The organism is Streptomyces tibetensis (assembly GCF_040647715.1).
In the GTDB taxonomy this organism is placed as follows: Bacteria; Actinomycetota; Actinomycetes; order Streptomycetales; family Streptomycetaceae; genus Streptomyces; species Streptomyces tibetensis_A.
The window spans coordinates 323796-378740 of record NZ_JBEZCR010000007.1; the positions used below are offsets into that span (position 1 = coordinate 323796).

A 54945-nucleotide genomic window follows, 5' to 3' on the forward strand; every position below is an offset into this window, starting at 1 on the left:
CAACGCCGGCTTCTGGGAAGGCGTGGCCCGCCACGAGCTCCTCATCCAGCGCTGTACGGCCTGCGACACCCTGCGTTTCCCCTGGCTGCCCGGCTGCAACACGTGCGGCTCCCCGGAGTGGGACACCGTCGGGGCGAGCGGCGAGGGCACGGTCTACTCGTACGTCGTGATGCACCACCCGCCCTTCCCGGCCTTCGATCCCCCCTACGCGGTCGGCCTGATCGAGCTCGCCGAGGGCGTGCGGATCGTCAGCAACGTGGTCGGGGTGCCGTACGACGAGGTGCGGATCGGCATGCCGGTGCGGCTGGAGTTCCGGCGGTACGACGACGAGCTGGTGCTGCCCGTCTTCCAGGGGGTGACGTCGTGAAGGCCGGGGACCGGCTCCCACCGCTGGAGATCCCGATCACCCGCACCCTGATCGTCGCCGGGGCGATCGCCTCCCGCGACTACCAGGACGTGCACCACGACCCGGAGCTCGCCCGGCAGAAGGGCTCCCCCGACATCTTCATGAACATCCTGACGACCAACGGCCTGGTCGGCCGCTACGTCACGGACCACTTCGGCCCGCGTGCGCAGCTGCGCCGGGTCGCCATCCGGCTCGGCGCGCCCAACCGCCCCGGCGACACGATGGTGCTGACCGGCACGGTCGAGAAGGTCGACGACGACACCGCGACGGTCCGGATCACCGGCGCGAACGGCCTGGGCAACCACGTCACGGGCACGGTCACGGTGAGGGTCGCCGGATGAGCCCGCGCGGGCGGGACGGACTCGGCGGGTGCGCTGCCGTCGTCGGTGTGGGGGCCACGGAGTTCTCGAAGGACTCGGGCCGCAGCGAACTGCGCCTCGCCGTCGAGGCGGTGCGGGCGGCCCTCGCGGACGCCGGGCTGACTCCCGCCGACGTCGACGGGATGGTCACCTTCACCATGGACACCAGCCCCGAGATCACCGTCGCCCAGGCGACGGGCATCGGGGAGCTCTCCTTCTTCTCCCGGGTCCACTACGGCGGCGGCGCGGCCTGCGCCACCGTCCAGCAGGCCGCCCTGGCGATCGCCGCGGGCGTGGCCGACGTGGTCGTCTGCTACCGGGCGTTCAACGAGCGCTCGGGCCGCCGCTTCGGCTCCGGTGTGCGGCACCGGGAACCCTCGGCGGAGGGCGCGGCCCTCGGCTGGTCGCTGCCGTTCGGCCTGCTGACCCCGGCCTCGTGGGTGGCGATGGCGGCACGGCGCTACCTCCACACCTACGGGCTGACCCCGGAGGCCTTCGGGCACGTGGCGGTCGCCGGCCGGAAGTACGCGGCGACCAACCCGGCGGCCCACTTCCACGGCCGGCCCATCACCCTGGCCGACCACGCCGCCTCCCGCTGGATCGTCGAACCACTGCGGCTGCTGGACTGCTGCCAGGAGACGGACGGCGGGCAGGCCCTCGTCGTCACCTCCGCCGAACGCGCCCGCGACCTGCCCCACCCGCCCGCCGTGATCGCCGCGGCCGCCCAGGGCGCCGGACGCGCCCAGGAGCAGATGACCAGCTACTACCGCGACGACCTGACCGGCCTGCCCGAGGCGGCGGTCGTCGCCCGGCAGCTGTGGCGCACCTCGGGGCTCGCCCCGGCCGACATCGACGTCGGGATCCTCTACGACCACTTCACGCCGTTCGTGCTGACGCAGCTGGAGGAGTTCGGCTTCTGCGGCCCCGGCGAGGCGGCGGACTTCGTGGCCGAGGAGCGCCTGCCCCTCAACACGCACGGCGGGCAGCTCGGGGAGGCGTACCTGCACGGCATGAACGGCATCGCGGAGGCCGTCCGGCAGATCAGGGGCACCGCGGCGAACCCGGTCCCCGGAGCGGAGCGGGTCCTGGTGACGGCAGGGACGGGTGTGCCGACGTCGGGGCTCGTCCTGACCGCCGACCCCCAGGGGTGAACCCGCAGTACCCCGGGCCCTTCGCTCCACCTACAGGAGGTGCGTCGGGCCCTGCCCGTACAACCTGAGGGGGACCCCGCTTCGGGACCTGCGGCCGATCCGCTCACCGTGCCTCCGCTCATAGCGTTGAGCCATGACCACACTCGTCTGCACGAGCGCTTCGAAGGCGGCCGGACCAGCGGCGCAGACCCTTCCGTACCCGTCGTTCTCGTCGTACGTCAGGGCCCGCCAGCCGGTGCTCCTGCGTACCGCCCGCTCGCTCACCGGCAACCCGAGCGACGCGGAGGACCTGCTGCAGACCGCGCTCGCCAAGACGTACGTCGCCTGGGAGCGCATCGAGGACCACCGCGCCCTCGACGGCTATGTGCGCAGGGCGCTGCTGAACACCCGGACCTCACAGTGGCGCAAGCGCAAGGTCGACGAGTTCGCCTGCGACGAGCTGCCCGAGCCGGACCCGGTGGCCGGCCGTGACGACCCGGCCGAGCAGCAGGCGCTGCGCGACGCGATGTGGAGGGCGGTCATGCGGCTGCCCGACCGGCAGCGGGCGATGGTGGTCCTCAGGTATTACGAGGACCTCAGCGAGGTCCAGACGGCCGAAGTGCTCGGCGTCTCGGTGGGCACGGTGAAGTCGGCCGTCTCCCGGGCGATCGGCAAGCTCCGCGAGGACGCTGAGCTGGGGCTCGTCCGCCGGTGAGGCGCCGCGCCGACCGGCTGTGAGCTGTTCCTCCGGCACGGCGTGATGTGATCGATCGCCCGGTCCTAGTGACATACCGCGCGGTATGTGCGCAGAATCAGCGCAACCTTTACCACCGCGTAGGCAATGTCGCCCCGGGAGGACGCCGTGCTGAGCACCATGCAGGACGTACCGCTGCTGATCTCGAGGATCCTGACCCACGGGTCGACGATCCACGGGACATCACAGGTGACCACCTGGACCGGTGAGGACGAGCCGCACCGCCGCTCCTTCGCCGAGATCGGTGCCCGCGCGGCCCAGCTGGCCCACGCGCTGCGGGAGGACCTCGGCGTCACCGGCGACGAGCGTGTCGCGACCCTCGCCTGGAACAACGCGGAACATGTCGAGGCCTACTTCGCCATCCCGTCCATGGGCGCGGTCCTCCACACCCTGAACCTCCGCCTCCCGGCCGAGCAGCTGGCCTGGATCGTCCACCACGCCGCCGACCGCGTGATCATCGCCAACGGCTCCCTGCTCCCCCTGCTCGCCCCGCTGCTGCCGCACCTGAAGCCGGTCGAGCACGTGGTCGTCACCGGTCCCGGGGACCGCTCCCTCCTCGCCGACGCGAGCGTCGGTCACATCCACGTTCACGAGTACGAGGACCTGATCGCCGGCAAGCCCACCTCGTACGACTGGCCCGAGCTGGACGAACGCCAGGCCGCCGCCATGTGCTACACCTCCGGCACCACCGGCGACCCCAAGGGCGTGGTCTACAGCCACCGCTCCGTCTACCTGCACTCCATGCAGGTCAACATGGCCCAGTCGATGGGCCTGACGGACCAGGACACCTCGCTGGTCGTGGTCCCCCAGTTCCACGTGAACGCCTGGGGCCTGCCGCACGCCACGTTCATGACCGGCGTCAACATGCTGATGCCGGACCGCTTCCTCCAGCCGGCCCCCCTCGCCGCGATGATCGAGAGCGAGAAGCCCACGCACGCGGCCGCCGTGCCCACCATCTGGCAGGGCCTGCTCGCCGAGCTGACGGCGAACCCCCGTGACGTCTCCTCCCTCGGCCAGGTCACCATCGGCGGCTCGGCCTGTCCGCCCTCGCTCATGGAGGCCTTCGACAAGCTGGGCATGCGGGTCTGCCACGCCTGGGGCATGACGGAGACGTCCCCGCTCGGCACCATCGCCCGTCCGCCGGCCGGCGTGGTCGGCACGGAGGAGGAGTTCGCCTACCGCCTCACCCAGGGCCGCTTCGCGGCCGGTGTCGAGGCGCGTCTGTCCGGCCCGGGCGGCGAACGCCTCCCCTGGGACGGGGAGTCGGCCGGTGAGCTGGAGGTGCGCGGCCCCTGGATCGCGGGCGCCTACTACAACGGCCCCGAGGGCGAACCGCTGCGCCCCGCCGACAAGTTCAGTGAGGACGGCTGGCTCAAGACGGGCGACGTCGGGACCATCTCCCCCGACGGCTACCTCACGCTCACCGACCGGGCCAAGGACGTCATCAAGTCCGGCGGCGAGTGGATCTCGTCGGTGGAGCTGGAGAACGCGCTGATGTCCCACCCCGACGTCGCCGAGGCGGCCGTCGTCGCCGTGCCCGACGAGAAGTGGGGCGAGCGCCCCCTGGCCACGGTCGTCCTCAGGGAGGGCTCCACCGCCACCTTCGAGACCCTGCGCGCCTTCCTCGCCGACGAGGGCCACATCGCCAAGTGGCAGCTTCCGGAGCGCTGGACGGTCATCGAGGCGGTCCCGAAGACGAGCGTAGGAAAGTTCGACAAGAAGGTGCTCCGCAGGCAGTACGCGCAGGGGGAGCTGGACGTGACGTCCCTGGGCTGATCCGGCGAAGCCCGGCGGCGATCGGACGACTCACCTGCCTCGGCACGTCACGTCTGGTTGGATTGAGGCACCGGCCGCCGGGCCGGGGACGGGGGGCGGTCATGCAGGTGGGGGCGGCTCCTGCCGTGGTGACGGCGGCCGAAGGTGTGCTGTCCGAGTTCCAGCAGAACCTCGTCGTGGCCGTCGTGGGCGTGATCCTCGGCATCCTGGGGACCGTCGCCATCGAGCGCATGAAGCTCCGCCGCGAACCGACGAAGCGGCTCTCCTGGGACGCTGAGGTCCACCACGCCATGGTGTCCACGGACGACACGCTTCGGCGTCTGCTCCGGCTCAGCTACAACGACTACCCCATCGAGGGGCTGAGTTCGGTCGAGTTCCGGGTCGAGAACAGCGGCAACCGGGTCGTGAAGAACGAGCGCCTGCGCTTCTGCTTCCCGCGCGGCGCACAGGTCATCGAAGCGGTGCCGACCTCGCAGCCCGAGCGCGAGATGGGGGTGTCGAGGCGCCCGGACCTCGAGCAGGACGCGAGCGAGGCCGTTTTCGTCTTCGGCCACCTCGAGCGGGGCCGGTCGGTGACGCTGCGGCTCTCCGTCGCCGCTCGGGACATCACCGGCTGGAAGGTCGTGGATCACAACGAGGAGGGGGACGTCGAGGTCCATGAACGCACGGCCGCCCGCAGGAAGGAGGACCGGGAACACGTCCCCACCTTCTTCGCGCTGGCGTTCCTGACGTTCACCGTCCCGCCTCTGGCCGCCCTACTCGGCTATGTCGGGCAGCTGGCGGCCGTGGTGCTCGGCGTCGCCCTTCTGATCAGCGTCGCCCCGCACATCGCCCCCGTGGGCCGCACCCTGCGGGACTTCCTCACCAGGCCGGAGCCGCCCCAGGCCGGCATCCACATCGGGTCGGTCGACTCGTCCACGTTCGCGATCGGCGACCGCAGCTCGGCTTCCACCGAAGTGCCGCGCCACGTGCCTCCTCAGCCGTCTTGACGCCCGAATCGACCCGCCCGGCACACCCGGACCCGCCTGGCGTACCCGGACCCGCCCGGCACACCCGGAACCCGCCATACAGCCCGGCCATCACCGGCGCAGGGAGGTCAGCCCCCACCCCAGCACCAGCCACACGCCCGCGACGGCACACACCCCGCCCCACCCGAAGTGGCTGAACGCCACGCCCGCGAGGGCCGAAGCGGTCGCGCCGCCCGCGAAACCGGCGACCACATAGGCGGTGTTGGCCGTGGCGGGGGTGGCGGTCGCGGTCAGGGCGAGGGTCTGGTTGGCGACATGCGAGGCGACCAGTGCCGCGTGCACGGCGACCGCTGCGGCGAACAGCGCCCCCAGCACCTGCCCGCCCAGCCAGAACAGCGGCACGGACACGGCCGCCACCAGATACGCCGACCGCACGACCCGCGCCGCGCCGAACCGGTCCACGAGCCCGCCCGCCAGCGGCGCCACCGCGCTCGCGGTCAGGCCGAACAGCCCGAACAGCCCGGCGGTCGCGGCGGACAGCCCGTACGCCGGCCCGGTCAGCAACAGCGTCAACGAGGTCCACAGCGCGCTCCACGCACCGAACATCCCGGCCTGCCGCACACACGCCCGCCACAGCTCCGGCGAGCTCCGCAGCACCGACGGCAGTGCCACCAGCCCCGCGAACAGCGGACCCTCCCGGCGCCGCCGCGACGGCAGGGCCACCGCCGTCGCGAGCCCCAGGGCGAGGGTGAGCACGGCCGCACCGGCGAACACCCACCGCCAGCCGAAGGCCTGCCCGGCCAGCCCGCCCAGCACCCGGGCCCCGACGATGCCGACGAACAGGCCCGAGATGACCACCGCGACATGCAGGGCACGCCGCTCGGCGGGAGCCCGCTCGGCGACCAGCGGCACGAGCAGCTGGGGGATGACGGTGGCCGCCGAGGCGACGAACATCGCGACCGCGAGGGCTCCGGCGCCCGGAGCGGCCGCACTGGCTCCCAGCGCGAGCGCGGTGACGAGCGTGAGCCCGGCGACCATCCGGCGCCGGTTCGCACTGTCGCCGAGCGGGGCGAAGAACAGCAGGCCGACCGCGTAGCCGAGCTGGGCGACCGAGGCGATCCAGGCGATGGCCGAAGGCGCCGAGCCGAAGTCGCGGGCCATGAGCGGGAGCAGCGGCGCGGCGAGGTAGATGTTGGCGGCGGTGACCGCGCTGCACACGGCGAGCAGGGTGAGGAAGAGTCCGGGGGCGGGCTCACGGGTCCGCCGCACCGGGGTCGTGGTCCGGGCGGCGGTGGTGGTGGTCGCTGACGGCATGGGAGGGGACTCCTTGGAGTCGGCTCTAGCAACTAACTGGTTGGTTGGCTGGTGAGGGAACAGTCTGCGCCGCCCTGTCATTCCCTGTCAACCAAACAGTTGGTTACCCCGGCGCGCTACCCTCTCCCCCATGGCAGCAAGGGACCCCGAGGCCACCAAGGCCCGGATCTTCGAGGCGGCGGTCGCCGAGTTCGCCCGGCACGGCATCGCCGGCGCCCGCATCGACCGCATCGCCGCCGAGGCGAAGGCCAACAAACAGCTCATCTACGCCTACTTCGGCAACAAGGCGGAGCTGTTCGCGATCGTCCTCGAGAAGAAGATGCTCCACGTCGCCGAGGATGTCCCGGTCGACCCGGACGACATCGAGAGCTGGATCGACCGCGTCATGGACTACCACGCCGCCCACCCGGAGCTGCTGCGCCTGCTCTTCTGGGAGGGCCTGGAGTACGGCAGTGCCGAGCTGCCCCTCGAGTCCGCCCGCCAGGAGCACTACGCCCGCAAGGTCGCCGCCCTCCAGGACGCCCAGGACCGCGGTGTCGTCACCGAAGCCATCCCGGCGGGCGACCTGCTGTTCCTGCTGACCGCCCTGGCCAACTGGACCGCCGTCGTCCCGCAGATGCGGCGCATCCTGGTCGGCGAGGGCGAAACGGACCGGGACCGCCTGCGCGCGTCGGTGAAGGAGGCGGCGCGCCGGCTGACGGCACGCTAGGGCCGGTCGTTCGGACCGGATCGCAAGGTCGCAGGGAAGGAGCTGCCTGTCAGCCCCGCGTCTGCGGGGGCCCGCGGGGGCGGCAGGACCGGTCAGTTCGTGCCGATCCGGCTGAGCAGATCGACGATCCTGGACTGCACGTCGGAGCTGGTGGACCGCTCCGCGAGGAACAGCACCGTCTCCCCGGAGGCCAGCCGCGGCAGGTCGGCCTGGTCGACGGCGGCCGTGTAGACGACGAGCGGGGTGCGGTTGAGCTGCCCGTTCGCCCGCAGCCAGTCGACGATCCCGGCGAAGCCCTCCTGCCGCCGCTGCACCTGCAGCAGATCCATCACGACCAGGTTCGGCCGGAACTGCCCCGCCAGCGTCACGGCGTCCGCGTCGCTCGCGGCCCGCGCGACCTGCATCCCGCGCCGCTCCAGCGTCGCCGTCAGCGCCAGCGCGATCTCCGCGTGCTCCTCGATCAGCAGGACCCGCGGCGGGTGCTGCTCGGTGTCGCGCGGCGCCAGCGCCTTCAACAGCACGGCCGGGTCGGCGCCGTACGCCGCGTCCCGCGAGGCCTGCCCGAGCCCGGCCGTGACCAGCACGGGCACCTCGGCGGCCACGGCGGCCTGCCGCAGCGACTGCAGTGCCGTACGCGTGATCGGCCCGGTCAGCGGGTCGACGAACAGCGCGGCCGGGAACGCCGCGATCTGCGCGTCGACCTCCTCGCGCGAGTTCACGATCACCGGCCGGTAGCCGCGGTCGCTCAGCGCCTGCTGGGTGCTGACGTCCGGCGCGGGCCACACCAGCAGCCGCCGCGGGTTGTCCAGCGGCTCGGGCGGCAGCTCGTCGTCCATGGGCTGCGGCCGCGGTGGATCGGCCACCTCGACGGCCCCGCCGGGCCCGTCCAGCGGCTCGGGGCCCTCGGCGGCGTTCTCGTCCGGTGCCCCTATGGCGTACGACCGGCCGCCGCCCTCGGTCAGGTGCGCGAGGCGCGACTGACCGGCGAGGGACGGCTGTGCCGGGACGGGTGCGGTGGCCGGGGCCTGCGCGGCGACCGGCGGCGGCGTGTGTTCGGACCCCGGATGCGGTCGCGCGGCCTGCTCCGGACGGGGCCCTTGGCCCGCCGGACGCGGCTGCCCCTGCTCCGGGCGGGCCGCCTGGTCCGTACGCGCCGCCGGGTCGGGCGGCGTGCCGAGCTTGCGGCGCCGGCCCGATCCGCCCGGCTGGTGCGGGGGAGGAGTCGCGGACTGCAGCGCGGCGGACTGCGGGACGGATGCCGCCGACGGCTGCTGGACCTGCGCCGCCTGCCGGGTGAACGGCACACCCTGGCCGAGCGTCCGCACGCTGATCGCTCGTCCCTGCGTGGAGTTCGGATCGACGGGGGCCGCGGCCTCCGCGGGCAACGGCTGGGCCGCTCGCGGCACGCCCTGAGGCGGCAGCGGCGTGCCCGGCGCGGGGGTGTGCTGCTGCGCGGTCCGGGGCGGCGTGCCGTTCGCGGACACCGGGTGCGCCACCCCGGCCCCCGACGTGTCGTCGGCGGCGGGCCAGGGCTGAGCGGCCGGGGCGCCACCCTGCGGCGGGGTGCCGTGGGCGCCGGTGCCCGGTGCCGGGGCTCCCGGTACCGGGGCTCCCGGAACCGGAACCCCCTGGGCCGGAACCCCCTGAGGGGCAGACGCCTGAGCGGGCGTGCCCTGGGCCGGAGTCCCCTGCGGCGGAGATGCCTGAGCTGACGCGCCGTGGGCCGGAGTTCCCTGCGCCGGGGACGCCTGAGCGGGCGCGCCGTGCGGCGGGACGCCCTGGCCGGCGGCGGTCTCCGCGGGGAGCGGCCGGCCGGCGGCGGGCCGGCCCGGCACGGCGACACCCTGCTGCGGCAGGGGCTGGGCCGGGACGGAGGGCTGCAGGAGCTGCCCCGGCAGGGCCGCCTGCACACTCTGCCCGAGCCCACCCTGAGCGGGCACGGACACGCCCTGCGGCGGCACGGCGTGTGCCTGCGGATGAACGGCGTCACCCTGCGCAGGCACGACGTGTGCCTGCGGGTGTACGGCGTTGCCCTGCGCGGGAACAGGCACCTGCCCCTGAGCCGACACCTGCCCCTGGACCGGCACGCCCTGCGGCGGCACAGCCGTACCCGGCGCAACGGGGGCGGCGGCGCCGTCCTGCGCGGGCGCGCCCTGGCCGGACACGGCCTGGCCGAGCGGGATCTGGCCGGTGGCGTCCTGCTGCGCGGGAACACCCTGGGCGGCTCCGGCGGGCACGGGCCCGGCCGGCACCGAAGCGGCAGGCATGGAACCCGGAGGCACGGGCCCTGGCGCCGCGGGGCCCGCAGGCGCGGCACCCGCAGGACCCCTGGGCGCGGGAGCCGCCGGTGCGGGGCGTCCCCGTGCGGGACCCACCTGGTCGGCAGCGCCCGGCGCCGGTGCCCCGGCCTCCTCGGCCGGCTGCTGCGGTGCCGCGACGGCACGGCGCCGACGGCCGGTCGGCGCACTGGTCGGATGCGGCTGCGGCGGAGTGTGGTCGGCGGACTGGTCGTGCGGAACGGCATCGTGCCGCCCCTCGTCGGCCGACCCGTCACCGGCACCGGCCGCCCCGGGGCCCGCACCCGCCACAGCCTGCTGAGGCTGCCCCTGGACCGGCACCTGCCCCTGAACGGGCACCTGCCCCTGCACCGGCACCTGCACCTGCCCCTGGGCGGGTACGCCACCCGGCGCCACGTCCGGGGCGCCACCCGGTACCTCACCCGGCGTTCCGGCGAGGCCGCCGCCCGTGACCTGCTGCCCCTGGTCGGCCTGGGCCGGAGCATCCTGCTGGGCCGGGGGCGGAGTCTGATCGGACCCGGCCGGCGGCAGCGCGAACACCGGACGCGGCCCGGCCGCCTGCTGCGCGGCGGCCGCCCGCTCGTTGGCCGCGGCGAGCGCACGCCGTCGGCGCCCGGTCGGCTGCTGCCCCTCGCCCTGGTCCTGCTGGTCATGAGCCGCATCGGCGGAACCGGCGGCCTCCCCGCCGGACGACGGCGCGGGCAGGGCGGGCGGCAGCGCCGCCTGCTCACCGGGCTCCCGCCGGGCCCGTCGCCCGGACGGCGCGGGCACGCCCTGCGGCGGCACGGTTCCGCCCAGTCCCGTGTTCGAGGCGGCGGTCCCGGCCGCGTGCTCGGCGGCCGTCACCACGGCGCCCTCGGCGATGCCCTGGACAGCGCTGCCGACGCCCTCCACACCGGCTTCCTCGGCCGCGCGCCGCCGACGCCCGGTGCCGCCGGACGGGCCGCCCGCGGCGGCGTCCTCGCCGGACACCGCCGCCGGAAGAGCGGCCGGCTCCCCGGCGGCCCGCCGCCTGCGCCGCCCGGTGGGCACGGCCCCGTCGGCTCCGGGACCCCCGGTCCCCTCGACGCCGGCAGCACCGGCACCCTCGCTGTCGCCACCCGGAACGTCTCCGTCGAGGAAGGCATCGGTGGTGGAGCGCCGCCCCCGGCGCCGCCCCCCACCGGAGCTCTGCTCAGCGGCGTCGGCAGCGGCGTCCACGGCAGTGGCGTCGACGGCGGCGGGGTCGACGAGGGCGAGCGCGGCGGACTCGTCCACCGGCTGGGCGGCGACAGCTCCGGCCCCGCCCCCGATGGGCACCTCGAGGACGTACGCGCTCCCGCTCATCCCGGGCACGTCATGCGTCTGCAGCACACCGCCGTGGGCCCGGACGATCCCGCGCACGATGGGCTCGTGCACCGTGTCGCCACCGGCGTACGGCCCGCGCACCTCGATGCGTACGACCTCGCCGCGCTGCGCCGCCGCCACCACCACGGTGTTGTCCAGGTAACCGCCCGCCGACACGGGTGTGTTGCCGGTCGCGTCGACACCCGCCACGTCCGCGACGAGATGCGCGAGGGCGGTCGCGAGCAGCCGGGGGTCCACCTCGGCCTCGATGGGCGGCGCGTGCACGGCGAACTGCACCCGCCCGGGCCCGATGAGCTCGACGGCCCCGTCGACCCCGGCGGCGACGACGGCGTCCAGCATCACCTTCGTACGGGCGACGCTCTCGCTGCCCGCGTCGAGCCGCTGGTAGCCGAGGACGTTGTCGATCAGTGTCGTGATGCGCGCGTAGCCGGCCGACAGGTGGTGCAGCACCTGGTTGGCCTCGGGCCACAGCTGCCCGGCGTCGTCGGCGGCGAGCGCGGCCAGCTCGCGGCGCAGCTCCTCCAGGGGCCCGCGCAGCGACCGGCCGAGCAGGGTCAGCAACTGCTCGTGCCGGGCGGCGAGCGCCTCGAACCGGTCGTTCTCACGCTCCCCGAGGGCCGCGTAGCGGTCCTCGCCCGCGGCGAGTTCCTCGGCGTGGCGCTCGGTCAGCTCCTCCAGCTCCGTGACGTGCTGCTGGCGCAGCGCGGTGAGCTCGGAGGCGTGCTCCTCGGCGATCCGCTCCAGTTCCTCGGCGTGACGCTTCGCCGCCGCTTCCTTCTCCTCGACGACGGCGTCGTAGGGCCGCCGGTCGGTGAAGGTCATCACGGCGCCGACGAGCTGGTCGCCGTCGCGCACGGGCGCGGTCGTCAGGTCGACCGGCACCTTGCCGCCGTCCTTGGCGTACAGCACCTGCCCGCGCACCCGGTGCTTGCGCCCGGAGCGCAGGGTGTCGGCGAGCGGCGAGTCCTCGTAGGGGAAGGGCGAGCCGTCGGCGCGCGAGTGCAGCACGAGGTCGTGCAGTTCGCGGCCGCCGAGGTCGCTGGCCCGGAACCCCAGTATCTGGGCGGCGGCCGGGTTGACGAGGACGATCCGCCCGTCGGTGTCGGTGCCGACGACGCCTTCGGCCGCGGCCCGCAGGATCATCTCGGTCTGCCGCTGCGACCGGGCGAGCTCGGCCTCGGTGTCGACGGTCCCGGACAGGTCGCGTACGACGAGCATGAGCAGCTCGTCGCCGGTATAGCCGTAACCGTCGTAGGCCTGCTGCCCGTTCTCGAGATTCGCACTGGTGACCTCGACGGGGAACTCGGTCCCGTCGGTCCGGCGCGCGATCATCCGGGTCGGCTTGGTCCGGGCGTGCGGATCGAGGTGTTCCGGCCGGCGCATGGAGCCGGGGATGAGCTTGGAGTCGAACTGCGGCAGCAGATCGAGCAGCCCGCGCCCCACCAGGGCGGTGCCCGGGGTCTCGAAGGCCTCGAGGGCGATGGTGTTGGCGTTGACGACCGTGCCGTTGGCGTTGACCAGGACCAACGCGTCGGGGAGCGCGTCCAGTATGGCTGCGAGGCGAGCAGCGCCTCGGGATGGCCTGCTGCTCACGAGACGCTTCCTCCCTGTTACCGCACCTTGCCGACCGCTCGGGCCATCTTGCCAACCGTCCCGCAGCGTGTCACGCGAGGGAGTCTAAGGGTTGCGGTTGCGCTCGCGACGCCGGATGAGAGGGAGGTCGCACGAGGAAGTGACCCCGAACTGACGACCGAGTAACCGTCAAACGCCCGCCCTCCTGCGACGACGTCGCGGGACCTTCGCGGGACCTTTACGACGACGGCTTTTCTGTACCTTTTGGCCGGGCTGGCGGGATGGGGGCGGAGAGTGGCGCAAATGGGGTGCGCGGCGCGAGGCCCGACGCCGCCCGGCGGCCCACCCTCTCCAGTACCTGCCCGCCCCGACGGCGTGCCGCCCCGCCGCCCACACCAGCCACCGCGCACGGTCCGCCGCGCAGTGCCGTGTGCGGTGCGCACGGAGGGGGTGGACGAACGGAGGGGGTGGGTGAGCAGGGCGACGGGTGTACGGACGGGACGGGGCGGGGCGGGCGAGCGGACCGACGGGCGGACGGGTGACTCAGGCCCTGGCGCCCCGGTTGCCTCCCACGGCCGGCAGCAGTGGCACGAGCCGGTCCCACCGGGAGATCCGGCAGCCGTCGCGGCGGTCGTACGTGGCGTCGACGGGCCGCCCCGCCCAGGTGCCGGTGACGTGCGCGGTGGCAGGGCCGCCGTACTGCATGGTGCAGAAGCCGCCCTCCGACGGGGCCGCGAAGACGTCCCGCCCCCATCGCGTGTCCCGCTCCAGGGCGGCACAGGCGCCGCGCGGGTCGGGGTGGCTGCCGCCGGCGGGGTTGCAGTACAGCTCGAAGGTTCCGTCGGCCCCGCCGCCGGCGTTCCGCACGGTGACGGTGAGGTGATCCCGGTCCGGGCCGGCGCCGGGCCTGGTCGGGGACAGCAGGCCGGTCCCGTCGGCCTGGGCATACGCGACCGGGGGCGCCGCGGTCAGCGAGCCGGCGGCGGCGACGGAGGCGGCGGCGCCGACGAGGAGGCGCCGCAGGACGGGGCGGGCGGTGGCCCGGGGGGTGGCACGCAACATGCCCTGCCTAACGCGACGCGGCCCCGGATGTTGCGCGCGGACGCCCGGGCGGGGGCCCGTATGGGCCTGAGGCGGACGCCCGGGCGGGACCCGTATGGGCCTGACAAGGTCTTTGCCTCGTGCCCTTCCCGCCTAGTACCGTGGGGGTCGATTGGTGACAGCACGCTCGACTGTGTCATCATCGGCACGCACCGCTCGCGCTCGCGCGGGAGTGATGCTGGAGGCGTCGCCTAGTCCGGTCTATGGCGCCGCACTGCTAATGCGGTTTGGGTCTTAAAGCCCATCGAGGGTTCAAATCCCTCCGCCTCCGCACTCGATCACGAAGCCCCGGTCACTCGACCGGGGCTTCGCTGTCGTTGGCTTCGAAACTGCGGCCTGAAGTGCCGTTTCCGCAGCTCACAAGGGGTGCGGCTAACGGATTTCACATGGCGGCGGCAGTCATGTAATGTTCTTCCTGTCGCCGCGAGCGAGCCGGAAGGCCCGAGAGCGGCGAAAAAACAGAACAAGCACTCGTAGCTTAACGGATAGAGCATCTGACTACGGATCAGAAGGTTGCAGGTTCGAATCCTGCCGAGTGCACAGCAGATCAGAGGCCCTGTGGAGAGATCCACAGGGCCTCTGGTTTTTGTCTTGACGGCAGTGATTGACATCAACCGTGGCTCGCACGGTGAGGAGTGCCGAGGGGTTGCTGCCTTTTGTCCCATCCGCTGCCATCACCTCTCTCCTTCCCCTAGAACCCGATAAGCGCAGATCGTCATCCGGACCGCAGGACTTGTGGCGACGGCTGTGACGACGTGGCGGCTACGCCCAGGACGACGATGACGATCACGGCCACTCCGGGCCCGGCCGGGAGCCAGGTCGGGAAGAGCGTCGACAGCGCCGTGGAGTGGGCAAGGCAGACCGGACTGAGCGTCGAGCGGGGCCGTGCCGCCGACCCGAGGGCACGAGGGCTCACCGCAACCTCAGCAACGGCTCCTCGGCCGTCAACCAACTCAACGGCGAGCCCTGCCGGTTCGCATTACGATCATGTGGCCGCTGCTGAGCAGGACATCGCGAGGGGGACACGGTCGTGGGCAGAGCAGAGGGTCACGGAGGCGGCCGACGGGGCTGGGGTATGGCTGTCTCGGCTGTCGCCGTGGTGTTGCTTCCGCTGGTGGCGGGGTGCGGCGGAGGTCATGACGACTCCGGCCCCGGCGCCAAGGACACCAAGGCGACTGCCGGACAGCGGGGCGGGGGCAAAACCGCAGGCAAAGGGAGCGGGGCCTTCCCGGACAAAGGTGTCGTCATCACCGCCTTGTGTTCCGTGCCCGCGAGCAAGCCGGCCAGCGTGACGGTCATGGGCTGGAATCCGACCACGTGGGAACGGACCGTCTCGCGGACCTTCACCGTCCCGGCCGAGGCCGTGGTCGCGGAGGCCGACGGCGTCGCCTCCCCGCTCGTGGAACTGTGCGCTGACAACTTCCCCGGTGCCGGCACGTCCGAGGACGGGCCGCGCGCCGTCGCCGCCACCCGGCTGCGGCAACTCTTCGACGAGGACTTCTCCCGGATGGCCGTCGTCCTCATCGATCGAGAGACCGAGGCGACAGGGGTGGGCTACGTCGACACCAGCGGCAAGCTGACCAAGCTGTCCGCCGAACAGGGCGACGACTTCGGCGACACGCCTCGCGAGGAGAACGCCGTCTTCGCCCGGAACGGCAGTGCCGTCTGGTTCACCGAGACCGACTCCTCGGATCACGTGCGGATCGCCAGCCGTTCCGTCGCCGGGGATCACGCGGTGACCGAACAGGCGGGCGGTGACGGTGACTACATGGACGGGGCCGCCCTGGCGCTCGCGGGTGACCCGGTGCGCGGGCTCTTTGGCAAGGAAGTCCGGATCAGCCCCGACGGGCGCAGGGCGACGGCCTTCATCACCTGGCAGGGCTACAACGTGCTCGACGTGCCACAGCGCAGTGCGCTGCTCAAGGCCAAGGGTGTCGAGGCGACCGGCATTCCGGCCGGCGCCGACTGCTACCCCTACGGCTGGGTCGACGGCAGGACGGTGCTGTGCGGCTCCCGGCTCGGCGAGGCCAAGGACCCGAAGCGGAAGAACTCCTTCTGGACGCTGGACGCCTCTCGGCTCGACGGCACGGCGGATCTCCCGAAGGGTGCCTTGGGCGGCCCGATCATCCCTGCGACAGATCGGAGGAACACCGTGCGGGCCATCGCGCAGGACGGAAAGCAGATGATCTTCGCCTCGCTCCAGGGCACCCGGCTCGACTTCTTCGCCTCCGCCATCGCTCCCGGCGCCACCCCGAAGAAGATCACCGCAGCGGGCGCGGGCAGGGCGCTGGGCCTGGGGGACGTCCTGGAGTGGCGGTGAGGGCCGACGTTCATGACGTCCTCCGGTCACGTCGGTGGCGGGCCGCCTCGCGGAAGGGGACGCTTGAGTCAGGGGCGATGTGAGGGAGAGGTGCTCCATGGCTCAGACCAGCCCGGACCACAAGGCGCGTCAGTCGTTCCTCACCCGCCCCGGCGTCCGCCGCTTCCTGCCGTTCGTTCTGATCAGCGCGGTCGCGCTGATCTTCATCTTCGAGAACCGCTCGGACGTCGAGATCCGGCTGCTCGTGCCGATCGTGACCATGCCGCTGTGGGGAGCCCTCCTGATCGCGTGGGGGCTCGGCGTGCTCGCCTGCGTCTTCACCGTGCGCCGACGGTCCAGCCGGCACGCGCGGCAGCCCCGGTAGAGGTCGGCGCCCGCGGGACCCGACGTGTCCGGCCGGGGGCTTCGTTCAGTCCGGGCGGCAGTGTTCTTCCAGGTAGGTCGCCGCGAGTGTGCTCGCGCGGGTGAACCAGTCGTGCAGGACCGCGATCTCGTCCGGCGAGTACTCCGCGAAGAGGTGTGTGAGGCGGGCGTAGTACGGCTCATAGACCTCCCGGACCCGGGCGACCGCGTCAGGCTGGGCCGCGACGCGGATGCGGCGGCGGTCCGTGGGGTCGGGGCGGCGGGTGATGTAGCCGGCGCGCTCCAGACGGTTGAGGATGCCGGTGACCGCGCCGGTGGTGACATGGACGCGAGCCGCCAGGTCGCCTGCCGTGGGGAGGTTCTCGCCGGCCTCGATGACATAGGCGAAACAGGTGAGGTCGGTCACACTCAGGCCCACCTGTTGGGCGATCTCGTGCTGTCCGACCAGGTGAGTCGCGATGAGTTGGTCCATCGCCGACAGAGCCTGCTCCGGTGTCGCGGCCGGACGAGGCTTCGCGTGCATTCCCAGATCCCTTAGTTCGTGAGATGTTTGGGTCATAAAAGTCTTAGCAAGTGAGGGGTTCGGTGGGTCGGACCCTCGGTGCGAGGGAGTGACACGTGAGTGCACATCAGTATGACCACGGGCACACGGTCGCGGGATGGGTCGGATTCGCCATCGCCTCGGTCGGGGCCGGTGTGGCCGGGCTGGGGGTCTGCACCGTCTCCGGTGTGCTGATCGCCGGCGGACTGGCGATCGGGTTCGTGGCTCTGCTCGTCACCTGGGCCCTGCACCTCGCCGGGTGGGGGAAGGGGCCGGGCGTGCGCCCCCGGGCCGAGTGGGGCTGGCGCGTACGGGACTCGGCGGCGCCGGGCGGGCACGAGGAGTGCCTGGGGTGCCGGCTGGCCGGGCGCGGGCGGCGTGCGGTGGGTGCGGATGCGGTGCGGCCGGTCATGCCGGTGCAGCGCAGTGGTGAGCCGGAGACCGTCGCCGCGGTGGGGACCGACTCCGTGAGGTGAGGGCGGTCCTCATGGGGCGGTCCTCGTCGGGCGGTCCTCATCAGGCGGCTCACAGCGGTCGCCCCGATGTCAGTGGTGCCCCCTACTCTCGGCAGAGATGGCACAGGCATGGAAGTGCTCGGGGCTGCGGTGGTCGGCGGATGGCCCCGTGCTGGTGTGGGGCGGCGGGCAGCGCAGCGCGCTGACCTGGGGGAAACGCGTGGCCTTCGAGGTCGCGGAAGGGGGTGTGCGCAGCTGCGTGGGGGCTCGGGGGCATGCCTGCCCGCTGGGGGCGGCCGTGCCGGGTCGGAGTACGGGGGCGCGGTGCGAGGAGTGTGCGCGGCTGGACCGGGCGCACTCGGTGGCCGCGGACACCCTCGCCGACGATCCACGGCCGTACCGCGTGTACCTGGCGTGGTTCGGACCCGGCATGGTCAAGGTCGGGATCACGGCCCGGGAGCGGGGTAGCGCGCGGCTGCTCGAACAGGGAGCCGTCTGTTTCAGCTGGCTCGGCGTCGGTCCTCTCATGGCCGCCCGGCGTACGGAGGAGCTGCTCAGGGCGGCCCTGCGGGTGCCCGACCGGATTCCGTACGCCGAGAAGCGGGCCGTCCGGGCCGCGCTGCCGGAGGCCGCCGCCGACCGGGCCCGTGAGGTCGCCGAGCTGCATCAGCGGGCGGCCGCGCTCCCCGCGTGGCCGGAGTCGCTCGTACGGGAGCCGCTGCGGGTCGTCGACCACCTGGGGGTGTTCGGGCTCGCCGGGGTGCCCGTCGCCGTCGGGGACGTGCGCGAGCTCGTCGCCGGGGGCGCGGTCGGCGGGGAGCTGGTCGCGGCCGCCGGACCCGATCTGCATCTGGCCACCGGTGCCGGGGTCGTGGTGCTCGACACGCGGTTGATGACGGGGTGGGGGCTGGTGCCCGCGACGGGAAGTGAAGTGACCGTGCCGATCAGGCAGTTCAAGGAGGTCGCGGGCGTGCAGGACGGCTTGTTCTGAACCGGCCGGGCGCTGCGGGCGCCCACTGACCAGTCCGGCCTGTCCCGCACGGGCTGTGTCTCCTGGGCGGCTCCGGAGCAGTCCGGCCTGTCCTGCGCGGGCTGGGTCTCCCGGATTGCCCCTGACCAGCCCGGCCCGTTCTTCCTGGGCCGCCCTTCCCAGCCGTCCCCTGAGAAGCACCTGTGCGTTTCTCAGGGAAATCACAGGCTGGTGAAAGCGTGTTCTCAGAGGCCCTCGACATCGTGTTCACATGACCACGACCTCGCCCCAAGGGCGCACCGAACTGCTCAGGCCGGACGGGAGCCCCGTCCGCGTGCTCGTGGTGGACGACGAGCTGTCGATCACGGAGCTGCTGTCCATGGCCCTGCGCTACGAGGGGTGGCAGATCCGCAGTGCCGGTGACGGCACGGGTGCGATCCGGACCGCCCGTGACTTCCGGCCCGACGCCGTCGTCCTCGACATGATGCTGCCCGACATGGACGGGCTGGCCGTCCTCGGGCGGCTGCGGCGCGAACTGCCGGACGTGCCCGTGCTGTTCCTGACCGCCAAGGACGCCGTCGAGGACCGGATCGCCGGGCTGACGGCCGGCGGGGACGACTACGTCACCAAGCCGTTCAGCCTCGAGGAGGTCGTCGCGCGGCTGCGCGGGCTGATACGCCGCTCCGGTGCCGCCGACCGGCGCCCGGACTCCACGCTGGTCGTCGGCGCCCTCACCCTCGACGAGGACAGCCACGAGGTGACCCGGGCCGGGGACAACATCCATCTCACCGCCACCGAGTTCGAGCTGCTGCGGTTCCTGATGCGCAATCCGCGCCGGGTGCTCAGCAAGGCGCAGATCCTCGACCGCGTGTGGTCGTACGACTTCGGTGGCCAGGCCAACGTCGTCGAGCTGTACATCTCCTACCTGCGGCGGAAGATCGACGCCGGGCGCGAGCCGATGATCCACACGCGGCGCGGTGCCGGTTACCTGATCAAGCCCGCGGCGTCGTGAGCGGACGGCGGCGGCTGCGGAGCCAGGGGGAGGGACAGGGACGGCTACGTCGGCCGCGCACGTTGCGGACCCGACTCGTGGTCTCCGCCCTGGCGCTGATCGCCGTCGTGTGTGCCGTCATCGGGACGGTGACGACGATCGCGATGCACTCCCGCCTGTACGAGCAACTGGACAGCACGCTCAGCGGGGTGGTGGGTCGTGCCGCTGGCGCCGGCCCCGAGCTGCCCGACGGGACACAGCCCAGGCCCAAGCCGACGGGGCAGCCGGACAAGGGGGTACCCAAGGTCCCCGACCTCTCCGACTTCGTCACGCAGGGGCCGCAGCAGATGATCGGCACCATCGCCGCGAAGGTCCGGGGCGGCGCGATCACCGAGGGCATGGTCAGCAAGCCCACCAAGGACGACAACGACGTCACGCAGGCCGCACCGTACACGCTGAGCAAGACGCAGAGGGACGAGCTGAACGCCGTCGCCAAGGACGGCAAGGCGCACACGGTCACCCTCTCCGGGCTGGGCGAGTACCGCGCGGAATACCGCAAGGGGGCCAACGGCGCCTACTACGTCGCGCTGCCCACCACCGACGTCACCGACACCCTCAACACTCTCGTCCTGGTCGAGATCAGTGTCACCGCTGCCGGCCTCGTCGCCGCCGGCATCGCCGGTACGGTCATCGTCGGCGTGGCCACCCGCCCCCTCCGCCGGGTCGCCGCCACCGCCACCCGGGTCTCCGAACTTCCCCTGCACACCGGCGAGGTGAACCTCAGCGAGCGGGTGCCCGATTCCGAGACCGACCCGCACACCGAGGTCGGCCGGGTCGGTGCCGCGCTCAACCGGATGCTCGACCACGTCCACGGCGCCCTGCACGCACGGCAGCAGAGCGAGACGCGGGTCCGGCAGTTCGTCGCCGACGCCAGTCACGAGCTGCGCACCCCCCTCGCCTCCATCCGCGGCTACGCCGAACTGACCCGACGCGGGCGCGAGGACGTCGGGCCGGACACCCGGCACGCGCTCGGGCGGATCGAGTCCGAGGCCGGGCGCATGACGCTGCTCGTCGAGGATCTGCTGCTGCTCGCCCGGCTCGACGCGGGCCGGCCCCTGCAGTTCGAGCAGACCGACCTCGTCCCGCTCGTCGTGGACACCATCAGCGACGCCCGTGCCGCCGGCCAGGACCACACCTGGCGCCTCGACCTGCCCGACGAGCCCGCGCTCGTGTCGGCGGACGCGGCCCGGCTGCAACAGGTCCTCGTCAACCTGCTCGGCAACGCGCGCAGCCACACGCCACCCGGTACGACCGTCACCGCCCGCGTCCAGCGGCGCGGACCCTGGCTGTGCGTGGACGTCGAGGACGACGGGCAGGGCATCCCGGCCGAGTTGCTGCCGCACGTCTTCGAACGGTTCGCGCGCGGCGACTCCGCGCGCTCCCGCACCCACGGCTCGACCGGCCTGGGCCTGGCCATCGTGCAGGCCGTGGCGAGTGCGCACGGCGGTGCCGTGACCGTCGACAGCGTGCCCGGGCGGACCGTCTTCACGCTGCACCTGCCCGCGCTCCCGGCACAGGCACAGCCGGACATGAGCCGGCAACAGCACTCACAGGCACGCCACAGCGTCACCACATGGGCACAACAGGGCGCCTGACGAAAGTCGGTTCCATGCGAACCGACTCTTCTCCCGGCACCCTGCCGGCGCGGGAGCACCTCCCGGCCGCACCAGCCGGTACGCCTGTCCTGGACGTAGTGATCCCCGTCTACAACGAGGAGAAGGACCTCCAGCCGTGCGTCCGCAGACTGCACGAGCACCTCGACCGGACGTTCCCGTACGCGTTCCGCATCACGATCGCGGACAACGCTTCCACGGACACCACCCCGCAGGTGGCCGGACGGCTGGCGGCGGAGATCCCCGAGGTCACCACCTTCCGTCTGGAGCAGAAGGGGCGCGGCCGGGCCCTGCGGGCCGTCTGGTCGGCCTCCGACGCCCCGGTCCTCGCCTACATGGACGTGGACCTGTCCACCGACCTCAACGCCCTGCTCCCCCTGGTGGCGCCGCTGATCTCCGGCCACTCGGACCTCGCGATCGGCTCCCGGCTGGCCCGCAGTTCGCGGGTGGTGCGCGGCCCCAAGCGGGAGTTCATCAGCCGGGCCTACAACCTCATCCTGCGCGGCTCGCTCCAGGCACGGTTCTCGGACGCCCAGTGCGGCTTCAAGGCGATCCGCCGGGACGTGGCACAGGTGCTGCTGCCGCTCGTCGAGGACACCGGCTGGTTCTTCGACACCGAGATGCTGGTGCTCGCCGAGCGGGCGGGGCTCAGGATCCACGAGGTGCCGGTCGACTGGGTCGACGACCCCGACTCGACCGTGCACATCGTCCGGACCGCGACCGACGACCTCAAGGGCGTGTGGCGGGTCGGCAGGGCCCTGGCCACCGGCTCGCTGCCGCTGGACCGGATCGCCCGGCCGTTCGGCGACGACCCGCGCGACCGCGACCTCGAGGACGTGCCCAAGGGGCTCGCCCGCCAGCTGGTCGGATTCTGCGTGGTCGGCGGCCTGTCCACCCTCTTCTACCTGCTGCTGTACAGCGGCTTCCGGGCCGTCACCGGCTCCCAGATCGCCAACGCCCTCGCCCTGCTGGTCTCGGCGGTCGCCAACACCGCGGCCAACCGGCGGCTCACCTTCGGGGTGCGCGGGCGCGGCGGGGCCGTACGGCACCAGGCGCAGGGCCTGGTCGTCTTCGGGATCGGACTCGCCCTGACCAGTGGCTCGCTCGCGGCGCTGAACGCGGCGACCTCCGAGCCCGCGCACTCCACCGAACTGGCCGTTCTCATCGCGGCCAACCTCGCGGCGACCGTGCTGCGCTTCCTGCTCTTCCGGGCGTGGGTGTTCCCCGACCGGCGCGAGGACGACCCGAGGTCCGTCGCCTCGTACGGCACCGGTCCCGGGTTCGCCGACGACACCCGCGCCACCGTGCGGGCCACCACCCCGTTCCGCGCCGGTGACGCCGCGGACTCCTGGCGGGACACCACCGTGCAGTTGCTGCCGGTGCGCCCGCACGACACCGACGCGAGGGACTTGCGATGACCGTCCACTTCGACCAGCAGATCACCGGCGCGGGCACGGGTCCCGACACCCGGGCCGGGGCACCCGCGCCGCATACCGGTGCCCCGGCCCGGCCCCTCCCGCAACGGTTGTGGCGCGGCCGCCCCGAGGACCCCCGCTGGGCCCGTCCGGCCTTCCTCGCCCTGCTGCTGGCGACGGCCGTGCTCTACCTGTACGACCTGAGCGCCTCCGGCTACGCCAACTCCTTCTACTCCGCGGCCGTGCAGGCAGGCAGCCAGTCCTGGAAGGCGTTCTTCTTCGGCTCGCTCGACGCGGCGAACGCCATCACCGTCGACAAGCCCCCGGCCGCCCTGTGGCCCATGGCCCTGTCCGTGCGGCTCTTCGGGCTCAGCTCCTGGGCGATCCTCGCACCGGAAGTCCTCATGGGCGTCGGCACGGTGGCCGTCGTGTACGCGGCCGTGCGCCGCCGGTTCGGCCCCGCGGCCGGTCTGATCGCGGGTGGCGTGCTCGCGCTCACCCCCGTCGCGGCGCTGATGTTCCGCTTCAACAACCCCGACGCGATGCTGGCGCTGCTGATGGCGGCGGCCTGCTACCTCGTGATCCGCGCCCTGGAGGACGGCCGCACCAAGTGGCTGCTGTGGGCCGGTGCCGCGGTCGGCTTCGCCTTCCTCGCCAAGACGCTCCAGGCCTTCCTGATCCTGCCGCCGCTCGCCCTCGTGTACGGCGTCTGCGCACCCGTGACGGTGAAGAAGCGGATCGGGCAGCTCGCCGCGGCCCTGGCCGCGATCGTCGTCTCGGGTGGCTGGTGGGTCGCGATCGTCGAGCTGTGGCCGGCGTCCTCCCGCCCGTACATCGGCGGTTCGCAGAACAACAGCTTCCTTGAACTGACCTTCGGCTACAACGGCCTGGGCCGCCTCAACGGCGACGAGACCGGCAGTGTCGGAGGCGGCGGTGGCGGCGGGAACGCCGGCGGCAACTGGGGCGAGACCGGCTGGGACCGGCTGTTCAGCTCCTCCATCGGCGGCCAGATCTCCTGGCTGATCCCGGCCGCGCTGATCCTGCTCGTGGCGGGGCTGGTGGCCACCCGCAAGGCGAAGCGCACGTCGGTGACCCGCGGTTCGTTCCTCGTCTGGGGCGGCGCGCTGCTCACCACCATGCTGGTCTTCAGCTACATGCAGGGCATCTTCCACGAGTACTACACGGTGGCCCTCGCCCCTTACATCGCCCCCCTGGTCGGGATGGGCGCGGCGCTGCTCTGGGAGAAGCGCGACAGGGCGTGGGCCTCGCTGGCCCTGGCCGCCGCGACGACGGCGACCGCGGCCTGGGGGTACGTCCTGCTCAACCGCTCCTCCGACTACCTGCCCTGGCTCAAGTGGCTCGTCCTGGTCGGCGGCCTGACGGCGGCCCTCGGCCTGATCTTCGCGGGTCGGCTCGGGCGCCGACTCGCCCTGGGGGCAGCTGGGCTGGGCCTCGTCGCCGCGCTGGCCGGTCCGGCGGCGTACACCCTCACCACCGTGAACCAGGGGCACACCGGCTCGATCGTCACGGCGGGTCCGGCGGTCGCGGGCGGCCGCGGCGGCCCGGGCGGTGGCGGCGGTCAGGGCGGTGGCTTCCCCGGTGGCGGCGGCTTCCCGGGTGGAGCCCGGAATCAGCAGGGCCAGAACCAGCAGAACGGCAACGGCAACACTCAGGGGCAGCAGGGCAACGGCTTCCCCGGCGGCGGGTTCCCGGGCGGCGGCCAGGGCGGGCAGAGCCAGCAGGGCCAGAACCGGCAGAACGGCGACGGCGGCCGCATGGGCGGAGGTGGCATCGGCGGTCTGCTCAACGGCGCCGGCGTCAGCTCCGAGGCCAAGAAGCTGCTGGAGACCGACGCCGACCGGTACACCTGGGCCGCGGCGGCCATCGGTGCCCAGAACGCGGCGAGTTACCAGCTCGCCACCGGCGACCCGGTGATGGCCGTCGGCGGCTTCAACGGCACCGACCCGTCCCCGACCCTGGCCCAGTTCAAGCAGTACGTGGCGGACGGAAAGATCCACTACTTCATCGCCTCGGGCGGCATGGGCGGCGGCCCGGGCGGCAGCGGCGAGGGCACGTCCTCCCAGATCACCACCTGGGTCGAGGCCAACTTCAAGAAGGTCACCGTCGGTTCGAGCACCTTCTACGACCTCACCCAGAAGGCGAGCGGCTGACACGTCCCCGACGGGATCGGAGGGCGGTGGCCGAAAGCCACCGCCCTTCGCCGTCTCCGCCGAAACTCCGTTGTACGCCGTATAGGGACTGTTCTACGGTGTACAGCATGACGACGTCCCCCCAGGAAAAGGCCCCTTCGATCCCCACGCACGGCGGCCACCCCCAGCGCTGGCTGATCCTCGGTGTCATCTGCCTCGCGCAGCTCACCGTGCTGCTCGACAACACGATCCTCAACGTGGCCATCCCCTCGCTCACCCGCGAGATGGACGCCTCGACCGCCGACGTCCAGTGGATGATGAACGCCTACTCCCTGGTGCAGTCCGGCCTGCTCCTCACCGCCGGCAACTCCGCCGACCGCTACGGCCGCAAGCTGATGCTGATGTCGGGCCTCGCGATCTTCGGCGTGGGGTCGCTGGCGGCGGGGCTGTCCCAGAGCCCCGCCCAGTTGATCGCGGCCCGTGCCGGCATGGGCGTCGGCGGCGCGCTGCTGATGACCACGACCCTCGCGGTCGTCGTGCAGATCTTCGACGACCAGGAGCGCGTGAAGGCCATCGCGCTGTGGTCGACGGTCAGTTCGCTCGGCTTCGCGGCCGGGCCGCTGATCGGCGGTGTGATGCTGAACCACTTCTGGTGGGGCGCGATCTTCCTCATCAACATCCCGATCGCGGTGCTGGGCCTGGTCGCGGTCGCCGCGCTGGTGCCGGAGTCGAAGCACAAGGCCGGTGACCGGCCCGACCTGCTCGGCGCGGTGCTGTCGACGATCGGCATGACGGCCGTGGTGTACGCGATCATCACCGGGCCCGAGCACGGCTGGACCTCCGCGCAGGTGCTGGTCTCGGCGCTGGTCGGCCTGGCCGTGCTCGGCCTGTTCGTGCTGTGGGAGCTGCGGACCGAGCACCCGATGCTCGACATGCACTTCTTCCGCAACCAGAAGTTCGTCGGCGCGGTCGCGGGCGCGATCCTCGTGGCGTTCGGCATGACGGGATCGCTGTTCCTGCTCACGCAGCACCTGCAGTTCGTCCTCGGGTACGAGCCGCTGGACGCCGGGCTGCGGACGGCGCCGCTGGCGCTGACGGTCGTCGCGCTCAACTTCACGGGGGTCGGGGCGAAGCTGGTGCTGAAGGCCGGCACGCCGGTGGCCATCGCGCTCGGCATGACCCTGGTGTCCGCGGGGCTGGCGGCGATCGCCCTGCTCGGTGGGCACGGGTACGGCGGAATGCTGCTCGGCCTGGTCCTGATGGGCGCGGGTGTGGCGCTGTCCATGCCGGCCATGGCCAACGCGATCATGGGCGCGATTCCGCCGGAGAAGGCGGGGGTTGGAGCGGGGATCAACGGAACACTCGCCGAGTTCGGCAACGGGCTGGGTGTCGCGGTGCTCGGTGCGGTGCTCAACTCGCGGTTCGCGTCGCTGGTCGCCGTCTCGGCGGCGTCGTTGCCGGCGGCGTTGGCTTCCGCCGACTCGGCCGAGGAGAAGGCGCGTATCTCCGACGCGTTCGCCTCCGGACTGGAGACCAGCCAGCTGGTCGGGGCAGTCGCTGTGCTGGCAGGCGGGTTGGTCGCGGCGGCGTTGCTTCGGCGGGCCGAGCGGGCAGAGTCCGCCTAGGAGCTCGGGGCCCGTGGTTGTCGTGCGGGTGCGGGTCCGCTGTGGACGTTCGCGCAGTTCCCCGCGCCCCTGAAGCGGCGCGTCTAGCATGAGCGGCGTTGAAAGATCGAGGAAGGTGCGCCATGGCGAAGTCGGCCGAGAAGGCTGCCCGGTCCAGCGTCTGGCTGGAGGGCAAGGCGCACCGGCGGCGCGGTGGCGGGCAGCCCTCGGGGCTGGACCGGGGGCGCATCGTCGACGTCACCGTCCGGTTGCTGGACGCCGAGGGACTGGCCAAGTTCTCCATGCGGCGCCTCGCCGGCGAGCTGAGCGTCACCGCGATGTCCGTCTACTGGTACGTCGACACCAAGGACGACCTGCTCGAACTCGCCCTCGACCAGGTCATGGGCGAGATGCGGCTGCCCGATCCGGACGCCGGTGAGGACTGGCGCGACCAGGTGCGGGCGCTCGCCCGGGAGTACCGGACGCTGCTGGTGCGGCACCCGTGGGTGTCCGCTCTGGTCGGGGTCTTCCTCAACATCGGCCCGCACAACCTGGCGTTCTCCCGGGTCGTCCAGCAAGTCGTACGCAGGACCGGGCTGCCCGCGAAGCGCCTGACGAGCACGATCTCGGCCGTCTTCCAGTTCGTCTACGGCTACGGCACCCTGGAGGGCCATCTCGCTTCCAGGGCCGCGGCCGGCGGTGTGAGCGTGGACGAGTACTTCCAGCAGGCCCTGAGCGCGGTGACCGCCGCCCCGCAGGCCGCCGACGTCCTGCGGGAGTCCCGGGAGATCATGGCGGCGCGCGGCGGTGACACGGTCGCCGAGATGCTGGAGCGGGACTTCGAGTTCGCGCTGGAGCTGCTGATCGCGGGCATCGAGGCGATGGTCGCCCGGGAGAGCGGCACTCCCGGGGACTAGTCCCCTTCCACCAGTCGCGCAGGGAACCCGCCGGTCGCCACCGGGCCCCACCGCTCCGGGGTGATCCGGATGATCGACTTGCCCTGCTTGACCATGGCCGCGCGGTACTCGTCCCAGTCGGGGTGCTCACCGGCGATGTTCCGGTAGTACTCCACGAGCGGTTCGACGGAGTCGGGGGAGTCGACGACCTCGGCCGTGCCGTCGATCTGGACCCAGGGGCCGTCCCAGTCGTTGCTGAGCACGAGCAGGCTCACGCGGGGGTCCCGCTTGGCGTTGCGGGTCTTGGCGCGCTCCGGGTAGGTGGAGACCACGATCCGGCCGGAGTCGTCGACGCCGCAGGTCAACGGGGAGCCCTGAGGGCTGCCGTCGGCCCGCCGGGTCAGCAGGATCGCGTGGTGCCGGGGGCGTACGAAGTCGAGCAGCTCGTCCAGGGACACGCGGGTGTTCGTCGCGATGTTCGGTGCCATGTGCGGCAGCCTACGACGCCAGCGCCTCGGCGAGGTTGTCGTACACGGGCACGTCCCGGCGCATGCCGGTCAACTCCAGGACCCGGCTCGTGATCCCCTCGGGCCGGGCCACCAGACGCACGGCGGCCCCGGGGCGCAGCCCTTGCCGCACGTCGTTGATGAGGCGGATGCCCTGGGAGTCCATGAAGGAGGTCGTGGTCAGGTCGAGGACGAGGACTTCCAGCCGGTCGCCACGGGCCCGGGCCGCGGACAGGACGAGCGGCAGCAGCTCCGACGCGTTACAGAAGTCGATCTCGGCGGGCATGGCGAGGTGGACGCGGCAGGGGAGGTCGCGCGGTTCTGTGGGATTCGTGAAGGGGGTCACGGCTCACCTGGCAGACGTTCGTCCGGATTCCGGTAAGGCCGCTTCCTGACCCGGAGGCCATTCCACCATGCGGGGGGCGGGTGGTGGAAGCTCGCGGGGGCGCCGTCGGCCGGGCGTCACCCGGAGGCAACCGAGCAGTTAGAGTGCTGTCCGTCCTGTGCTCGCAGTCGGGAATGTGCTGCGGAGCTCTCCTGCGCACGGCCATGGTCGTGCATGCCGAAGAGGTTCGTGGTGGCTGCGTCCGAGTTTCCTGATTTGCCCCGTTTTCCGGCCGGCGTCGAGCTGGCCGAGGCTCTCACGGTGGCTTCTCAGCAACTGCACGAGACCCTCACACCCCACAGCACACTGCGCACGGCCGTCCGGCTGGCCGTGCACCTCATGCCGGGCGCCGAGCACGCGGGCATCTCCGTCATCGAGCGCGGCAACAAGCTCCGCACGCTGGCCTGGACCGACGAGGTCGTGCGCTCCGCCGAGGCCCGGCACACCGGCGGTGAACAGCACGGGCTGTGGGACCAGTTGTGGAACAACCCGACCGCACGGATAACGGACAGCGAGGCCGACGACGGCTGGGACGTGCTGGCGGCCCTGGGACTGCGCTCGGCGCTGTCGCTGCGGCTGCGCGCCGACCGCCGCCGACTGACCGTGCTCACGGCCTACGCGCGCAAACCGGGCGTCTTCGACGAGGAGGCCACGCGCGTCGGCCGGCTGTTCAGCGCGCACGTCAGCATCGCCCTGGACTCCGCCACCGTGCGCGAGCAGCTCACCGAGGCCATGCACACCCGCGACCTGATCGGCCAGGCCACCGGCATCCTCATGGAACGCCAGGGCATCGACGCGGCCGCGGCCTTCGAGAGCCTGGTGCGGGCCTCCCAGCGGGAGAACGTGAAACTGCGCGACCTCGCCCGCCGGATCGTGGGCGGCAACACCCCCTGACGTGACGTGGATTACGTCAGGGGCGTGTTCGGGTGAGGACGGGATACCCGTACGGCCATGAGCTCCGAGACGTCCGACACGCTGGACCAGGCGATGGTGCGCAGCAGCGGGCTCGACACCCTGCTGCGCGATCTGACCGACCGCGCGGTGCAGGACGTGCCCGGCGCCGACGCGTGCAGCATCACCGTGCGCCGCGCCGGCCGGCTGCTCACCCTCGCCGGCAGTGACGGCATGCCGAGCGGCCTGGACCTGCGCCAGTACGAGAACGGTTCGGGGCCCTGCGTCGACGCGGCCGAGACCGGCGAGGAGCAGTACGCGCCGGATCTCGCCGAGGAGTCCCGCTGGCCCGCGTACACGGAGTACGCGTTGTCCGAGGGCGTGCGCTGTGTGCTGGCGGTGCCGGTCGTCGTCGAGAGCGAGAAGGGCGCCGCGCTCAACTTCTACGGAGTGCGGGCCGGGGCCCTGGACCCGGGCCGGGACGCGGCCCGTGCCTTCGCGACCCGGGCCGCGGACGCCATCGACGTGGCGCTGCGCATCGAGCGCCGGCAGCAGTCGGCGGCCGACGTGCGCACCGCGCTGCTCTCCCGCAGCGTCATCGACCAGGCGATCGGCATCCTGATGGCCCGGGAGCGCGTGGACGCGCGGAGCGCGCTGGAACGGCTGCGCCGGGCCTCGCAGGACCGGAACGTCAAACTCCGTGACCTGTGCGGCCAGTTGGTGGCGCGGGTGTCCACCCCGGACTCACGCCGCCGGAAGTGACTCGCCCTGCACGGCCTGGATGTTGAGCTCCACCTTCAGCGTCGTGCCGATGGCGGCGATGCCGGCCTGCAGGACCTGGTTGTAGTTCATCGCGAAGTCCTCGCGGTGCAGTTCGGTCGTCGCGCGGAACGCCGCGCGGGTACCGCCCCACGGGTCCGGGCCCGTGCCGAGGTAGGCCAGATCGAGATCCACGGGCCGCACGACACCGTGCATGCCCAGTTCCCCATGCACGGTCCATCGGTCGGACCCGCTCGCCGTCAGCCCCGTCGACCGGAAGGTGATCTCGGGGAAGCGCTCGACGTCCAGGAAGTCCGGCGACTTCAGGTGCCCGTCGCGCATGCCGTTGCCGGTGTCGATCGACGCGGCCCGGATCACCGCCTCCACCCGCGACTTGGTGACGTCGTCCGGGGCGATCTCGATCGCGCCGGAGAACTCGGTGAACCGGCCGTGCACGCTGGAGATGCCCAGATGCTGGGCCACGGCGGCCACACTGGAGTGCACCGGGTCGACGGTCCACGGCCCGGGCGGCGGCAGCTCGGTGCCGCCCTGCCGGGCCAGCGTCACCGTCCCGACCTCGGCCCGCCCGCTCGCCGTGACGATCACGCTGGAGGCCGCGGGCGCGTATCCCACAGCCGTGACGATGACGGTGTAAGCCCCCGCCTCCATCGGCGTCGTGTCCCGCACGGCGCCCTCCGCGTCGGCCTCGGCCCGCAGCACCTGCGCGCCGGTCATGTCCGCCACCGTGACGACCGCGTGCGACACGGCCCATCCATCGCGGGTACGGATCCTCGCGGTCAGTCCCATCTCACCCAACTCCTTGGAAACAGACCGGCCCGCGACAGGGGGCGCACCTCCGCTCAGAGCGCGCCCCACTGCCACGGGCCGGGGTCGGACTACTCGCCGGGGTGGGCGAGTTCGATGTCGTGGCCGTCGGTGCCGGCGCCCGCGACCGTCAGGGCGGTGGCCACCGGCGGGTAGCCCGTGGCGATGACGGTGTACTCGCCGCCGTCCAGGTCGGTGAAGGCGTACGCCCCGTCCGTGCCGGTCGTGGCCGAGCCGACGACGTTGCCCGCCTGGTCCACCAGCGTCACCCGGGCGTCGGCCAGCGGGCCGTGCGGGGCGCGGACGACACCCTGGACGCGGGCGCCCGAGTCCAGGTCGATCTCGACCCGGGTGACCCCGGTGCCGCCCACCTCGACGGGCAGGGCACGCGGCCGGTACCCGGCGGCGTTCACCGCGACGGTCACCGCCCCCGGCACCAGCTCGGCGAAGGAGAACTCGCCCTGCTCACCCGTGGTCCCGTTGGCCAGCAGGTCCCCGCGCACATCGGTCACGATGACCATGGCGTCCTTGACCGGCTGCCCGCTCTCGGCGGCCCGCACCAGACCGGTGAGCCCGCTGGTGCCGCTGAGCAGGATGTCGTAGGCGACCGGCTCGCCGTTCACGACGACCGTGGAGGCCTGCGGCTGGAAGCCGTCGGCGGAGGCGATCAGGACGTACGAGCCGGCGCCCGGGGCGTCCACGGCGTACGAGCCGTCGGCCTGCGCCACGGACCGGCCCAACTGGCGCCCGGCCAGCGAGATCAGGGTGACGGCGGCCTGCGGCACGGGGGCGGACTCGTTGCCGCGCACGAAACCACGCACCGGAACACCACCGGAGGTCGCCTCCGGACGCTCCGCCGTGGCGACGGCGGCGAGCCGCTGGGTGCCTTCGGGCCCGGTGCCGTCGGCGGCGTCGGTCTCGGCCACGGCCCAGCTCGGCGCGGTCTTCTCCGCGGCGGGGGTCTCGACCGCGACCGCCTCGGCGGGAGCCACGGCAGGCGTCTCGGACTCGGCGGCCTGCGCCAGCCCACCCTTCGTCTTCAACGGGACCTCCTTGATGAACAGCGACACCAGCAGCGCGAGCAGCGCCAGCGGGGCCGAGTAGAGGAAGACGTCCGCGACACCGTGGCCGTAGGCGCTCTCCACGATGGTGCGGATCGGCGCGGGCATGGCGTCGAGGTCGGGGATGCCGCCCCCGCCCGTACCGGCGTGACCGAGGGCCGCGCCCTTGGCGCCGAGGTCGGCGAGGCCGTCCTTCACATAGTCGGTGATCTTGTTGCCCAGGACCGCGCCCAGCGCCGAGACGCCGACGGCACCGCCCAGGGACCGGAAGAAGGTCACCGTGGAGCTGGCGGCGCCCAGGTCGCTCGGCTCCACCTGGTTCTGCGTGCAGAGCACCAGGTTCTGCATCATCATGCCGATGCCGAGGCCCATCAGCGCCATGAAGATCGCTATGTGCCAGTACTCGGTGTCGTACCGGATCGTGCCCAGCAGACCGAGGCCGGCCGTCACCAGCACGCCGCCGCCGAGCAGCCATCCCTTCCAGCGCCCGGTCCGGGTGATGATCTGGCCGGAGACGGTGGAGGAGACGAAGAGACCCGCGATCATCGGGATCGTCATGACACCGGACATCGTCGGCGACTTGTCCCGCGCCAGCTGGAAGTACTGGCTGAAGAAGACGGTGCCGGAGAACATCGCGACGCCGACGAACAGGGAGGCCAGGGAGGCCAGCGTGATGGTGCGGTTGCGGAACAGCCGCAGCGGGATGATCGGCTCGCTGGCCTTGGCCTCGACGAGGACGAACAGCGCCAGCAGCACCACGGAACCGCCGACCATCGCGTACGTCTGCCAGGAGAGCCAGTCGTACTTGTCGCCGGCGAAGGTCACCCAGATCAGCAGCAGGCAGACGGCCGCGGTGATGAAGAAGGCGCCGGCCCAGTCGACCTTGACCTTCCGCTTCACGACGGGCAGGTGCAGGGTCTTCTGCAGCACGATCAGGGCGATCACCGCGAAGGGCACGCCGACGTAGAAGCACCAGCGCCAGCCGAGCCAGTCGGTGTCGGTGATGACGCCGCCGACCAGCGGGCCGCCGACCATGGCGGTGGCGAAGGTGGCGCCGAGGTAGCCGTTGTAACGGCCGCGCTCACGGGGCGAGATCATCGCCGCCATGATGATCTGGGCCAGCGCGGACAGACCGCCCATGCCGATGCCCTGGACCGCGCGGAAGGTGATGAGCATGCCCGGGTTCTGGGACATGCCCGCCGCCGCCGAACCCAGGACGAAGACGACCAGCGCGAACTGGATCAGCAGCTTCTTGGAGAACAGGTCGGCGAGCTTGCCCCACAGCGGGGTGGAGGCCGTCATCGTCAGCAGGGACGCGGTCACGACCCAGGTGTAGGCGCTCTGGCCGCCGCCGAGGTCGCCGATGATGCGGGGCAGGGCGTTGGAGACGATCGTCGACGACAGGATCGCGACGAACATGCCGAGCAGAAGGCCGGTGAGGGCCTCCATGATCTGCCGGTGCGTCATGGGAGCGCCGTCGCCGTGGGAGCCGTGGGAGCCTCCCCCGTGCTTGGCATGAGCCCGCACACCGGCTGGTGTGGTCGTTGCCATGGGCTTCCTTTTCTTACGTGCTTGCGGGTGTACGGGTGGTCTGGTCGAGAGCGGGTGGTGCGGCCCGGGGCCCGGAACGGCAGTCGAAGCTCTCCCTCAGCCGCGCCATGAGGTCCGTGAGCTGGCCGACCTCCTCGTCGGTCCAGTCGCTCAGCCGCTCGGCGAGGACCTCGGTGGTCCGCCGGGACAGCTCGTCGAGCTGTGTGAGGCCCGCGGGTGTGAGGCGCAGGATGCGTGAGCGTTTGTCCGCCGGGTCGGGGGAGCGTTCGATCCAGCCGCGGGCCACGACGTGTGCGACGTGGCGGCTGGTGACCGACATGTCCACCGCGAGCAGCTCGGCGAGCTTGCTCATGCGCATGTCGCCGTGGCGGCCCAGCAGGGTCAGTACGGCCGCCGACCCGCCGGGGCACTCGGCGGGCATGATCCGCCCGAGCTCCCGCTTCACGGCGCCGAAGGCGCTGAACTGGCGGACCAGCTCCTCGTACTGCGCCTTTTCGGCCATGACACCTCCCGCTTTCGTTGCTTGGGGCAACCATAGAAGCTGTTGGTTGCTGCAGGCAAATAAAAGAGGTCGGTGCGGCATAAAAACTTGGCAAAGGCAAGTATTGCGGCAGTAAACGTGCTGGTGACGAGCCCGGCGGTAGGGCCCACTCGGCCCCAAACGGAAGCCCTACCCCCACTTGGGGAGCCCCGCCGTTTTCGCTAGGGTCTCGGGCCATGGCTAACAACCAGGCCCCGCAGGGCAATCACGACCCCGCCGGCAGCACCCAGATGTTCCGCGCGTTCGTCGACGAGGCCCCGCAGGGCCGTCAGACGGCGGCCCCCACCAGCAGCGGCCCGCGCATCGGCCTCATCCTCGGCGTGGTAGTCGCCGTAGCGGTCATCGCAGCGGTGGCTTGGCTGGCGCTGGCGTAAGGCGTCTGCGGGGCGAGCCACAAGGTTCCCGCAGCCGCCGGACGACGCAAGGGGACGTGTCGGGGGGTGTCCGCCCGCAGCGGTTGGCGCGTCAACGGACAGTCAGTCGGTGTGGCAAGTCGATCGCGCCGTTCCGAGGACGGACACCCCCCGGCGCGGCCCCGACCCACCACCCGGTGGAAGGCGCAGGCGGACGGCGCGGTCACGAACGACCGCGCCTCAGCCCTCCTCGGTCGATGCCCCTCGGTCAGGACTCGCTCAGTCCGAGATCAGGCCTTCCCGGAGCTGCGCCAGCGTCCGGGTCAGCAGTCGGGAGACGTGCATCTGCGAGATGCCGACCTCCTCACCGATCTGCGACTGCGTCATGTTCGCGAAGAACCGCAGCATGATGATCCGCCGCTCACGAGGCGGCAGCTTCGCCAGCAGCGGCTTCAGCGACTCCCGGTACTCCACACCTTCCAGCGCGGTGTCCTCGTACCCCAGCCGGTCCGCCAGCGACCCCTCGCCGCCGTCGTCCTCCGGCGCCGGCGAGTCCAGCGAGGACGCGGTGTACGCGTTCCCCACCGCCAGCCCGTCGACGACGTCCTCCTCGGACACCCCGAGCACAGCGGCCAGTTCGGTCACCGTCGGCGACCGGTCCAGCTTCTGCGAGAGCTCGTCGCTGGCCTTGGTCAGGGCGAGCCGCAGCTCCTGCAGCCGCCGCGGCACCCGCACCGACCACGACGTGTCCCGGAAGAACCGCTTGATCTCCCCGACCACCGTCGGCATCGCGAACGTCGGGAACTCCACGCCCCGTTCGCAGTCGAACCGGTCGATCGCCTTGATCAGCCCGATCGTGCCGACCTGGACGATGTCCTCCATCGGCTCGTTCCGGGACCGGAACCGCGCGGCGGCGTACCGCACGAGCGGGAGGTTGAGCTCGATGAGCGTGTCACGGACGTACGCACGCTCGGGGCTGTCCTCGTCGAGCGCGGCCAGCCGCAGGAACAGGGAGCGGGACAGGGTGCGGGTGTCGATGGCGCCCGCAGCCGGAAGGACCGGAACGGGCTCGGCCGGGAGGGCCGGTACGTCATCGATGGAGCCGAGTGAGTCGAGAGCATGGGGAGCTGTCTCGCTCTCCGCGAGCGTGAGCACCTTCGAGCTGCCCTGTTCTGCGGACATGCCACCCCCTTTGGGTCGCGGGACGGTCGCGGCGAACGCCCCCGCTTGAGGAACGCAGCCTTCACCTGAATACCGGAGCCGAAGCTCCGGCAAACGCGCTTCCCGCAGAATGTCACATGTCGGCAACACGCTGTAGTGACATGTCGACATCTGAGACGCGAATACGCCCTGCAAACAACGGGTCTGACGCCCTTTCGGCTTTCAACTGTCGGCAACCGCCCTGATGAGCGATTCCCTCCCCGCGGTGACCTCTCGCTAACGTTTGCGGTTACGCGTCGATACGGTTCGCAGACCGCAATCGTTGAAAGCTACGCGCGAGTAGCCGCGACACGTGCATCTGTGAGACACCGAGCTCCGCGGAGATCTGAGACTGCGTGAGATTGCTGTAGTACCGCAGCAGCAGGATCCGCTGCTCCCGCTCCGGCAGCTGGACGAGCAGGTGCCGGACGAGGTCCCGGTGCTCCACGCCGTCCAGGGCGGGATCCTCGTAGCCGAGGCGGTCCAGCAGCCCCGGCAGCCCGTCGCCCTCCTGGGCGGCCTCCAGGGACGTCGCGTGGTACGACCTTCCGGCCTCGATGCAGGACAGCACCTCGTCCTCGGTGATGCGCAGCCGCTCGGCGATCTCCGCGGTCGTCGGGGTGCGTCCGAAGGAGGTCGTGAGGTCCTCCGTCGCGCTGTTGACCTGCACCCACAGCTCGTGCAGCCGGCGCGGCACGTGCACGGTGCGGACGTTGTCGCGGAAGTACCGCTTGATCTCGCCCACGACGGTCGGCATCGCGAACGTCGGGAACTGCACGCCCCGGTCCGGGTCGAAGCGGTCGATGGCGTTGATGAGCCCGATCGTGCCGACCTGGACGACGTCCTCCATCGGCTCGTTGCGGGAGCGGAACCGGGCGGCCGCGTAGCGCACGAGCGGGAGGTTGGCCTCGATGAGCGCCCCGCGTACGCGGTCGTGCTCCGGGGTGCCCGGCTGGAGCTCCTTGAGCTGCGCGAAGAGGACCTGGGTGAGGGCCCGGGTGTCGGCGCCACGGCTACTGCGCTGCGGTGCGGCCGGAGCGCCTTCCGGTGATGCCGCCTGAGGGGGTGCTCCCTGAGGTGGTGCGCTCTGAGGGCCCGGGGCTTGCTGGGACGAGGGTGGCGCCTGCGGGGGCGAGGGTGGTGCTGGAGAGGACGAGGGTGGCGCCTGAGGGGACGGTGCCTGAGGTGCGGTACTGGCCAGCACGGTCAACTCCACCTCGTCATCGTCGACTCATCCGTCAACTCTTCCATCAAAAGCGGTCATAGCATCACAAGACATGCACTCTGTGTGCAAGCACCCCAAAACTACGTGTTGAGGAATGAAAGCCGCACGAATCGCGAATCGTCACCCGACGACAAAGCCCCCTGTCGAGACGACAGGGGGCGGAAGCGACCGGTCTCGGAGCCGGTCTCAGAACTCGTAGTCCGCGATCACCCACGTGGCGAACTCCCGCCACAGCGCGACCCCGGCCTGGTGGTCCGGGTGCTCCACGTACCGCCGCAGCGCGTCCGCGTCGTCGCAGGCCGAGTTGATGGCGAAGTCGTAGGCGATGGGACGGTCGCTGACGTTCCAGCCGAGCTCCCAGAAGCGGAGCTCCGGGATCTTGTCGCCGAGTGCGCGGAAGGCCTCGACGCCCTTCACGACCCGGGGGTCGTCCCGCTCGACGCCCTCGTTGAGCTTGAAGAGCACCAGGTGGCGGATCATCACTTTCCTCCGTTGGCGACCCATGTGGCGAAGTCGCCGAGGGCCTGAGCGGCGTCCGATATGCCCTGGAACCCTATAAGGACGTACTCGGACGCCTTCTTCGGGTCCGTGACGATCACGTACATCACGAAGACCACGACGACGTAGACGGCGATCTTCTTCGCGTTCACCGCCACCGCGGCCTCCCCTGTCACTGGTGTCCCATGCAGCGCACATGATCGCACGAAGGGCCGATCACCCGAAGGGGCAGATCGCACCGAGAGCGCACGAAGGGCCCCGTCTGACGACGGGGCCCTTCACAAGCGGTAGCGGAGGGATTTGAACCCTCGGTGACTTGCGCCACACTCGCTTTCGAGGCGAGCTCCTTCGGCCGCTCGGACACGCTACCGAGGGAGACCTTACAGCAAGGTGCCGCGTGCTTTGAAATCGGTATTCAGCGACCGCGGAAGAACTCGGTGAGCACCCCGGCGCATTCCTCGGCGAGCACGCCCTCGATCACCTCGGGCCGGTGGTTGAGCCGCCGGTCCCGGACGAGGTCCCAGAGTGATCCGGCCGCGCCGGCCTTCTCGTCGCGGGCACCGTAGACGAGCCGGTCGACGCGGGACTGCTGGATCGCGCCCGCGCACATCGTGCAGGGCTCCAGCGTCACCACGAGGGTGCAGCCGGTCAGCCGCCAGGCGCCGAGGGCGGCCGCCGCCCGCCGCAGGGCGAGCAGCTCCGCGTGGGCCGTGGGGTCGCCGCCGGCCTCGCGTTCGTTGTGCCCGGTCGCGAGCACGGTCGTGCCGTCCGGGGCCAGGACGACGGCGCCGACGGGGACGTCCCCGCCCTGGACGGCCTCGGCGGCCTCGTCCAGGGCGCGGCGCATCGCCGGCCGCCACGGGTCCCGGACCGGATCCGGCACTCCCGCGCTGCCACGACCGGTCAGCGGACGGTCTCCAGGGTCTCCGAGGCGCCCAGGGACTCGGCGATCTCGGTGACGGCGTCCGTCGACATCAGCCGCAGGTCCGTCTCGCTCACGCCGAGGTCGTCGAGGATCAGCGCGTCGCCGACCGGTCCGTGCGGCACGGACTCGGCGGCGCCGACGGCCCCGGAGCCGCCCTCGGCGTCCTCGGCATCCACGTCGTCACCGTCGGACTCGCCGTCCTCGGTGCCGTCGAGATCGAGGGCGTCGAGATCGTCCCCGTCGTCCGGATCCCGGCCGAGCAGCTCGTCGGTCAGCAGGATCTCGCCGTAGCTGCTGCGGGCAGCGGCGGCGGCGTCGGAGACGTAGATGCGAGGGTCCTCCTCGCCGTCCACGCGGACGACGCCGAACCAGGCGTCCTCCTGCTCGATGAGCACGAGCACCGTGTCCTCGTCGGGGGAGGCTTCACGGGCCAGGTCGGCGAGATCCGACAGGGTTTCCACATCGTCGAGCTCTGTGTCGCTCGCTTCCCACCCGTCTTCGGTGCGCGCGAGCAGTGCGGCGAAGTACACCGTGACTCTCCCACTGGTCATAGGCGTGCCGGTTGGGGGTCCCCCCGGCGGAGGTTACGGGCGGGGAGTGCTCGTCCGAGCCCCACCCACTCGAAATCGTGGCAGAAACAAGGCGTTCAGGGGACGTCTTCGGCTCCCTGTGTCCGGCAGTTCTGCTCGCACGCCCGTTGCCGCCACCTGCGGATCGTACGCGGCTTTGCCCCGCTCCACGCACGGTCACCCGCGACAATCTCCGCGCGGTTCGTGATCTTTGCCGGGGGTTTCCTCACCCGTTTCCTACCAGCGGAACGTGCGCATGCGCATGGCGTGGCGCAGCCGGGCCGTCTTGGCGCGGCGCGGCTGGACGCGGTCGCGCAGCGCCCGGGCCTCGGCCAGATCGCGCAGGAACCGGGCACGACGCCGGCGCCGGTCGGCGTCGGACTCGTCGGTCCCGTCCGTCCGGTCGGGCGTCGGGCCCGTCCCCGGCCACATGCGCGGCAGCGGATCGTCTCGGAATTTCCGGTCCGGCATCAGGTTCACCACCCCTAGTCCGTCCCTTCCGCCTTCCCCCGGACGGGCGGTTTGACGCCGGTGACCGGGTGACGGCCGGACGACGGGCTTGCCGTGCGGGCCGGGGCACCCCGCCCGGTTAATGTTGTGGACATGCGTCTCCACGTCGTCGACCACCCTCTGGTCGCCCACAAGCTCACCACGCTGCGCGACCAGCGCACCGACTCCGCGACCTTCCGCCGTCTCGCCGACGAGCTGGTCACCCTGCTCGCCTACGAGGCCACGCGCGACGTGCGCACCGAACAGGTCGACATCCAGACGCCGGTCGCGCGGACCACGGGCGTCAAGCTGTCGCACCCGCGGCCGCTGGTGGTGCCGATCCTGCGGGCCGGGCTCGGCATGCTGGACGGCATGGTCCGGCTGCTGCCGACCGCCGAGGTGGGTTTCCTCGGCATGATCCGCAACGAGGAGACGCTGGAGGCCTCCACGTACGCGACGCGGATGCCCGAGGACCTGTCGGGGCGTCAGGTCTACGTGCTCGACCCGATGCTCGCCACCGGCGGCACGCTGGTCGCGGCGATCCGCGAGCTGATCCGGCGTGGCGCGGACGACGTGACCGCCGTGGTGCTGCTGGCCGCGCCGGAGGGCGTCGAGATCATGGAGCGCGAGCTGGCGGGCACGCCGGTGACGGTGGTGACCGCCTCGGTCGACGAGCGGCTGAACGAGCACGGCTACATCGTGCCGGGCCTCGGCGACGCGGGGGACCGGATGTACGGGGCGGCCGAGTAGGTCCGCCGAGCCGGACCCGGGTGGTTCAGCAGCCCTTCTTCGATGTCGGCGCCGGCTCGGGCGTGGCCAGCTTGGTCAGCGCCCGGTTGGCGTCCGGCTTTTTCGCCAGCTCCTTGAAGCCGTCCCCGATGACGAGGTCGACGGCAGCGCCCTTGCGGGCCGCCTCGGTACGCCGTTCGGCGCCCGGGAGCTGGGTGCCGAGCACGGGCAGCGCGGTGTCGAGCGCGGCGGCGGGGCCGAGCAGCAGGCCGGTGCCCTTGACCTTCTTGTCGTACTGCTGGGGCGCGTTGCCCACGTCGCCGATCTTGAAGCCGCGCTTCTGGAGCTCGTCGGCGGTCTTCTTCGCCAGGCCGCCGCGGGTGGTGGCGTTGAGCACGTTGACGGTGATCGTGCGCGGCTCGGGCAGGGCCTTGGCGCGGGGCGAGGGGCTCGCCTTGGTCTTGATGCCGCAGTCCGTCCCGTCGCCGGCCGCCGAAGCCTTTCTGCCGCCGCCGGTGAAGACGTCGATGAGCTGCAGCGTGCCCCACCCGCCCACGCCGAGGACGACGACGGACGCGACGGTCAGGACGACGAGCCTGCCGCGCCGCCGGGGCCGACGCATCTTGGGGTACTTGTTGCCCGTGATGCGGTACTTGCCGCCCATGCCGGGGGGAGTCAGCATGCTCATGAGCGCAGCGTAGTGCGCCCGGGCGACGATGCCTACTAGATGATCATTCGACGTCGCCCAGTGGAACCCGAAAGGGCCAACCCGCGACCGACGGAGATCAGTCGAGCTCGAGCACGCGCGCGTGCAGCACCTGGCGCTGCTGGAGCGCGGCGCGCACCGCGCGGTGCAGTCCGTCCTCCAGGTACAGGTCGCCCTGCCACTTCACGACGTGCGCGAAGAGGTCGCCGTAGAACGTCGAGTCCTCGGCGAGCAGCGTTTCCAGATCGAGCTGACCCTTGGTCGTCACGAGCTGATCGAGGCGGACCGGGCGCGGCGCGACGTCCGCCCACTGCCGGGTGCTTTCCCGGCCGTGGTCGGGGTACGGCCGGCCGTTTCCGATGCGCTTGAAGATCACACGGAAAGCCTACCGGTCAAGACCTTCCGGGCGCAGCCATGGCGCCGAGGTGCGACGCTGAAAAAAACCCCACAAGGCGGTACGAACCGGGAACAGGGGCGTGAATATGCCGGACCGCGAGACCATGCCGTCGGCCGCCGCCCCCGAGGTGTCCGCCCGTGCCGCCGCCCTCCCCCAGGACGCCCTGCGGATCGCCTCCGGCTACGCCTTCTCCGGCCCGGCCCTGCATCTGGGGGCCCTGCTGTGGGACGGGCAGTGCCTGCCGGATGCGCAGGTCCGGGTGCCGCTGGCGATGCTCAACCGCCACGGGCTGGTCGCCGGCGCGACCGGCACCGGCAAGACCAAGACGCTCCAGCTGATCGCCGAGCAGCTGTCCGCCCAGGGCGTGCCGGTCTTCCTGGCCGACATCAAGGGCGACCTCTCCGGGATCGCCGCGCCCGGCCGCCCGGACGCCCGGGTCGAGGGCCGGGCGGCGGATGTCCACCAGAGCTGGACGGCGACCGGCTTCCCGGCCGAGTACTACGCCCTCGGCGGCATCGGACGCGGCGTCCCGGTCCGGGCCACGGTCACGGGCTTCGGGCCGGTGCTGCTGGCCAAGGTGCTGCGGCTGAACCGGACCCAGGAGCAGTCGCTCGCGCTGATCTTCCACTACGCCGACAGCAAGGGCCTGGAGCTGATCGACCTGAAGGACCTCCGGGCGGTCGTGACGTTCCTGACCTCGGACGAGGGCCGCCCGGAGCTGAGGACGATCGGGGGTCTGTCGGCGGCCACGGCCGGAGTGATCCTGCGGTCCCTCACCGCCTTCGAGGCGCAGGGCGCGTCCGGCTTCTTCGGGGAGCCGGAGTTCGACACGGGCGAGTTGCTGCGGACGGGTGAGGACGGGCGCGGCGTCGTGTCCGTCCTGGAGCTGAGCGCCGTACAGGACCGGCCTCAGCTGTTCTCGACGTTCCTGATGTGGCTGCTCGCCGATCTCTTCCACGATCTGCCGGAGCTCGGCGACGTCGACAAGCCGCGGCTGGTGTTCTTCCTCGACGAGGCGCACCTGCTCTTCGACGACGCCTCCGAGGCGTTCCTGGAGTCCATCACGCAGACCGTGCGCCTGATTCGCTCGAAAGGGGTCGGGGTCTTCTTCGTGACGCAGTCCCCGAAGGACGTACCGGCCGAGGTCCTCGCCCAGCTCGGCAACCGTGTCCAGCACGCGCTGCGGGCTTTCACCCCCGACGACCAGAAGGCCCTGAGCGCCACGGTGCGGACCTTCCCGAAGTCGCCCTACGACCTCGAGGAGGTGCTGACGAACCTGGGGACGGGGGAGGCGGTGCTGACGGTGCTGAGCGAGAAGGGCGCCCCGACCCCCGTCGCCGCGACCCGGCTCAGGGCACCCGAGTCCCTGATGGGGCCGCTCGGGCAGGAGGCTCTGGAGCGGGCCGTCGCGGACTCGCCGCTGTACGAGCGGTACGCGCAGGCCGTCGACCGGGAGTCGGCGTACGAGCGACTGGAGCGCGGCCGGGGTGCGAAGGGGCCCGACGAGATGCGGGGCGCGGCTTCCCGGAGACCCCGGGAAGAGGAACGGCCGTCCGCTGTGGAGCAGGTGGTGGGGAGCGGGGTGTTCGAGTCCCTGGCCCGGTCGGTCGGGACGCAGATCGGGCGGGAGATCACGAGGTCACTGTTCGGCACGGCCCGGCGCAAGGGGCGACGGAGGCGTTAGGCCGGCGGGGTTCTTCGGGGTGGGTGGTGAAGGCGTGGGACCGGCGGGGTTCTTCGGGATGGTGGAGGTGTTCGTCGGCGGGACTCTTCGGGGTGGCGGAGGTGTTCGTCGGCGGAGTTCCTCGGGGTGGTGCGGGTGTTCGGCCGTGGGCTTCCCCGGGACGGCGGAGGCGTGGTTCGCCTCCGCCGGGTGGTGGTCAGCCTCGGTCTTCTCTTCTTCCCTTCGGGGGCTGCGGCGGCTTCCGCGTGTCCGGCTGGGGGTGGGGCTTGGGGGTGCTGCGGGCGGCCTCCGCGCGCAGGAGGGCGCGCAGCACCGCGTAGGGGTCTTGGAGCATGGCTGGTTCCTCGTCGTTCCTCGTCGTTCTTCCTGGTTCCGTGCGGGACGGACGGGCCTGGGCCTGGCCGGTCCTGTCAGCAGCGCAGGACCTCGGAACGCAAGGGGCGAGCATCGTGCGGCGGGCTCGTCGGCAGGGGCACGGACCGCCGGGCGGCGTGCGCGGGTACGGGGGACGGCGGCGGGGCCGGAGCCGGCGGGGCGGCGACGCGGTGGACGCCCCGGGCCGGTGGGCGCAGGACCGTGTCGAGGAGATCGCACTCGACGGTGGTGTTCTCCCCGGAGACGGGGGCCGTCCATCCCGGGTGGGCCTCGGCGTGGGCGCCCGGCACGAGGAGGGCGAGCAGCAGAACGAGCACCCGCAGCCAGGCGTGCCGGCGCGGGCCGCGGGAGACCGGCTGCGGTGCGGGGGTCACGGGAGGTCATTCCCCGCTGCGGCCACGCCGTCCATCCCGCCCACGGCGAGATCCGCTCGCTCGGCCCACGCGGGGGAGCCGCTCGGTGGCTCGGTCATGGTCCATGCTGCGAACGGGCCGCAAGCGGCCGCCACCCGGAACGGCCATGCGGCTGACGTGCTCGCCGCCGGCTGTCGTCGGGGCGGGGCAGGTGGCTGACGTGTCTCCTGGCCGGCGCCCGGGGTGGACCGACCGGGTGTGTCTCTGGGCTCACGGGCCCAGGCTCACCGGGCCAGTGCCTACTTGCCGGAGGCCTTCGCCGCCTTTGCCGCTGCCTTCATCTCCTGCTTGTGTGCTCGTACCTTGACCAGCGACTCGGGGCCCGTGATGTCGGCGACCGAGCGGAAGGAGTCCGGCTCGCCGTAGGAGCCCGCCGCCTCGCGCCAGCCCGTGGGGCGCACCCCGAGCTGCTTGCCCAGCAGGGCGAGGAAGATCTGGGCCTTCTGCTTGCCGAAACCGGGCAGTTCGGCGAGGCGCTTCAGCAGCTCCTTGCCGGTGCCGACGTCCTTCCAGACGGCCTCGGCGTCACCGTCGTAGTGCTCGACGAGGTACTGGCACAGCTGCTGGATCCGCTTGGCCATGGAGCCCGGGTAGCGGTGTACCGCCGGCTTCTCGGAGAGCAGCGCGGCGAAGGCCTCCGGCTCGTGCGCGGCGATCTCGTGCGCGTCCAGGTCGTCCGTGCCGAGCCGCCGGGCGATCGTCGCCGGGCCCTTGAACGCCCACTCCATGGGGACCTGCTGGTCCAGCAGCATGCCGACCAGCGCGGCGAGCGGACTGCGGCCGAGCAGCGCGTCGGCCTCGGGATCCTGGGCGAGGTGAAGGGTGACGTCCATGCCCCGATCATCCCCCGGGCCGGGCCGGCCCGCTGCTCAGGTGGCTCGCCGGTCGCCCGGTGCGTGGACCCGCTGCTCAGCTCGCCCGCCAGTAGCCCAGCGCGTGCACCCGCTGCTTGGGCAGCCCCAGTTCCTTGCGGACGTACGCCGCGAGGGTCCGGGTCGTCGCCGTGTCGCAGGCGATCCAGACGTAGGGGTCGGCCGTGTCCTGGAGCAGGCCGGGCAGGTCCGCCTTCACCCGCTCGACCAGGTGGGCGCCGGAGTCGCGGCGGGGCACCTTCCGGAGCTCGTGCCGGTCCGGGTCGGTGCGGAACGGAAGGGCGTCGTCGTCGCCGCCCTCGAACCAGACGGTGGCCGGAGCGGAACCCAGGGCGCCGAGGAGGGAGTTGATGGCCGGCAGCGAGGCCGGGTCGCCGACGGCGAAGACGTGCGAGGGCGCGGGGCTCGGGTTCTCGAACCCGGTGCCCTGGACGGTCGCCTCGATGGTGTCGCCCGGTTTCGCCGCCCTGGCCCAGTCGCTCGCGCACCCCTCGTGCAGGGCGAACTCCAGGCCGAAGGTGCCGGCCTCGGCGTCCGGGTCGACCAGGGTGTAGGCCCGCTGGTGCGGCTTGCCGGCGTTGTCGAACCACAGCCGTACCCACATCGTGGGGTGCACTCCGGTCGCGGCCAGCAGACCGCCGTCGGTGAAGCGCAGCCGCCGGTAGTCCCCGGTGACGTCCTCGACGTCCGTCACCGTGAACTCGAAGTCCTTGGCGCGCAGCAGTCTGAGGACCGCGCCCTCCCAACCCCGCCCCTGCCCCATCGCGTTCCAGCCCCTCGCGTACGATTCCGGCCACAGCTTTGACTTAGGCAAGGCTAACCTAAAGGGGAGTGGGGGTACAGCGTGGCCACCGAGATCTACCGTGACGCCTGGGGCATTCCGCACCTGCGTGCGGGCAGCGCGGTCGAACTCGCCCATGCGCAGGGCCTCGTCACCGCCCGCGACCGGGCCTGGCAGCTGGAGGTCGAGCGCCACCGGGCGCAGGGCACCTCGGCGTCCTTCCTCGGCGAGGACGCCCTGGCCTGGGACCGGTTCGCGAGACGGGCCCGGCTCGACGACACCGCGAGACGCTGCTTCGCGGACCTGGAGAGACGGGACCCCGGGACGGCGCGGTGGGTCCGGGCGTACGTCGACGGGGTCAACGAGGGACTGGCGGGCGCCACCGCCCCCGAGTTCGCCCGCACCGGCCTCACCCCCGGCCGCTGGGAGCCCTGGACGCCCCTCGGTGTCTGGCTCGCCGTCCACATCCTCTTCGCCGGGTTCCCGGCCAAGCTCTGGCGCGAGCAGGTCGCCACCCACCTGGACGCGGACGCCGTCGGTCTCTTCGCCACCGACGGTCCCGGCACCTCCGGCAGCAACGGCTGGCTGGTCGGCGGCGAGCGGACGGTCACCGGGCAGGCCCTCATCGCAGGGGACCCCCACCGCTGGATCGAGGACCCGGGCGTCTACCAGCAGATCCACCTGTCCTGCCCGGAGTTCGACGTCGTGGGACTGGCCGTCCCCGGGGTTCCCGGCATCGCGCACTTCGCGCACACCGGCACGGTCGCCTGGGCCATCACCAACGCCATGGCCGACTACCAGGACCTCTACCGGGAGCGGCTGCGGCGCACCGGCGCCGGGGTGGAGGCCCTCGGCCCGGACGGGGTCTGGCGGCGGGCGGCCCGGCACACCGAGACGGTCGAGGTGGCGGGCTCGGAGCCGGTCGAGGTCGAGGTGATCGAGACCGACCGGGGCCCGGTGATCATCGGCGGCCCCGAGGGCCTTGAGGGCGACCCCCTCGCCCCGCCCACGGCGATCAGCCTGCGCTACCCGCCCCGCGTCACCGGCGACCTCGGCTTCAGCTCGCTGCTGCCGCTGCTGCGCTCCCGCCGGGTCGCCGACGTGGACCGGGCCCTCGACCGCTGGGCCGAGCCGGTCAACGTCGTCCAGGCGGCCGACACCGAGGGCGGTGTCCTGCACCGCGTGGCCGGGCGGGTGCCGGTGCGCTCCGGGGCCAACTCCCTGCGGATCGTGCCCGCGTGGGAGCCCGGCCACGAGTGGCGGGGCTGGCACGTGTCACCGCGCGCCGGTCTCACCGACGGCGTCGCCGTCATGGCCAACCAGCGCGGGCCGGCCGAACCCCTCGGGGTCGAGTTCGCCCCGCCGCACCGCGCCGACCGTATCGCCGCGCTGCTCGCGGAGAAGGAGCACTGGTCCGCCGCCGACCTGCCCGCCCTCCACACCGACACCCACCTGGCCTCCGCCACCCCCCTCCTGGACCGCCTCGCCGCTCTCGCCGCCCTCACCCCCGGGGCCGCCGCACTCCGGGACCGCCTCCTGGCCTGGGACCGCCGCATGGACGCCGGCAGCGCCGACGCGGCCCTCTACGCGGCCGTGCGCGGAGCGGTCGTACGGCGGCTCGCGGCGCACCCGGCGTTCGCCGCGCTCACCACGCCCCCGGCGTACCCGGCGGTGTTCCAGCCCTGGCTCGCCCTCCTGCCCAGGGTCGGCTTCGCGCTCGAGCACCTGCTGCGGGCCGAGGACCTGTACGGAATCGACCGCCCGGCGGCCGTCCGCGCGGCGATCGAGGACGTGGCGCTGCACCCGCCGACCGGGGACTGGGGCGACACCCATCGCCTCGCCCCCTGGCGGGCCCTGGAGCCGGAGCAGCCGTACGACGAACCGGGGCTGTCCGGTGACCACGACTGCGTGCTGTGCACCTCGGGCGTGCCGGGCCTCACCGACCGGGCGGCCCGGGGCCCGGCCGCCCGGTACGTCTGGGACCTGGCCCGGCGCGAGGACAGCGGCTGGGTGGTCCCGCTCGGCGCCTCGGGCGTCCCCGGCTCGCCCCACCACCGCGACCAGCTCCCCCTGTGGCTCGCGGGTGACCTCGTCCCGGTCGTCACCGACTGGACCCGGCTGAAGAAGGAGACCGATGTCTGACCCGTACGCCTCCCGCACGCCCGTCCACGAGCAGGTGATCGACGGCTTCGGCACCGTCCGCGTCCTGCCGCTGGACCCCGGGGCCGACGCCCCCGTGATCCACCGCTGGGTCGGCGAGGACCGGGCCGCCTTCTGGGGCATGACGGAGCTGACCGAACAACAGGTCGCGGACGTCTACGCCCACATGGCCACGCTCGACACCCACCACGCCCACCTCGTCGTCCGGGACGGTGAGCCGGTCGCCCTCCTCCAGACCTACGAGCCGGAGGCCGACCGCGTGAGCGAGTGCTACGAGGTCCGCCCCGGCGACATCGGCGTCCACCTGCTCCTCGCCCCCGCGGGCCCGGGCGGTGCCCGGCCCGGCTGGACCGCGCGGCTGGTGGCGGCCATCGCCGCATACGTCCTGCTCGGCCTGGACCGCCGGCGCGTCGTCGTCGACCCGGACGTGCGCAACGAGAAGGCGATCGCCCGTTTCCTGGCGCTCGGCTTCGCCTCCGGGCCGGTGGTGGTGCTGCCGGAGATCGACCTGCCGGACGTGTACCTGCCGGAGAAGAAGGCCCAGCTCGCCTTCCTCGACCGGGAGATACTGTTTCCCGGGTGACCCCGGAGGACCTCATCGCCCACTACGGCCTGGAGCCGATCCCGCGCGAGGGCGGTCTCTTCCGCCAGACCTGGGCGGGCCCCGAACGACCCGACGGCAGGCCGGAGGGCACGGCGATCGTCGCCCTGCTGACGGCGGACGACTTCTCCGCCCTCCACCGCCTGCCGACGGACGAGATCTGGCACTTCTACCGGGGCGATCCCCTGGAGCTCCTGCTGCTCGCCCCGGACGGCAACACGCGGACGGTGGTCCTCGGACCGGACGTCCTCGACGGCCAGCACGTCCAGTTCACGGTCCCGGCGGGCACCTGGATGGGCGGGAGGGTGCGCGGGGACGGGCGGTGGACCCTGTTCGGCTGCACGATGGCGCCCGGCTTCACGTTCGGCGGCTACGAGCACGGCGACGCCGCGGAACTGACGGCCCGCTATCCGGCCGTGGCCGACGAGATCACGGGACTGTCCAGGTCTGCCTCCTGAGCCCGGTGAGCACTACACCGATCCTGTCCGTACTTCACTCGTAGCCGTACAGCCCGACCCCGGAGACCCACGTGGACCAACGGCGGAACGAGGATCGCAATGCCGGACGACCCCGGCGATTCCAGGCCCTGGTGCTGCTCGGCACCGTGCTGGTACTGCTCCTCGCCGGAGCAGCCCCCGCGTCCGCCCACGCCGCCCTGCGCGGCACCGACCCCGACGACGGCTCCCTCGTCCGGCAGGCACCCCGGCACGTCACGCTGACCTTCACCGAGTCCGTGGGCCTGCTCGACGACTCCTTCCGGGTCTTCGGCCCCGACCAGCGCCGGGTCCACACCGGCGAGGCCACGCACGCGGACGGCCGCTCCGACACCGCCCGCATCGGCCTGCCCGGCAAGCTCGCCCGGGGCACGTACACGGTGGCCTGGCGGGTCGTCTCCGCCGACAGCCACCCCGTCTCCGGGGCCTTCTCCTTCTCCGTGGGGAAGCGTTCGGCGACGACGGTCCAGCTCGACACGGGCTCGACCGAGGACCCGCTCACCGGCGGCCTCAACGACGCCGCCCGCTACCTCGCCTACCTCGCGGCCGCGCTGCTCGTCGGCCTGGCCGCGTTCGCCCTGCTCTGCCGGCCGGCCGACACCTCCGCCCTGCGCCGGCCACTGGTGGCGGCCTGGTGGACGCTGCTGGGCTCGACGCTCGTCCTGCTCCTGCTGCGCGCGCCGTACGAGGCGGGCACCGGCCCGGCCGCCGCGTTCGACGCCTCCGCCCTCGGCCGCACCCTGACCGGCCGCCCGGGCCTGGCCCTCGTCGCCCGGCTGGTCCTGCTCCTGCTGACGGCGGTCTTCCTGCTGTGGCTGTCCAGGCGCCGCGACCCGAAGGAGCGGCCCGTCGCCCTGGCGCTCGGCACCGCCCTGGCCGCGGCTCTGGCCCTCACCTGGGCGGCGGCCGAGCACGCCTCCGCCGGGATCCAGGTGCCCCTGGCGATGACGTCGTCCGTGCTGCACCTGCTGGCCACCGGCGTCTGGCTCGGCGGCCTCGTGGCACTGCTGCTGACCCTGCGCCGCCCGTCCGGCGACGGCGTGGCGGACGACGTGGCGGAGGTCGTCCCCCGCTTCTCGCGGATCGCCTTCGCCTCGGTGACCGTCCTGGCCGTCACGGGCGTCTACCAGTCCTGGCGTGGCCTCGGCTCCCTCTCCGCGCTGACCGGCACGTCGTACGGCCGTCTGCTGCTCGCCAAACTGGCGGGGGTGGCAGTGCTCTTGCTGGTGGCCGGGTACTCGAGGCGCTGGACGGCACGGATCGCGACGCCCGCAGCCGTCACCCGGACGGCCGCAGCCCGGAAACGGGTCCCGCAGCCGGTCGGGGCACCGGCGGAACAGGACGGACCCGAGGGACCCGAGGGACCCGAGGGGCTCGACGGCCCCGAGACGCCGGTCAGAGCGGCGGAGGAGCCTCCCGCGTCCGGGGCCGGCCCGCACGCCCGGCGCCGCCTGCGCCGCTCCGTCCTCGTGGAGGTCGCCGTCGCCGCGGTGGTGCTGCTGATCACGACCGTGCTCACCGGCACCCTTCCGGCCCGGGCCGAGGCCGAGGCGGCCCGGCAGGCCCCGGCGGGCGCGCTGCCGCCCACCACCCTGATCACGGTGCCCTACGACACGGGCACGGAATCGGTGAGCGGACGCGGCACGGTGCAGGTCACCCTGGACCCGGCCCGCGTCGGCGAGAACGGCATCCAGGCCGTGGCCGCCGGCTCCGACAAGGGCCTGGTCGTCCTCCCGGAGATCCGGATCACCTTCACCCTGCCCTCCCGGAAGGTCGGCCCGATCGACGCCGAACTGACCGACCAGGGCGGCTACTGGAGCACCAACTCCGTCAACCTTCCGCTCGCCGGCGACTGGACGATGAAGACGACCGTGCGGGTGTCGGACGTCGACCAGGTGTCGGTGGAGCGCCGGGTGCGGATCGCACCGTAGGTGTGCTGCCCGGAGAGGTCCGGGAACCCGGCCCGCGTGTCACCGACGCTCCCCGGACACCTGGGCCGTGTCCGCACCTTCACGGGCGAACGTCGCCTGCCGCGGCACCGGGCGCCGCACCGCAGTACCGTCCCGGTCCAGGAGCCGTGTCATGGTCTCGGCGTCACGCACGGCGGCGTCGCCGCAGCAGTTGTTGAACAGGACGTGGACCTGCTCGGTCCGCTCGGCCAGCCGTCGCACGCGCGGCAGCCACTCGGCGAGTTCGTCCTCGTCGTACGCGTAGCGGAACCGGTCCTCCTTGCTGCCGGTTCCCCAGGCGGTGCTGCGGCCGTGGAAGCGGACGACGGAGAGCCCGGGCGAGGTCACCGGAGTGACGGGCGGGACGGACGACGCGAGCGTCTGCGTCATGTCGACGGCGACCGCGGCCATGCCGTACCCGGCGAGCAGTCCGGCCGTCGCCTCGGCCTGCTCCGGCTCCCACCAGGAGGGATGCCGGAACTCGACGGCGAGGGGCCAGCCCGCGGTCCGCTGCGCGCAATCCCGCAGGAACGCCTCCGCCCGCTGCCCGGGCCGGAACCAGGGCGGGAACTGGAACAGCACGCTCCCGAGCCGCCCGGCCTCCCGCAGCGGCTCGATCCCGGCCGCGAACCGGGCCCACACGACGTCGAGCACCGCCGGGTCCCGGTGCTCGGCGGGCAGCCCCTCGGGCATCACCGCCTGCCGGGTGGGATGCCCGGTGAGCAGCGAGAACGCCTTCACGTCGAAGACGAAACCGTCCGGTGTCCGCTCGGCCCACAACCGGCTGTTCCGCTCGCCCGGCAGCGCGTAGTACGAGGCGTCGACCTCGACGACCGGGAACCGCTCGGCGTAGTGCCGTAAGCGGCCCTCGGCGTCGCGCCGCCCCGGGGGATACCAGCCGCTGCCGACCAGCGCCCGGTCGGTCCAGGAACACGTGCCCACGCGGATCTGACCCATGGGGGAGCGGTTACCCGGGCCGGGCGGCGGCAGGCCCGGCTTCTCGGCGGGGCGGAACGGTGAAAACACGTCCCTATCGGGGTAACCGGGTGATAACTGTGCATATCCGGGGTCACGGCTGATTCCCCCGAGAGTGAGATGACCGATCATGGAGCAGCCCGTCACCGCCGGCCGGGCCACCCGGTCGTACGGAGCAGGACAGGAAGCCCTCGAAGCCCTCGTCGGCGCCTCCCTCACGGCCCGTGTCACCCTCGACGAACACGGCATGGTGACCGGCTGGAACGCGGGCGCCGAGCGGCTCCTCGGCTACCCGGCCGGGCAGGTCACCGGCCGCCGGGCCGCGGATCTGCTGGCCGAGCCGATCCCGGTGCGCGGCGGCCTGCCCGCGCTCGCCGGACTGCCCCGCTGGAACGGCGACGTCGCGCTCCGGCACCGGGACGGCCGGACGCTGACGGTCCGGATCCTCGCCCACCACCGGCCGCCCGGCGCCGGAAGCCCCGCCTGGCTCGTCGTCTCCGCCCTCACCGACCGGCAGCCACCGGCCGGTCTCGACGAGTCCCTCGTGAGCTGGAGCTTCGCCCAGTCCCCGTGCTGCGCCCTGGCGATCTACGACACCCGGCTGCGGTTGCGCCGGGCCAACGCCGACATGGAACGGGCCACCGCGCTCACCGAGGAGGAGATGCGCGGCCTGCGCGTGTCCGAGATCGTCGACGACGACGCCGGCCGACGGGCGGAACAGGACATGGCCCGGGTGCTGCGAACCGGCGAGCCGGCCTACGAGGAGAACTACCTGCGCGCCCCCGGCGAGAGCCGTGAGCACGCCTGGTCGGCCTTCCTGTCCGCGCTGCGCGACCACGAGGGCACCGTCCGGGGCGTCTGCCTGGCGGCGCACGACATGACGGAGCAGTTCTGGGCCCGCAAGCGCCTCCAGCTGATCGCCGAGGCCGGCCGCCGCATCGGTGGCACCCTCGACGTGACGCACACGGCCCAGGAGCTGGCGGACGTGACCGTCCCGGCCCTGGCCGACCTCGCCGGCGTCGATCTGCTGGCCGCGCTGGACGACGTGTCCGAGCCGCCTCCGCGGGCCGTTCCGGCGGACGGGCCGCTGCTGCTGCGCCGGGTCGCCCTGCGGTCGGTGACCCCGGGGGCCCCGGAGTCCGTCGTACCCGCCGGCACCGTGGACGCCTACCCGGCGGGCTCGATGCCCTTCGAGAGCCTGCGCACCGGACGGCCCGCCCTGCACGGCACGACCGACCCGGCGTTCACCGGCTGGCTCGCCGGCGATCCGGCACGGGCCGCGCGGGTCCGCGCGTTCGGCATCCACTCCGTGATGACCGTGCCCCTGGCCGCCCGGGGCACCACCCTGGGCGTCGCCTTCTTCGTCCGGCACCGCAACCAGGAACCCTTCCGCCACGACGACCTGGTCCTGGCCGGGGAGCTGGTGGCCCGGGCCGCGGTCGGCATCGACAACGCCCGCCGCTACACCCGCGAGCGGGCCACGGCCGTCACGCTCCAGCGCAGCCTGCTGCCGCGGCGGCTGCCCCGCCAGGCCGCCGTCGAGGTCGCCTCCCGCTACCTCCCGGCGGGCGGGCACGCCGATGTCGGCGGGGACTGGTTCGACGTCATCCCGCTCTCGGGCGCGCGGGTCGCGCTGGTCGTCGGAGACGTGGTCGGCCACGGGCTGGTCGCGTCGGCGACCATGGGGCGGCTGCGTACGGCGGTGCGCACGCTCGCCGACATCGACCTGCCCTGCGACGAGCTGCTGACCCACCTCGACGACCTGGTCGCCCGGCTGAACACCGAGGAGGACGACGACGGCGAGGGGCGCGCGACGGGCTCCGCCCAGCAGCCCGCCGGCGACCTGAGGGCCACCTGCCTGTACGCCGTCTACGACCCCGTGACCCGGCACTGCTGCTTCGCCGGGGCCGGGCATCCCGTGCCCGCCGTCGTCAGCCCCGAGGGCACCGTCGAACTCGTCGGGCTCCCGACCGCGCCCCCGCTCGGCGTGGGCGGCCTGCCGTACGAGTCCACCGAGGTCGTCGTCCCCGAGGGCAGCCTGCTCGCCCTGTACACCAACGGCCTCGTCGAGGCCCCCGACCGCGACCTCGACAGTGGCATCGGACGGCTGCGGGAGGCCCTGGGCCGCCCGGCCGCCTCGCTGGACGCCCTCTGCGACACGGTCCTCGCCGACCTGCTTCCGGCACGACCCGCCGACGACGTGGCCCTGCTCATCGCCCGTACCCGCGCGCTCGACGCGAGGCAGGTCGCCACCTGGGCGGTGCCGGCCGACCCGTCCGCGGTCGCGCGGACCCGCAAGGACGTGGTGGCGCAGATGGAACGGTGGGGGCTGTCCGACGCCGTGTTCGTCACGGAACTGGTCGTCAGCGAGCTCGTCACCAACGCCATCCGGCACGCCGAGCCACCGGTCCAGCTGCGCCTGATCCACGACTCGACCCTGATCTGCGAGGTCTCCGACGGCGGCAGCACCGCGCCCCACCTGCGACGCGCCCGCAGCTACGACGAGGGCGGCCGCGGCCTGCTCCTCGTCGCCCAGTTGACCGAGCGCTGGGGCACCCGCCAGAGCGCCACCGGCAAGACCATCTGGGCGGAACAGACCCTGACCCCCGCGTGAGGAGCCACCGGCCATGACCCCATCCGCGTCCCGCCCGGCCGCCCGCACCCCCGTGCAGCAGGCCGCCCTCGTGACCGGCCTGGTCTTCCTCGTGGTCGGTGTGCTGGGCTTCATCCCCGGCGTCACCACCGACTACGGCTCGCTGGAGTTCGCCTCCCACGAGTCGGGCGCCGAGCTGCTCGGCCTGTTCCAGGTCTCGATCCTGCACAACCTCGTGCACCTGGCCTACGGTCTCGCCGGACTGATGCTCGCCGGGACGGCCGCCGGGGCGTACTCGTATCTGCTGGTGGGCGGTGCCGTCTACCTGGTGCTGTGGGTGTACGGCCTGTCCGTCGGCCATGACAGCGACGCCAACTTCGTGCCGCTGAACTCCGCGGACGACTGGCTCCACTTCGTCCTGGGCATCGCCATGATCGGCCTGGCCCTGGCCCTCGGCAGGCGCGGCACGCGCACCGACACCTAGGCAAGGACCACCGAGGACGTCATGCAGACCTTCCTGCCCTACCCCGACTTCCGCGCCACGGCCCTGGCCCTCGACCGCCGCCGGCTCGGCAAACAACGGGTCGAAGCGCTTCAGGTCCTGCGCGGCCTGGTCGTCCCCGGCTACGGGTGGCGCCGCCACCCGGCCGTGAAGATGTGGCTCGGCTACGAGGAGGCGCTGGTGCGCTACGGCCTGGAGGTCTGCCGCGTCTGGCGCGAACAGGGCCACCAGGACACCTGCGCGGCGACGCTCGTGGCCGACCTCGCGGCGACCCGGCCCCACGCCCCGATCCGCGACCAGCACCAGCTGGCCGCCGAGGGCGAACTCCCGCCCTGGCTCGGCGACGGCCCCTTCCACGAGAGCCACCGCTCGGCCCTGGTCCGCAAGGACCCCACGACCTACACGGCCCTCTTCCCGGGCGTCCCCGACAACCTGCCGTACGTCTGGCCGACGTCGGACCGCGCGGGCGGGCGGGCACCGCGGGCCTGACGGACGAGGGGCCGGTACTAAGCCGCCCTGCGGCGTGCCGGGCGCCTGTTCGTGGCGGGCAGCTCCGGCGCCTCCTCGAACGGGAAGGCCTCGTCCTCCCCGAAGTCCGGGGCCTGGAAGGGGTTGGTCACCGGGGGTGGCGACGCAGCGCCGGAACGGCTCGGTTGCCCTTCCACGGCGGAGAACAGCGAAGTCGGTTCGATGAGAGATCTCTTTTCCGGTTACTGGCCCAGGTCAGGGCCAGGCGTGCCCAGACCGGGCACAAAGGTCCTACAGCTTGGTCATCTTGGCGTACGGGCTCGGGATCCGCATGTGCGCGGAACCGAAGTCCACGAG

At 72.5% G+C, this 54945-nt stretch carries 52 protein-coding genes and 3 tRNA genes (2 of these 55 running past the window's edge); 31 read left to right on the plus strand and 24 right to left on the minus strand.

The window, feature by feature from the left end; translation table 11 throughout:
• The 6 genes from AB0B29_RS20910 to AB0B29_RS20935 all read left to right on the plus strand — a co-directional run.
• A protein-coding gene (locus AB0B29_RS20910; RefSeq protein ID WP_362241718.1) for a bifunctional MaoC family dehydratase N-terminal/OB-fold nucleic acid binding domain-containing protein crosses the window boundary here: on the plus strand, nt 1-367 show its 3' portion. The gene continues 548 nt to the left of window position 1, outside the view; 367 of the gene's 915 nt are visible here — the last part of the coding sequence; its start codon lies beyond the left edge, outside the window; its stop codon occupies nt 365-367.
• Nucleotides 364-747 carry a MaoC family dehydratase gene (locus tag AB0B29_RS20915; protein WP_362241721.1) on the plus strand — a complete coding sequence of 128 codons (384 nt, stop codon included), beginning with the start codon at nt 364-366 and terminating at the stop codon, nt 745-747. Before AB0B29_RS20910 ends, AB0B29_RS20915 begins: the two co-directional genes overlap by 4 nt.
• Nucleotides 744-1916: a lipid-transfer protein gene (locus AB0B29_RS20920; protein WP_362241724.1), complete on the plus strand. Its 1173-nt coding sequence runs from the start codon at nt 744-746 to the stop codon at nt 1914-1916. Before AB0B29_RS20915 ends, AB0B29_RS20920 begins: the two co-directional genes overlap by 4 nt.
• A gap of 133 nt (nt 1917-2049) precedes the next feature.
• On the plus strand, nt 2050-2610 hold the full coding sequence (locus AB0B29_RS20925) for a SigE family RNA polymerase sigma factor (RefSeq protein ID WP_362241727.1): 561 nt from the start codon (nt 2050-2052) through the stop codon (nt 2608-2610).
• A gap of 126 nt (nt 2611-2736) precedes the next feature.
• Entirely contained in the window at nt 2737-4425 is a 1689-nt protein-coding gene (locus AB0B29_RS20930) for a long-chain fatty acid--CoA ligase (protein WP_362241729.1), read from the plus strand.
• Nucleotides 4426-4526: 101 nt separating this feature from the next.
• A complete protein-coding gene (locus AB0B29_RS20935) occupies nt 4527-5414 on the plus strand; it encodes a hypothetical protein (RefSeq protein WP_362241732.1) in 888 nt (295 codons plus the stop codon).
• Between the two features lie 90 nt (nt 5415-5504).
• On the opposite strand, the gene AB0B29_RS20940 is transcribed toward AB0B29_RS20935, so the two are convergent.
• A complete protein-coding gene (locus AB0B29_RS20940) occupies nt 5505-6707 on the minus strand; it encodes an MFS transporter (protein ID WP_362241735.1) in 1203 nt (400 codons plus the stop codon).
• A 130-nt stretch (nt 6708-6837) separates the two neighbouring features.
• Between AB0B29_RS20940 and AB0B29_RS20945 the strand changes: the two genes are divergently transcribed.
• Nucleotides 6838-7416, plus strand: coding sequence for a TetR family transcriptional regulator (locus tag AB0B29_RS20945; RefSeq protein WP_362241738.1), 579 nt, complete (start codon nt 6838-6840; stop codon nt 7414-7416).
• Nucleotides 7417-7508: 92 nt separating this feature from the next.
• On the opposite strand, the gene AB0B29_RS20950 is transcribed toward AB0B29_RS20945, so the two are convergent.
• Nucleotides 7509-12653 carry a PAS domain-containing protein gene (locus tag AB0B29_RS20950; protein WP_362241741.1) on the minus strand — a complete coding sequence of 1715 codons (5145 nt, stop codon included), beginning with the start codon at nt 12651-12653 and terminating at the stop codon, nt 7509-7511.
• 522 nt (nt 12654-13175) lie between these two features.
• Nucleotides 13176-13694, minus strand: a complete 519-nt coding sequence (locus tag AB0B29_RS20955; RefSeq protein ID WP_436845866.1) for an SSI family serine proteinase inhibitor — start codon at nt 13692-13694, stop codon at nt 13176-13178.
• A gap of 219 nt (nt 13695-13913) precedes the next feature.
• On the opposite strand from AB0B29_RS20955, the gene AB0B29_RS20960 reads away from it, so the two are divergent.
• The 4 genes from AB0B29_RS20960 to AB0B29_RS20975 all read left to right on the plus strand — a co-directional run bounded on the left by AB0B29_RS20960 (nt 13914) and on the right by AB0B29_RS20975 (nt 16417).
• Nucleotides 13914-14004: transfer RNA gene (locus AB0B29_RS20960), tRNA-Ser, on the plus strand.
• Between the two features lie 196 nt (nt 14005-14200).
• A tRNA-Arg gene (locus AB0B29_RS20965) sits at nt 14201-14273 on the plus strand.
• Between the two features lie 535 nt (nt 14274-14808).
• A complete protein-coding gene (locus AB0B29_RS20970) occupies nt 14809-16053 on the plus strand; it encodes a hypothetical protein (RefSeq protein WP_362241747.1) in 1245 nt (414 codons plus the stop codon).
• 97 nt (nt 16054-16150) lie between these two features.
• Nucleotides 16151-16417 (plus strand): hypothetical protein, encoded by a 267-nt coding sequence (locus AB0B29_RS20975; RefSeq protein WP_362241750.1) that lies wholly within the window; start codon nt 16151-16153, stop codon nt 16415-16417.
• 45 nt (nt 16418-16462) lie between these two features.
• Here AB0B29_RS20975 and AB0B29_RS20980 read toward each other — a convergent pair whose 3' ends face one another.
• Nucleotides 16463-16939, minus strand: coding sequence for a MarR family winged helix-turn-helix transcriptional regulator (locus AB0B29_RS20980; protein ID WP_351632643.1), 477 nt, complete (start codon nt 16937-16939; stop codon nt 16463-16465).
• Between the two features lie 95 nt (nt 16940-17034).
• On the opposite strand from AB0B29_RS20980, the gene AB0B29_RS20985 reads away from it, so the two are divergent.
• The 8 genes from AB0B29_RS20985 to AB0B29_RS21020 all read left to right on the plus strand — a co-directional run bounded on the left by AB0B29_RS20985 (nt 17035) and on the right by AB0B29_RS21020 (nt 27132).
• Complete coding sequence (locus AB0B29_RS20985) at nt 17035-17433, plus strand: HGxxPAAW family protein (protein ID WP_362241753.1); 399 nt, start codon at nt 17035-17037, stop codon at nt 17431-17433.
• A 97-nt stretch (nt 17434-17530) separates the two neighbouring features.
• Nucleotides 17531-18403: a DUF2797 domain-containing protein gene (locus AB0B29_RS20990; RefSeq protein WP_362241756.1), complete on the plus strand. Its 873-nt coding sequence runs from the start codon at nt 17531-17533 to the stop codon at nt 18401-18403.
• 250 nt (nt 18404-18653) lie between these two features.
• Nucleotides 18654-19394: a response regulator transcription factor gene (locus AB0B29_RS20995; protein WP_362241759.1), complete on the plus strand. Its 741-nt coding sequence runs from the start codon at nt 18654-18656 to the stop codon at nt 19392-19394.
• Entirely contained in the window at nt 19391-21028 is a 1638-nt protein-coding gene (locus AB0B29_RS21000; protein WP_362241762.1) for a sensor histidine kinase, read from the plus strand. The genes AB0B29_RS20995 and AB0B29_RS21000 overlap by 4 nt, the downstream gene beginning before the upstream one ends.
• Nucleotides 21029-21042: 14 nt before the next feature.
• The gene (locus tag AB0B29_RS21005) at nt 21043-22464 is read left to right on the plus strand and encodes a bifunctional glycosyltransferase family 2/GtrA family protein (RefSeq protein WP_362241765.1); all 1422 of its coding nucleotides are present in this window, start codon (nt 21043-21045) and stop codon (nt 22462-22464) included.
• The gene (locus tag AB0B29_RS21010) at nt 22461-24632 is read left to right on the plus strand and encodes an ArnT family glycosyltransferase (protein WP_362241768.1); all 2172 of its coding nucleotides are present in this window, start codon (nt 22461-22463) and stop codon (nt 24630-24632) included. Before AB0B29_RS21005 ends, AB0B29_RS21010 begins: the two co-directional genes overlap by 4 nt.
• A 107-nt stretch (nt 24633-24739) precedes the next feature.
• Nucleotides 24740-26236 carry an MFS transporter gene (locus tag AB0B29_RS21015; RefSeq protein ID WP_362241771.1) on the plus strand — a complete coding sequence of 499 codons (1497 nt, stop codon included), beginning with the start codon at nt 24740-24742 and terminating at the stop codon, nt 26234-26236.
• A 122-nt stretch (nt 26237-26358) separates the two neighbouring features.
• Nucleotides 26359-27132 carry a TetR/AcrR family transcriptional regulator gene (locus AB0B29_RS21020; protein ID WP_362241774.1) on the plus strand — a complete coding sequence of 258 codons (774 nt, stop codon included), beginning with the start codon at nt 26359-26361 and terminating at the stop codon, nt 27130-27132.
• Here the strand turns inward: AB0B29_RS21020 and AB0B29_RS21025 are convergent.
• Both AB0B29_RS21025 and AB0B29_RS21030 read right to left on the minus strand, forming a co-directional pair.
• Complete coding sequence (locus tag AB0B29_RS21025) at nt 27129-27599, minus strand: PPOX class F420-dependent oxidoreductase (protein WP_362241777.1); 471 nt, start codon at nt 27597-27599, stop codon at nt 27129-27131. The genes AB0B29_RS21020 and AB0B29_RS21025 overlap by 4 nt on opposite strands.
• A 10-nt stretch (nt 27600-27609) precedes the next feature.
• The gene (locus AB0B29_RS21030) at nt 27610-27903 is read right to left on the minus strand and encodes an STAS domain-containing protein (protein WP_362242020.1); all 294 of its coding nucleotides are present in this window, start codon (nt 27901-27903) and stop codon (nt 27610-27612) included.
• 273 nt (nt 27904-28176) lie between these two features.
• Here AB0B29_RS21030 and AB0B29_RS21035 point away from each other — a divergent pair, with 273 nt between their 5' ends.
• Nucleotides 28177-28896 carry a GAF and ANTAR domain-containing protein gene (locus AB0B29_RS21035; RefSeq protein ID WP_362241780.1) on the plus strand — a complete coding sequence of 240 codons (720 nt, stop codon included), beginning with the start codon at nt 28177-28179 and terminating at the stop codon, nt 28894-28896.
• Nucleotides 28897-28953: 57 nt separating this feature from the next.
• The gene (locus tag AB0B29_RS21040; RefSeq protein ID WP_362241783.1) at nt 28954-29655 is read left to right on the plus strand and encodes a GAF and ANTAR domain-containing protein; all 702 of its coding nucleotides are present in this window, start codon (nt 28954-28956) and stop codon (nt 29653-29655) included.
• Here the strand turns inward: AB0B29_RS21040 and AB0B29_RS21045 are convergent.
• The 3 genes from AB0B29_RS21045 to AB0B29_RS21055 all read right to left on the minus strand — a co-directional run bounded on the left by AB0B29_RS21045 (nt 29638) and on the right by AB0B29_RS21055 (nt 33591).
• Nucleotides 29638-30459: a YceI family protein gene (locus AB0B29_RS21045; RefSeq protein WP_362241786.1), complete on the minus strand. Its 822-nt coding sequence runs from the start codon at nt 30457-30459 to the stop codon at nt 29638-29640. The genes AB0B29_RS21040 and AB0B29_RS21045 overlap by 18 nt on opposite strands.
• Before the next feature lie 89 nt (nt 30460-30548).
• Nucleotides 30549-33089: an MFS transporter gene (locus tag AB0B29_RS21050; RefSeq protein ID WP_362241789.1), complete on the minus strand. Its 2541-nt coding sequence runs from the start codon at nt 33087-33089 to the stop codon at nt 30549-30551.
• 13 nt (nt 33090-33102) lie between these two features.
• Nucleotides 33103-33591, minus strand: a complete 489-nt coding sequence (locus AB0B29_RS21055) for a MarR family winged helix-turn-helix transcriptional regulator (RefSeq protein WP_362241792.1) — start codon at nt 33589-33591, stop codon at nt 33103-33105.
• A gap of 215 nt (nt 33592-33806) precedes the next feature.
• Between AB0B29_RS21055 and AB0B29_RS21060 the strand changes: the two genes are divergently transcribed.
• Complete coding sequence (locus AB0B29_RS21060) at nt 33807-34004, plus strand: hypothetical protein (protein WP_362241795.1); 198 nt, start codon at nt 33807-33809, stop codon at nt 34002-34004.
• Between the two features lie 258 nt (nt 34005-34262).
• Here AB0B29_RS21060 and AB0B29_RS21065 read toward each other — a convergent pair whose 3' ends face one another.
• From AB0B29_RS21065 to AB0B29_RS21100, 8 genes are all read right to left on the minus strand, one after another.
• Nucleotides 34263-35165: an RNA polymerase sigma factor SigF gene (locus AB0B29_RS21065; RefSeq protein WP_362241798.1), complete on the minus strand. Its 903-nt coding sequence runs from the start codon at nt 35163-35165 to the stop codon at nt 34263-34265.
• Nucleotides 35166-35433: 268 nt separating this feature from the next.
• Complete coding sequence (locus AB0B29_RS21070) at nt 35434-36387, minus strand: RNA polymerase sigma factor SigF (RefSeq protein ID WP_436845868.1); 954 nt, start codon at nt 36385-36387, stop codon at nt 35434-35436.
• Nucleotides 36388-36594: 207 nt separating this feature from the next.
• Nucleotides 36595-36888, minus strand: a complete 294-nt coding sequence (locus AB0B29_RS21075) for a Dabb family protein (RefSeq protein ID WP_031105389.1) — start codon at nt 36886-36888, stop codon at nt 36595-36597.
• Nucleotides 36888-37064 carry a hypothetical protein gene (locus AB0B29_RS21080; protein WP_362241801.1) on the minus strand — a complete coding sequence of 59 codons (177 nt, stop codon included), beginning with the start codon at nt 37062-37064 and terminating at the stop codon, nt 36888-36890. The genes AB0B29_RS21075 and AB0B29_RS21080 overlap by 1 nt, the downstream gene beginning before the upstream one ends.
• A 127-nt stretch (nt 37065-37191) precedes the next feature.
• Nucleotides 37192-37276, minus strand: a tRNA-Ser gene (locus AB0B29_RS21085).
• Between the two features lie 45 nt (nt 37277-37321).
• Nucleotides 37322-37753 carry a tRNA adenosine(34) deaminase TadA gene (gene tadA, locus AB0B29_RS21090; protein WP_362241804.1) on the minus strand — a complete coding sequence of 144 codons (432 nt, stop codon included), beginning with the start codon at nt 37751-37753 and terminating at the stop codon, nt 37322-37324.
• A 56-nt stretch (nt 37754-37809) separates the two neighbouring features.
• Complete coding sequence (locus AB0B29_RS21095) at nt 37810-38361, minus strand: tRNA adenosine deaminase-associated protein (RefSeq protein ID WP_362242024.1); 552 nt, start codon at nt 38359-38361, stop codon at nt 37810-37812.
• A 276-nt stretch (nt 38362-38637) separates the two neighbouring features.
• On the minus strand, nt 38638-38871 hold the full coding sequence (locus AB0B29_RS21100) for a hypothetical protein (protein ID WP_362241807.1): 234 nt from the start codon (nt 38869-38871) through the stop codon (nt 38638-38640).
• A gap of 132 nt (nt 38872-39003) precedes the next feature.
• On the opposite strand from AB0B29_RS21100, the gene upp reads away from it, so the two are divergent.
• Entirely contained in the window at nt 39004-39639 is a 636-nt protein-coding gene (upp, locus tag AB0B29_RS21105; RefSeq protein ID WP_104778992.1) for a uracil phosphoribosyltransferase, read from the plus strand.
• Nucleotides 39640-39664: 25 nt separating this feature from the next.
• On the opposite strand, the gene AB0B29_RS21110 is transcribed toward upp, so the two are convergent.
• Both AB0B29_RS21110 and AB0B29_RS21115 read right to left on the minus strand, forming a co-directional pair.
• Nucleotides 39665-40282, minus strand: a complete 618-nt coding sequence (locus AB0B29_RS21110) for a LytR C-terminal domain-containing protein (RefSeq protein WP_362242027.1) — start codon at nt 40280-40282, stop codon at nt 39665-39667.
• A 121-nt stretch (nt 40283-40403) separates the two neighbouring features.
• Entirely contained in the window at nt 40404-40700 is a 297-nt protein-coding gene (locus AB0B29_RS21115; RefSeq protein ID WP_003999914.1) for a type II toxin-antitoxin system VapB family antitoxin, read from the minus strand.
• A 106-nt stretch (nt 40701-40806) separates the two neighbouring features.
• Here AB0B29_RS21115 and AB0B29_RS21120 point away from each other — a divergent pair, with 106 nt between their 5' ends.
• A complete protein-coding gene (locus AB0B29_RS21120; RefSeq protein WP_362241810.1) occupies nt 40807-42405 on the plus strand; it encodes a helicase HerA-like domain-containing protein in 1599 nt (532 codons plus the stop codon).
• Between the two features lie 410 nt (nt 42406-42815).
• On the opposite strand, the gene AB0B29_RS21125 is transcribed toward AB0B29_RS21120, so the two are convergent.
• The 3 genes from AB0B29_RS21125 to AB0B29_RS21135 form a co-directional block, all read right to left on the minus strand.
• Nucleotides 42816-43154, minus strand: a complete 339-nt coding sequence (locus tag AB0B29_RS21125; protein ID WP_362241813.1) for a hypothetical protein — start codon at nt 43152-43154, stop codon at nt 42816-42818.
• Nucleotides 43155-43432: 278 nt separating this feature from the next.
• Nucleotides 43433-44026 (minus strand): HhH-GPD-type base excision DNA repair protein, encoded by a 594-nt coding sequence (locus tag AB0B29_RS21130; RefSeq protein ID WP_344460339.1) that lies wholly within the window; start codon nt 44024-44026, stop codon nt 43433-43435.
• A gap of 76 nt (nt 44027-44102) precedes the next feature.
• Nucleotides 44103-44828, minus strand: coding sequence for a siderophore-interacting protein (locus tag AB0B29_RS21135; protein ID WP_362241816.1), 726 nt, complete (start codon nt 44826-44828; stop codon nt 44103-44105).
• A gap of 81 nt (nt 44829-44909) precedes the next feature.
• Here AB0B29_RS21135 and AB0B29_RS21140 point away from each other — a divergent pair, with 81 nt between their 5' ends.
• The 4 genes from AB0B29_RS21140 to AB0B29_RS21155 all read left to right on the plus strand — a co-directional run bounded on the left by AB0B29_RS21140 (nt 44910) and on the right by AB0B29_RS21155 (nt 50032).
• Nucleotides 44910-46988: a penicillin acylase family protein gene (locus AB0B29_RS21140; protein WP_362241819.1), complete on the plus strand. Its 2079-nt coding sequence runs from the start codon at nt 44910-44912 to the stop codon at nt 46986-46988.
• Nucleotides 46981-47589 (plus strand): GNAT family N-acetyltransferase, encoded by a 609-nt coding sequence (locus AB0B29_RS21145; RefSeq protein WP_362241822.1) that lies wholly within the window; start codon nt 46981-46983, stop codon nt 47587-47589. Before AB0B29_RS21140 ends, AB0B29_RS21145 begins: the two co-directional genes overlap by 8 nt.
• On the plus strand, nt 47586-48065 hold the full coding sequence (locus AB0B29_RS21150; protein WP_362241825.1) for a cupin domain-containing protein: 480 nt from the start codon (nt 47586-47588) through the stop codon (nt 48063-48065). Before AB0B29_RS21145 ends, AB0B29_RS21150 begins: the two co-directional genes overlap by 4 nt.
• A 131-nt stretch (nt 48066-48196) precedes the next feature.
• Nucleotides 48197-50032, plus strand: coding sequence for a copper resistance CopC/CopD family protein (locus tag AB0B29_RS21155; RefSeq protein ID WP_362242029.1), 1836 nt, complete (start codon nt 48197-48199; stop codon nt 50030-50032).
• 39 nt (nt 50033-50071) lie between these two features.
• On the opposite strand, the gene AB0B29_RS21160 is transcribed toward AB0B29_RS21155, so the two are convergent.
• Complete coding sequence (locus AB0B29_RS21160; RefSeq protein ID WP_362241828.1) at nt 50072-51007, minus strand: DUF72 domain-containing protein; 936 nt, start codon at nt 51005-51007, stop codon at nt 50072-50074.
• A 148-nt stretch (nt 51008-51155) separates the two neighbouring features.
• On the opposite strand from AB0B29_RS21160, the gene AB0B29_RS21165 reads away from it, so the two are divergent.
• Genes AB0B29_RS21165 through AB0B29_RS21175 form a run of 3 tightly spaced genes read left to right on the plus strand, consistent with a single transcriptional unit; the run spans nt 51156 to nt 54609 of the window.
• A complete protein-coding gene (locus AB0B29_RS21165) occupies nt 51156-53639 on the plus strand; it encodes a SpoIIE family protein phosphatase (RefSeq protein ID WP_362241831.1) in 2484 nt (827 codons plus the stop codon).
• A gap of 13 nt (nt 53640-53652) precedes the next feature.
• Nucleotides 53653-54102 (plus strand): DUF4383 domain-containing protein, encoded by a 450-nt coding sequence (locus tag AB0B29_RS21170; protein WP_362241834.1) that lies wholly within the window; start codon nt 53653-53655, stop codon nt 54100-54102.
• A 21-nt stretch (nt 54103-54123) separates the two neighbouring features.
• Complete coding sequence (locus tag AB0B29_RS21175; protein WP_362241836.1) at nt 54124-54609, plus strand: MSMEG_6728 family protein; 486 nt, start codon at nt 54124-54126, stop codon at nt 54607-54609.
• Nucleotides 54610-54879: 270 nt separating this feature from the next.
• Here the strand turns inward: AB0B29_RS21175 and AB0B29_RS21180 are convergent, their stop codons facing one another.
• On the minus strand, nt 54880-54945 hold the 3' portion of the coding sequence (locus AB0B29_RS21180) for a hypothetical protein (protein WP_053670482.1). It continues 156 nt past the right edge of the window; 66 of the gene's 222 nt are visible here — the last part of the coding sequence; its start codon lies beyond the right edge, outside the window; its stop codon occupies nt 54880-54882.

What these genes read in the sequence shown, in the direction of transcription:
- AB0B29_RS20920 (WP_362241724.1), top strand. Translation starts at nt 744, where the DNA reads ATGAGCCCGCGCGGGCGGGACGGACTCGGCGGGTGCGCTGCCGTCGTC.
- AB0B29_RS20925 (WP_362241727.1), top strand. Translation starts at nt 2,050, where the DNA reads ATGACCACACTCGTCTGCACGAGCGCTTCGAAGGCGGCCGGACCAGCG.
- AB0B29_RS20930 (WP_362241729.1), top strand. Translation starts at nt 2,737, where the DNA reads ATGTCGCCCCGGGAGGACGCCGTGCTGAGCACCATGCAGGACGTACCG.
- AB0B29_RS20935 (WP_362241732.1), top strand. Translation starts at nt 4,527, where the DNA reads ATGCAGGTGGGGGCGGCTCCTGCCGTGGTGACGGCGGCCGAAGGTGTG.
- AB0B29_RS20940 (WP_362241735.1), bottom strand. Translation starts at nt 6,707, where the DNA reads ATGCCGTCAGCGACCACCACCACCGCCGCCCGGACCACGACCCCGGTG.
- AB0B29_RS20945 (WP_362241738.1), top strand. Translation starts at nt 6,838, where the DNA reads ATGGCAGCAAGGGACCCCGAGGCCACCAAGGCCCGGATCTTCGAGGCG.
- AB0B29_RS20955 (WP_436845866.1), bottom strand. Translation starts at nt 13,694, where the DNA reads ATGTTGCGTGCCACCCCCCGGGCCACCGCCCGCCCCGTCCTGCGGCGC.
- AB0B29_RS20970 (WP_362241747.1), top strand. Translation starts at nt 14,809, where the DNA reads ATGGCTGTCTCGGCTGTCGCCGTGGTGTTGCTTCCGCTGGTGGCGGGG.
- AB0B29_RS20975 (WP_362241750.1), top strand. Translation starts at nt 16,151, where the DNA reads ATGGCTCAGACCAGCCCGGACCACAAGGCGCGTCAGTCGTTCCTCACC.
- AB0B29_RS20980 (WP_351632643.1), bottom strand. Translation starts at nt 16,939, where the DNA reads ATGCACGCGAAGCCTCGTCCGGCCGCGACACCGGAGCAGGCTCTGTCG.
- AB0B29_RS20990 (WP_362241756.1), top strand. Translation starts at nt 17,531, where the DNA reads ATGGCACAGGCATGGAAGTGCTCGGGGCTGCGGTGGTCGGCGGATGGC.
- AB0B29_RS20995 (WP_362241759.1), top strand. Translation starts at nt 18,654, where the DNA reads ATGACCACGACCTCGCCCCAAGGGCGCACCGAACTGCTCAGGCCGGAC.
- AB0B29_RS21005 (WP_362241765.1), top strand. Translation starts at nt 21,043, where the DNA reads ATGCGAACCGACTCTTCTCCCGGCACCCTGCCGGCGCGGGAGCACCTC.
- AB0B29_RS21010 (WP_362241768.1), top strand. Translation starts at nt 22,461, where the DNA reads ATGACCGTCCACTTCGACCAGCAGATCACCGGCGCGGGCACGGGTCCC.
- AB0B29_RS21015 (WP_362241771.1), top strand. Translation starts at nt 24,740, where the DNA reads ATGACGACGTCCCCCCAGGAAAAGGCCCCTTCGATCCCCACGCACGGC.
- AB0B29_RS21020 (WP_362241774.1), top strand. Translation starts at nt 26,359, where the DNA reads ATGGCGAAGTCGGCCGAGAAGGCTGCCCGGTCCAGCGTCTGGCTGGAG.
- AB0B29_RS21025 (WP_362241777.1), bottom strand. Translation starts at nt 27,599, where the DNA reads ATGGCACCGAACATCGCGACGAACACCCGCGTGTCCCTGGACGAGCTG.
- AB0B29_RS21030 (WP_362242020.1), bottom strand. Translation starts at nt 27,903, where the DNA reads ATGCCCGCCGAGATCGACTTCTGTAACGCGTCGGAGCTGCTGCCGCTC.
- AB0B29_RS21035 (WP_362241780.1), top strand. Translation starts at nt 28,177, where the DNA reads ATGCCGAAGAGGTTCGTGGTGGCTGCGTCCGAGTTTCCTGATTTGCCC.
- AB0B29_RS21040 (WP_362241783.1), top strand. Translation starts at nt 28,954, where the DNA reads ATGAGCTCCGAGACGTCCGACACGCTGGACCAGGCGATGGTGCGCAGC.
- AB0B29_RS21045 (WP_362241786.1), bottom strand. Translation starts at nt 30,459, where the DNA reads ATGGGACTGACCGCGAGGATCCGTACCCGCGATGGATGGGCCGTGTCG.
- AB0B29_RS21050 (WP_362241789.1), bottom strand. Translation starts at nt 33,089, where the DNA reads ATGGCAACGACCACACCAGCCGGTGTGCGGGCTCATGCCAAGCACGGG.
- AB0B29_RS21055 (WP_362241792.1), bottom strand. Translation starts at nt 33,591, where the DNA reads ATGGCCGAAAAGGCGCAGTACGAGGAGCTGGTCCGCCAGTTCAGCGCC.
- AB0B29_RS21060 (WP_362241795.1), top strand. Translation starts at nt 33,807, where the DNA reads ATGGCTAACAACCAGGCCCCGCAGGGCAATCACGACCCCGCCGGCAGC.
- AB0B29_RS21065 (WP_362241798.1), bottom strand. Translation starts at nt 35,165, where the DNA reads ATGTCCGCAGAACAGGGCAGCTCGAAGGTGCTCACGCTCGCGGAGAGC.
- AB0B29_RS21075 (WP_031105389.1), bottom strand. Translation starts at nt 36,888, where the DNA reads ATGATCCGCCACCTGGTGCTCTTCAAGCTCAACGAGGGCGTCGAGCGG.
- tadA (WP_362241804.1), bottom strand. Translation starts at nt 37,753, where the DNA reads ATGCGCCGCGCCCTGGACGAGGCCGCCGAGGCCGTCCAGGGCGGGGAC.
- AB0B29_RS21100 (WP_362241807.1), bottom strand. Translation starts at nt 38,871, where the DNA reads ATGCCGGACCGGAAATTCCGAGACGATCCGCTGCCGCGCATGTGGCCG.
- upp (WP_104778992.1), top strand. Translation starts at nt 39,004, where the DNA reads ATGCGTCTCCACGTCGTCGACCACCCTCTGGTCGCCCACAAGCTCACC.
- AB0B29_RS21110 (WP_362242027.1), bottom strand. Translation starts at nt 40,282, where the DNA reads ATGGGCGGCAAGTACCGCATCACGGGCAACAAGTACCCCAAGATGCGT.
- AB0B29_RS21120 (WP_362241810.1), top strand. Translation starts at nt 40,807, where the DNA reads ATGCCGGACCGCGAGACCATGCCGTCGGCCGCCGCCCCCGAGGTGTCC.
- AB0B29_RS21130 (WP_344460339.1), bottom strand. Translation starts at nt 44,026, where the DNA reads ATGGACGTCACCCTTCACCTCGCCCAGGATCCCGAGGCCGACGCGCTG.
- AB0B29_RS21135 (WP_362241816.1), bottom strand. Translation starts at nt 44,828, where the DNA reads ATGGGGCAGGGGCGGGGTTGGGAGGGCGCGGTCCTCAGACTGCTGCGC.
- AB0B29_RS21145 (WP_362241822.1), top strand. Translation starts at nt 46,981, where the DNA reads ATGTCTGACCCGTACGCCTCCCGCACGCCCGTCCACGAGCAGGTGATC.
- AB0B29_RS21160 (WP_362241828.1), bottom strand. Translation starts at nt 51,007, where the DNA reads ATGGGTCAGATCCGCGTGGGCACGTGTTCCTGGACCGACCGGGCGCTG.
- AB0B29_RS21165 (WP_362241831.1), top strand. Translation starts at nt 51,156, where the DNA reads ATGGAGCAGCCCGTCACCGCCGGCCGGGCCACCCGGTCGTACGGAGCA.
- AB0B29_RS21170 (WP_362241834.1), top strand. Translation starts at nt 53,653, where the DNA reads ATGACCCCATCCGCGTCCCGCCCGGCCGCCCGCACCCCCGTGCAGCAG.
- AB0B29_RS21175 (WP_362241836.1), top strand. Translation starts at nt 54,124, where the DNA reads ATGCAGACCTTCCTGCCCTACCCCGACTTCCGCGCCACGGCCCTGGCC.